This window comes from Loktanella agnita (assembly GCF_046640325.1).
Lineage (GTDB): Bacteria > Pseudomonadota > Alphaproteobacteria > Rhodobacterales > Rhodobacteraceae > Yoonia > Yoonia agnita.
Genome location: NZ_JBJMBF010000005.1, coordinates 110880 through 168550 on the forward strand (window position 1 = coordinate 110880; position 57671 = coordinate 168550).

The following is a 57671-nucleotide window of genomic DNA, read 5'->3' on the forward strand; positions in this document are numbered from 1 at the left end:
CAGATCCTGACCTTCGATCAGGTCAAGCGCCATATAGGCGGTGTCATTATCCTCAAACACGCGGTGAACACCGACAATGTTAGGGTGCCGCAGCTTGGCGATGCTGCGCGCCTCGCGCATGAACATCTCGACAATGGAACGATATTTTTCTGCGTTGGACTGCGATCTGACAAGAACACTGGTGCCTTCGCGGTGGCAAAACACCTCAGGAAAACATTCTTTGATGACAACCGTACGCGCAAGATAATTATCCTGCGCCATATAGGTAATGCCAAAGCCACCGTTGCTGATACGGCCAGTAATTGTGAACTGATCACTTAAAAGCCGCGTCCCTACAGGGAGCGACTCTGTCCTTTCTTGGCGAGCCCCCTCAGGCTCTACGTTGTCCGCATAAGACATTATTCACCATCGCCCATGTTCAGCAGCGAATCACAACGAAACAAACCGAAACATGGCAAAGGTGCCGCGCAAATGTGACCCCATTGCGGCATAGTTTGGAAAACTTGTGGGAAATCAAACACACTGATAGCTAGACGTAGGTTACTCACCACCCGTAAACCTGTCACCTTGTTCAATAGAGTGTGCGCGGATTATTGCCTATTGTCGTGAATTATCGGCGGTTTTTCGCGATTTCATTGGCATTTCCAAGCGCGCAGAAAACCGCCAACTGCTCAGCGGCACTTTGTCATGTCGGATGATAGCGGTGTGGCTTGCCCCACCCCACGACCGGCTCGTTATTCCAGCCAGCCCTTCAGGTTCTTCTCGATGATGCCGGACAATGCCGTGATATGTGCGGGATCATCATTCAGGCAGGGGATATATGTGAAATGCTGGCCGCCGGCCTCTTCGAAGCTTTCCTTGATCTCTTCGTTGATTTCTTCAAGCGTTTCGATGCAATCAGCCGAAAACGCTGGGGCACAGACGGCTATGTTCGTGATGCCGTCCTCTTTCACCAGACGCGCGACCTCTTCGACCGTATAGGGCTTTAGCCACTCTTCGGGGCCAAAGCGGGACTGAAAGGTCGTCACAATCTGGGTGTCATCCCAGCCCAGCCGCTCCTTTAGCAGCCGTGTCGTTTTCTGACACTGGCAGTGATAAGGATCCCCTTCCCGCAGATAGCGTTCCGGCACACCATGATAAGAGCAGACCAGCTTTTCGGGCTTGGTTCCCGCATCGGCATAAGCGCGTTCGATGGATTGGGCCAAGGCCTCGATATAGGTAGGGTCATCACAATAGGGTTCGACCACACGGGCAACGGGTTGCCATTTTTCATCCATCAGCGCGCGGAAAAACTGGTCATTTGCCGTGGCTGATGTTGCGCCCGCATATTGGGGATAAAGCGGGAAGAACAGAATTCGTGTACACCCGGCCTCGACCATTTCGCGCACCTTGGATCGCGTTGAAGGGTTGCCATAGCGCATGCAGAAATCCACCCGCACATCATCGCCAAAGCGTTCAACCATACGGGCATGGATCGCGGCGGTTTGTGCCTTGGTAATGGTCATTAGCGGGCTTTCATCTGCCGCTTCATTCCAGATGGATTTATAGGCTGCCCCCGACGAAAATGGACGTTTGGTCAGAATGACAAGCTGCAACAAAGGCTGCCAAAGCCATGCGGAATAGTCGATCACGCGCTTATCGGACAGAAATTCGTTCAAGTAGCGACGCATGGACCAATAATCAGTCCCGTCCGGCGTACCAAGATTGGCCACAAGGATGCCAACGCGTCCGGGCTTGATTTTCGGATGGTCAGCAGGGGCGTGCGCGGGGCATGTTGCGGGCCGCGCGCTGGCCTGGCTTTCTGCATCAAACGTCTTCATCAGCTTTCCCTTTGCGTCATTGTAGATCGAATTAAACGGATTACGCAGCGCGTCAATCTTTGGACCGATCCAATGGTGTCTCTACCGTGTCTAATGCGTCAGCAAGCCGCAACTTTGCGCTACCCGGACGCAGTGGTTGCTGTTGCGTGTCCGCTGGGGCCCATCCTGTAAGGGTGATGATTTCAAATGTCGCATCCACCCGGTTATCGGCATTGCGAAAATTCGCGGCATAGATACTCGCCGCCTCGGTCAGCACATTGCGGCGGGTTGGGTGGCGCACCCGGTCGGTCAGCGCATTGGCCTCCCCCATTTTGCGTAGGTCATGCATCAGGTGAAATGCGTTGGCATAGCTGGCGGTCAGGGGCATGCTGTCTGCCACTGGCAATGCCAGCCCCGCGCGTTGCAGCAAGGCCCCCAGATCGCGGATCTCACCCATTGGGGCGATGCGCGGCGACAGCCCGCCGGTCACGGCGACCTCTGCCTCTGCCAGCGATTTACGCAGCTCTTGCAAGGTCTGCCCGCCCAGAAAGCTCGCCATTAGCAGACCGTCAGGTTGCAAAGCATGGCGGCACTGCACCAGATGGCCAACCGGATCATTGGCCCAGTGCAGACACATGGCGTGAATGACCAGATCATGGGCCTCTGGCTGTAAATCCAGCAGATCATCATCGGGCACAATCTTGGCATCGGGATAGCGTACGGCCCAGAAATCAGGGAAACCGGTCACAATCGCAATGGATTTAAAGGTTCTGTTAACCTCATCCAGTCTTTCCTGAAGTTCATCTGCCACCTGTTCTTGTAAAAACAGGGCGTCAGGTTCGGCGCGGGCACGGTTTCGGGCCAGCGCGGTACGGTCGATCAGGTCGGGCAAGTTTTCCATGGGCATCATCTAGGGTGCAAAGATGCGGTTGCAAAGCGTCATTCGTGCGATCTACCCGGCGCAATGCGTCGCATGCGATGCATTGACCGAAGCTGAATTCGGATTGTGCAGCACCTGTTGGCGGGACACGCAGTTTATCGGCGGTCTGGTCTGCGACAGCTGTGGCGCGCCGCTTCCAGGGGATGATCCGGGCGAGCCGGTGCAATGTGATGATTGCATGACAATTGCCCGGCCCTGGGATCAGGGGCGGGCCGCGCTTGTCTATACAGGGATCGGACGGCGTCTGGTGCTGGCGTTGAAACACGGGGACCGAACCGATCTGGCGTGGCCCGTTGCTGGTTGGATGGCGCAGGTGGCGCGCCCCTTGCTTTGCGATGATACGGTGCTGGTCCCGGTCCCGCTGCATTGGGTGCGACTGGTGCGACGGCGGTATAATCAGGCGGCGCTGCTGACCCATCAATTGGGCAAGCTGCTGGAAAGACCCACCTGCCCGGACGCCTTGCTGCGGCCCAAAAAGATGAAACCGCTGGAAGGGCACAGCAGGGATGCGCGCTTTGCCGCGCTGTCAGGGGCGATCATCCCCAACCCGAAACGGAGCGCCATGATCAAGGGCAAGCCCATTCTGCTGATCGACGATGTAATGACATCTGGCGCAACCCTCGCCGCCTGCGCCGAGGCGCTGATTACGGCAGGGGCAGCAAAGGTAGCGGTCCTGATACTGGCAAGGGTCGTCAAAGACGCCTAGATATCATGGAAACTATTCCAAGGATCCAAACCATGCCGACGATTGAAATCTACACCAAACCCACCTGCGGCTTTTGCCACATGGCCAAGCGCCTGTTGAATTCCAAGGGGATCAGCTATGCAGAGGTTGATATCACCGCCCAGCCCGATCGCCGGGCCGAGATGATCCAGCGCGCCAATGGCGGCAGCACTGTGCCGCAGATTTTCATTGATAATCAACATGTCGGCGGATGCGACGACCTGTTTGCGCTTGAACGGGGTGGCAAGCTGGATGCTATGCTGGCTGCATGAAGGCAGCACTGATCCAGTTGAACGCGGGTGATGATCCGGCGGCAAACCTGCCACGGACGACTGAACTGATTGCGCAGGCCGCCGGTCAGGGTGCGGGTTTTGTGCTAACCCCCGAAGTCACCAACTGCGTGTCGCAAAATCGGCAGCATCAGATGGATGTGCTGCAACACGAAGACGCGGATCAGACGCTCAAATCCCTGCGGGAAGCGGCCATCCAGCACGATATCTGGATCTCCATCGGTTCGCTGGCCCTGAAAACCGATGATGTAGACGGGCGCTTTGCCAATCGGTCTTTCCTGATCGACCCGGCGGGCCGGATCGTGGCGCGTTACGATAAAATTCACATGTTTGATGTGACAGTATCGGACAGTGAAACCTATCGCGAATCTGCCGGATATCGCCCGGGGGAGCAGGCGGTGGTGGCGGATACGCCTTTTGGCAAGCTTGGGCTGAGTATCTGCTACGATATCCGCTTTGCCTATCTCTACCGGGCGTTGGCACAGGCCGGGGCAGAGGTGCTGCTGGTCCCCTCTGCCTTTTCCCCCGTCACCGGGGCCGCGCATTGGGAACCGCTGTTGCGGGCGCGGGCAATCGAAACGGGCAGCTATGTGCTTGCAGCGGCCCAAACGGGCACACATGCGGCGGCCATAGGCAAGTCGCGCAAAACATACGGGCATGCGATGGCCGTATCGCCCTGGGGCGAGGTATTGGCGGATCTTGGCCCAGAGCCGGGCATCGGTCTGGTTGATCTTAGCAGTGCGGAAGTGTCACAAAGCCGCAAACGTATCGCAGCCTTGTCGCATGACCGCGCCTTTGAAGGACCCTGATGACCGACGTCCCCACCCATCTTGCGGTCTCGCTCTTTAGCGAAATTCTCGCCGTGGACCAGCTTGCACGGTCTAACGTGGCACGTGTGCTGCCCAAGGGGATGGAACTGTCACATTTTTCAGTGCTCAACCAGCTTGCGCATATGGGGGCTGAACGGTCGCCCGCGCAACTGGCCAAGACGTTCCATGTGACGCGCGGGGCGATGACCAACACGCTGCGCAAACTGCAATGGGCCGGCTGGGTGCATATCCGGCCCGACTGGGATGATGCGCGGCGCAAGATGGTGTCGATCAGCCCCGCAGGCCAAGCCGCCCGCGACGCCGCCATCGCCGCCATCGCGCCGGTAATCGCCGAGGTGGTAAAGAACGTCGGCGCCGACAAGGTCCGCATCGCCCTACCGGTGCTACGCGAAATGCGGCTGAAGCTTAGCCAGATCGAATAACCCCAGCCTTGTCGCTATCGAACATTTCGCCCTATTCAGCGGGCTTCGTCGCCGCTGTCACATAGTTCACCGACAGGTCACGATCCGAGATGGACCATGTGAAGCGGGCGAAGTTAAAGACGAACCCCTTGCGATCAACCGGCGTCATCCCCGCCTTTGACAGCATCGCGACCAGCTCATCCGGCGTGATGAATTTGTTCCATTCATGTGTCCCCTTGGGCAGCCAGCGCATGATATACTCCGCCCCGACAATCGCCATGGCAAAGCTTTTCGGGTTTCGGTTGATCGTCGAACAAATATGAATCCCGCCCGGTTTCATTAATTGCTGGCAGGCCGTCAGATAGGCCTGCGGATCAGCCACATGTTCGACCACTTCCATATTCAACACAGCATCGAATTGTTCACCTGCATCTGCGAGCGCTTCGGCTGTCGTGTGGCGATAATCAATCTCGACGCCTGATTGCTCTGCATGGATGCGGGCGACCGGGATATTGCGTTCAGCAGCATCCGCGCCCACAACCGTCGCACCCAGCCGGGCCATCGGTTCGCACAAAAGACCGCCACCACAGCCGATGTCGAGAATACGCAATCCGGCAAAGGGCGCGGGGTCTTGCAAATCGCGGCCGAATTCGGCGGCAATCTGGCCGGTGATATAGTCCAGCCGGACCGGGTTCATCATGTGCAACGGCTTGAATTTACCGTTCAAATCCCACCATTCCGCGGCCATCGCCTCAAACTTTGCGATTTCAGACGGGTCAACTGTATTTGTGGCCGACATTTTAGGCTCCGCATTATGGTCTCTGGTCGCTACACGCGATATAGGTTGTATATGGACAAAGTCGTAGGACAAAAGCGCGCGGGCGCACATCTTTATCACCCCATCGAACCCTTCGATCAGCGTATGCTGGATGTGGGCGACGGCCACAGCATCTATGTCGAACAATGCGGCAACCCGGATGGCGTGCCTGTGATCGTGCTGCATGGCGGCCCCGGTGGTGGGTGCAGCCCGGCGATGCGGCGCTATTTTGATCCCAGCGTTTTCCGGGTGATCCTGTTCGATCAACGTGGCTGCGGACGGTCGCGGCCGCATGCCAGCGTCACCAACAACACCACATGGCACCTTGTCGCGGATATTGAGCTGATCCGCAAAACGCTTGGGATTGATCGGTGGATCGTCTTTGGTGGATCATGGGGGGCGACGCTCGCCTTGATTTACGCACAGGCGCATCCTGATCATACGGCGGCACTGACGCTACGGGGTGTGTTCCTGATGACACAGCCCGAACTTGATTGGTTCTATGGCGGCGGCGCAGGCCGGTTTTGGCCCGATCTCTGGGGCAAGTTCACATCCCTGATCCCGGAGGATGAACAAAACGACCTGATCGGCGCCTATCACCGGCGGCTCTTTTCCGGGGATATCCCACAGGAAACGCGGTATGCGCGGGCTTGGGCGTCGTGGGAAAACGCGCTGGCCTCTATCGACAGTGACGGGATCACCGGGGAAAGCCCGGCTGATTACGCCCGTGCCTTTGCCCGGCTGGAAAACCACTATTTTCACAATGCAGGCTTTTTGTCCGCGGATCAGCAGATCCTGCATCCGGACCAGATGGCAAAGATTGCTGAAATTCCTGGCGTCATCGTGCAAGGGCGCTATGATATGATATGCCCGCCGGTGTCCGCATATAAACTCTCGCAGATGTGGCCGAAATCTCAGCTGACTTTTGTCGGTCGGGCCGGGCATGCATTGTCAGAGCCGGGGATCAGCGCGGAACTGGTGCGCAAAATGGACACGTTCGGGGCGCAGCGCATCGCTCTGGGCGTGTAAGGGTTTACACAGGAAACATAGTTGTTATTCAATTGCGCAACTAACGGGGAAAACTAAAATTTTGGGCAATGTCCTTAAGATTATCCTTCAGCGTCTTGCGCTGGGCCTGCTGACTTTGCTGATCGTTTCCGTGGTGATCTTTGTGGCAGTGAACATGCTGCCCGGCGATTTTGCAGAATCTATTCTGGGCCAGGGCGCCACACCAGAGGCGGTTGCCTCCATCCGGCGTGACCTTGGCCTCGATCAGCCCCCTGTCACACGTTATTTTGCTTGGCTAGCCGGTGTCGCGCAGGGCGATCTGGGTAGCAGCTTTGCCCAAGCAAATTTCGCCAGTTTTACAGGCACGAATTCTGGGGCCAAGACGGTCGCTGAACAGATCGCCCCGCGTTTTGCCAACACCATGTTTCTGGCCGCCGTCACGGCCGTAATCGCCGTGCCCTTGTCGATCCTGCTGGGTATTCTGGCGGCGCTTTATCGGAATTCAGTCTTTGACAAGGCGACGAATATTTTCACCCTGTCGTCGATTTCCAGCCCCGAATTCTTTCTGGCCTATGTCCTGATCCTGTTTCTGGCAGTGCTGAACCCGATCCTGCCGTCCTTATCGAATATCTATGATGGGATGGGTTTTGGGGAACGGTTGAACCGGACGTTGCTGCCGGCGCTGACGCTGACACTCGTGGTCACGGCGCATATGATGCGGATGACGCGGGCCGCGATCATCAACCTGCTGGCCAGCCCCTATATCGAAATGGCGCGGCTCAAAGGGTTGTCACCGATGCGGGTGATTGTGAAACACGCGCTGCCCAATGCGCTGGCCCCGATCATCAACGTGATCGCACTGAACCTTGCCTATCTGATCACCGGCGTTGTTGTGGTCGAGGTGGTGTTCGTCTACCCCGGCATCGGGCAATTGTTTGTTGATAGCGTGAAAATCCGGGACATACCGGTGGTGCAGGCTTGCTGCCTGATCTTTGCGGCGGCCTATATCATGCTGAACCTGACGGCCGATATCCTGTCGATCCTGTCAAACCCAAGATTGAGGCATCCGAAATGATCGTATGGATTGCAGCAATTCTGGTGGCGCTTGGCGCGCTTGCTTGGGGGTTCCGTTTTGCCGGACAAATGGCGACAGGGAACGCCCCGCGCTTTCGCGATATGCCGTTTGGCGTCGCTTACGGCTATGTGCTGGGATTCGCGGTTCTGGTCTGGCTGGTCTGGGGCTATCTTCAAGGGCGCAGCGCCGACCCGGCCATCGCCAACAAGTATTTCTTTCTGCGGATCGCGATCGAAGGTTTCATTATCTTCTCGATTGCGGCTTGGCTGTTCCGGCTTCTGGGCCGCACCATCGGCACCGCATGGAGCCGCAAGATGTTTCGCGCCATGCCGCTGACCGCGTCCTTTGGTATTCTGGTCATCCTGATCTATGCGATCCTTGCGATCTTTGCGCAGGTGATTGCACCTTACGGGCAGGAACAGATCATTCCCGGCGTTGCCGCAAATATCACGCCCGGCGGTGATCCGGCGCTGGGGGGTAACCCCGATTTCCCGCTGGGCACTGACCAAATCGGGCGCGATATCCTCAGCCGTCTGATCTACGGCGCGCAAAACACTGTCGGCATCGCCTTTGCGACCACGCTGCTTGCGTTCTTTCTGGGCGGGACCTTTGGCTTTCTGGCCGCGACTTTGGGGGGCTGGTTGGACCAGATCATGTCGCGGGGGGTTGATGTGCTGATGGCGATCCCCTCGCTGATTTTTGCGCTGCTTCTGATGACCATCGCCAGCGTCTGGTCGCCGGTGCTTGGTATCCCGCTGACCGTTTTCATGGTTGTGATCATCGCCGTGATAGACAGCACACGTGTCTATCGTCTGGCCCGTGCGGTTGGTCAAAGCATCGTCGTGATGGATTACATCGAGGCCGCCAAACTGCGCGGTGAAGGTCTGGGCTATCTGGTGTTCAAGGAAATCCTGCCAAACGCCACCGCACCGCTTTTGGCTGAATTCGGTCTGCGCTTTTGTTTTGTTTTCCTGATGATTGCCGCATTGTCCTTCCTTGGGGTCGGTATCCAGCCGCCGCTTGCGGATTGGGGCACGATGGTACGTGATCTTGGCGGTTTCGTGAACTACGCCCAATTCGCCCCCATGGCTGCGACATCGCCTTTGCTCGCCGCCGGGGCCATCGCATTGCTGACCGTCGCGGTAAATTTCGTGGTGGACTGGATGCTGCATAAATCATCGGGGTTGAAAGAGTGAGATGACAAAAACCCCAGACCAGAACCCACTTCTCAAGATGTGCGGCGTCAAGCTGGAAGGCCGCAGTGATGAAACATGGAGCCCGATCATTCGCGGGATCGATCTGACACTTGCGCGGGGCGAAGTGCTAGGGCTGATCGGTGAATCCGGGGCCGGGAAATCCACGCTTGGCCTGGCCGCTATGGGCTATACCCGCGACGGGGTGCGGATCAGCGAAGGCTCGGTCGAATTTGACAGCATTGACCTGTTGAAAGCCTCTGCCGCGACCAAGCGCGACCTGCTGGGCAAACGCATCGCCTATGTTGCGCAATCGGCTGCCGCCAGCTTTAACCCCGCGCACAAGCTGATCGAGCAGCATGTCGAAGGACCGGTGCAGCACCGGGTGATGAACCGGGCAGACAGCGAAACCGACGGGATCGAACTCTATCGCAAACTGCGCCTGCCCAATCCCGAAGAGATCGGCTTTCGCTATCCGCATCAGGTGTCTGGCGGGCAGTTGCAGCGGGCAATGACGGCGATGGCCATGTCCTGTCGGCCCGATCTGATCATCTTTGACGAACCGACAACCGCACTTGACGTCACCACCCAGATCGAGGTGCTCGCCGCGATCCGCAATATCGTCGAACAGTTCGGTACCGCTGCAATCTACATCACCCACGATCTGGCCGTTGTCGCGCAGATGGCCGACCGGATCAAAGTACTGCTCCAAGGGGAAGAGGTCGAAACCGCCGACACGCGGCAAATGCTGTCTGCCCCGCAGCAGGATTACACAAAATCACTCTGGGCGGTGCGCAGTTTTGAACGGCCTGCTAAACCTGCGGTTCAGACCAGCGCGGTCCCCGTGGTCAGCGTGCAAAATGTCGATGCCGCCTATGGCAAGGTGCCGGTACTGCACGATGTCAGCTTTGACATGCATTCTGGCCGGACGGTGGCTGTGGTCGGCGAAAGCGGTTCAGGCAAATCCACCGCCGCGCGCTGCATCACCGGGCTCTTGCCCCCAACCAGCGGGCAGATCCTGCTGGATGGCGATGTGCTGCCGGCCGACTATCGCAAGCGGTCCAAAGATCAGCTGCGTCAGGTGCAGATGATCTATCAGATGGCCGACACAGCGCTGAACCCGCGCATGTCCATCGGGCAGACCATCGCACGGCCCGTGCAATTCTATCTGGGCCTGACCGGCAAGGCCAAACGCAAACGGGTGGATGCACTTCTCGAACAGATCGAGCTGGAGCCGAGCGAATATTACAATCGTCTGCCTTCGGAACTGTCGGGCGGGCAAAAGCAGCGGATCGGCATCGCACGGGCGCTGGCGGCAGAACCAAAATTCATCATCTGTGATGAGGTCACATCAGCCCTTGATCAACTGGTCGCCGAAGGCATCCTGCGACTATTGGCGCGTTTGCAAGATGAACTGCAACTGACATATATGTTCATCACTCATGATCTTGCGACAGTAAAAGCGATCTCGGACGAGGTCGTGGTGATGAAAGAAGGCCGGGTGGTCGAACAAGGGCCCAAGCGGGACATGTTCAAGCCGCCACACCACGCCTATACCGATTTGCTCTTGTCCTCGGTCCCGGAAATGGACCCGGACTGGCTCACCAATCTTCTTGCGGAACGCGGTGTTGATAACATCGGCGACGCCGCAGTTGATAAAATGTAACCCCAATCTGATGTCCAGAAGGACACGATCCTACCAATCAGGGAGAAAGATATGAACGGAATTAGTAGACGCGGTCTGCTGCAGACAGGGGCCGCCGCTGGTGTGCTCAGCCTGTCCGGTATGCCGCTGCGCGCGCAGCAGACGCGGGGCGGAAAATTCACAGCCGGTCTGTCCGGTGCCAACACATCAGACAGCTGGGATGGCCGGACGCATTCGGATGTGTTCATGATCGCCGCGGCGCTGGGCGGGGTGTTTGACGCGCTGACCGAAGTTGCGGCAGATGGCTCGCTTCAGGGCGAACTGGCCGAAAGCTGGGAAGCCAGCGCCGACGCCAAGATCTGGACATTTAACCTGCGTCAGGGTGTGTCCTTCCACAACGGCAAGTCCTTTGGCGCTGACGACGTGATTGAATCGCTGCAACTGCACGTGGCCGAAGGCTCCAAATCCGCCGCGCAGCCGCTTGTTGCCGCGATCACCGAGATGAAAAAGATGGGCGAGCATCAGGTGCAGTTCACGCTGGAATCCGGCAACGCCGATTTCCCTTACCTGATGTCCGACTATCACCTGCTGATGTATCCTGCAGGCCAGATCGACGAAGCCATCGCGCAAGGGATCGGGACGGGTCTCTATTCCGTTGTGGCCTTCGATCCGGGTGTGCGTTTCGTCGGCAAGCGCGTCGAAAATCACTACAAAGGCGACAGCGCTGGTTTCTTTGACGAAGTCGAACTGATCGCGATCAACGACAACACCGCGCGGATGAACGCGCTGATGACCGGTCAGGTCGATGCAATCAACCGGATCGACTTCAAGGTCGAAGCACTGTTGAACGCCAACCCGAACGTCCGTCTGCAAGAAGTGACCGGGAACCAGCACTACAGCTTCCCAATGCTGACAGACAATGCGCCATTCGATGACGTTAACGTCCGCAAGGCGCTGAAATACGGCATCAACCGTCAGGAACTGGTCGACAAGATCCTGCTGGGTCACGGTAAGGTCGCGAATGACACCCCAATCGGCCCCGCCAACCAGTACTATGCAGAAGACATGGAACAGCTGGCCTATGACCCTGACAAGGCTGCCTTCCACCTGAAAGAAGCCGGTCTTGATAGCCTGAACATCGATCTGTCCGCGTCTAACGCGGCGTTCGAAGGTGCGGTTGATGCAGCCCAGCTTTATCAAGCCAGCGCTGCATCCTCCGGCATCAACATCAACGTGGTGCAGGAACCTGCGGATGGTTACTGGTCCAATGTCTGGCTGAAAAAACCATTCTGTGCTTGCTACTGGACGGGTCGTGCAACCGAAGATTGGATGTTCTCTTCGGCCTACGAAGCCGGTGTGCCATGGAATGACAGCCACTGGGATCACCCGCGCTTTCAGGAACTGCTTTATGCCGCCCGTGCAGAACTCGACAGCGACAAGCGGCGCGAGCAGTACACAGAAATGCAGTTGATCCTGCGTGACGAAGGCGGTGTCATCATCCCGATGTTTGCCAACTACGTGCAAGGCGTTAGCAACCGGATCAGCACACCCGAAGTGATCGGGAACACCGCGCAGATGGACAGCAACCGCATGATGGAACGCTGGGCTGTCGCCTGATTTTAAAAGATAGTTAGAAAAATGAACGCCCCGCCCTTTGGTGGGGCGTTCGTCGTTTTGCAGTACGCCGCGCCACTATCTGATAGCCGCAACGCCTTGCCGCTTGACCCCGCGCATCAGGTCAATCATCACTTGCATACGTGACAGGGGCGTCCGCATGCGCGGGCTGAGAAGCACCCTTTGAACCTGAACCGGATCATGCCGGCGGAGGAAGTCGCACTGCGCCCGATGCGGAACGCATCTGTGCGGCGCATTGCACCTCTGCCCGCAGAGGAGAGCAACGATGGAAAAACCCGGACATTATCTGACAGCCATGCGCGCCGCCGCGCCGCTGGTGCAGAATATTACCAACTATGTGTCTATGAATGTCATGGCCAATGTGATGCTCGCCGCCGGTGCATCGCCTGCAATGGCCCATGCACGCGAAGAAGCCGCCGAATTCGCCGAGATTGCACAGGCGCTGACCATCAATATTGGCACGCCGGATTCTGACTGCGGCGATGCGATGGCCGCAGCCGCGCAAGCCACCGGCAGGCTGGGCAAACCTTGGGTGTTTGATCCTGTTGCCGCCGGAGCAACAAGGTTCCGGGTCACGCTCGCTGACAAATTACTGCCGCTGAAGCCCACGATTATCCGGGGTAATGCATCAGAGATTATGGCACTTGCCGGGCAGTCCGGTGCGGGGCGTGGGGCTGATGCAGGTGACCCTGTCGCTGCCGCACAGGACGCGGCCCGCGCCTTGGCTACGCAATATGGCAGTGTCGTCGCCGTGACCGGCCCGGTCGATTTTGTGACCGATGGCACTCAAAGCTATGGCATCGCGAATGGCGAGGCGATCATGCCAAAGGTCACAGCACTGGGCTGCGCGCTGACCGGGGTGGTTGCCGCCTTCGCCGTCGATCAGCCGCCACTTGCCGCGACGGTCGCAGCATTGGCCTATTACGGGACCGCTGGCGAAATCGCCGCCGAGGTTTGTCAGGGGCCGGGCAGTTTTCAGATGCACTTTCTCGACGCGCTATATAATCTGACACCGGAACAACTTGATAGCACTGCAAAGATCACCGCAATATGACCATGGGCATCTATTTTGTGACCGATGCCGATGCAGCTGCCCCTATCCGCGATCAAGTACAAGCGGCGCTGGCGGCGGGCGTGCGCATCATCCAGCTACGGGACAAACAAAGCCGCGACGCTGAAATGACCGCATTGGCACACGAGTTGCTTCCGCTGGTCCATGCGGCAGGTGGGCGATTGATTATCAATGACCGCATTGGTGTTGCCATCGCTTGCGCTGCCGACGGGCTGCATGTGGGGCAGGGCGACGGAAATATATGCGATATCCGAACTCGGATCGGGCCTGATATGATCCTCGGGCTGTCTGTCGGAACCCGCGATCAGCTGCGGGATATGCCCGCCACGGGCGTCGATTATATCGGCGTGGGACCACTGCGGGCGACACCCACGAAACCAGACCATGATACCCCCATCGGGTTTAATGGTTTGGCGCAGATCGTCACCGCCGCGCCTTGCCCGGCCATCGCCATCGGTGGGATCGGGCTACAGGATATCCCTGAAATTCACCAAACCGGATGCAGCGGCGCTGCTGTCGTCTCTGCCATTTCACGTCAGGCCGATATGCAGCGCGCTGCCCGCGACCTTGTCACCGCATGGAGAACACAATGATCCCCAATATCCTCAGCATCGCCGGATCGGACCCATCAGGCGGGGCCGGTATTCAGGCGGATATAAAATCCATCTCGGCCAATGGCGGCTACGCGATGGCGGCTATCACCGGTTTGACTGCACAAAACACCTGCGGTGTCACACGTATCTACCCTGTCGCCCCCGATATGGTGGCCGATCAGATTGCGGCCCTGCGCAGCGATATCCGCATTGACGCGATCAAGATCGGGATGTTGGGCACGGCGGATGTGATCGCCGTTGTGGCGGATGAGCTCGCGCAGATTGACGCGCCAGTGGTGCTTGATCCGGTGATGGTCGCCAAAAGCGGGGACCGGCTGCTTCAGGCCAATGCGGTCAGCGCTTTGCGAGAACAGCTGCTCCCACTTGCGACCATCATCACGCCTAATCTGCCAGAGGCAGCCGATCTGCTGGAAACCGCAGAAGCACAAACGCTGGACGACATGGCGGCACAGGCGCAGGCGCTTCTTGCATTGGGGCCGCAGGCTGTTTTGCTGAAAGGCGGACATCTGCCCAGCGGAACCAGCCCTGACCTGATTTGTAGCAGTGAGGGAATTAATCTATTAGACGGCCCGCGCATTAATACAAAAAATACACATGGGACCGGCTGCACATTATCTGCGGCGCTAGCAACATATCTGGCAAAAGGCTTTTCCGCAAAAGACGCGGCCTGCGCGGCAAAGACATACGTCGCAAATGCAATTGCTACATCCGATAAATTGACGTTAGGTCAAGGATATGGCCCCACGCATCATTTTTTTTCGAAACCTGCCCTAAAGGACAGAATCATACCGCTAGCGTTTAACAAGCGTTAATTTTAGATTGCTAAAACTGTATGTGTTAACAAGTGAATGGGGATGTGCTTTTTCCCGGAAAGCCATACCCAAGTTAAAATGCCAAAGCAGCGTGATGTATTTGATTGCTCAATGGGTCAGTATTTCACTTCCGGCTAAGGTAGACGATGTTGTCGACGATTGTGTGTGTCATCTGTGTGAATAGTTGTTCTAGTTAATCATGTATGATGGGGCAGACTCTTGTACGTTCAGGCAACGGTAAAGAGTAAGTTTTGGTCAGGTAACGGTCGAAACAAAGGGGGCAAACCGCGATAAACGGCTTGCCCCCTTGCAGACTCAGCAGACCCTGCGTATATGAAGATCAACAGCGGCACTTTGGTTTCGACTTCCGAGGTTCCACCGGGAAAGATCAACGGGCCGCGTGCCCGTTTTTTTGTGTTTGAAAGACTCATGAACGACCTGATTGCTAAAGCGGCCATTGACCGCCGTATCGCCGAAATCGTGACCCCAGTCGTCGAAGACATGGGGTTTGAAATTGTGCGCATCCGCCTGATGAGCGGGAAGGAAACCATACTGCAAGTGATGGTGCAGCGCCCTGATGGCCAGATCGAAGTTGATGAATGCGGACAGGTGTCCACCGCGCTCAGCGCTGTGCTGGATGTCGAAGATCCGATTCTCGAAGAATATAACCTCGAAGTGTCCAGCCCCGGCATCGACCGCCCCCTGACCCGGCTCAAGGATTTTGACCAATGGGAAGGGTTCGAGGCGAAGATCGAAACCGACGAACTGATTGACGGACGTCGCCGGTTCAAAGGCCAGCTAGCCGGAACCGAAGGGGATGAGGTGCTGATCACCATCACCGAAGGGACGATCGGCCTGAAATTCGAATGGCTGTCAGATGCCAAACTGGTACTGACAGATGAACTGATCCGCGACGTTCTGCGCGGGCGCAAGGATGCGGGTCAGATTGACGAGACCCAATTTGACGAAATCGAAACGATTATTGACGGTGAGGAGAACACCTGATGGCAATTACTTCCGCAAACCAGCTGGAATTGCTGCAAACGGCCGAGGCTGTCGCCCGGGAAAAAATGATCGACCCCGGTCTGGTGGTCGAGGCGATGGAAGAATCGCTCGCCCGCGCAGCCAAGTCCCGCTACGGCGCGGAAATGGACATCCGTGTGGCGATCGACCGCAAGACCGGTCGCGCGACCTTCACCCGTGTGCGCACCGTGGTCGAGGATGAAGAGCTTGAAAACTATCAGGCTGAATTCACCGCCGAGCAGGCCAAAGAATATCTGACGGATCCCAAAGTCGGTGACCAGTTCATCGAAGAAGTCCCGCCCGTCGAGCTGGGCCGGATCGCCGCGCAATCCGCCAAACAGGTGATTCTGCAAAAAGTCCGCGAAGCAGAGCGTGACAAGCAATACGAAGAATTCAAAGACCGCGCCGGTACGATCATCAACGCGCTGGTCAAACGCGAAGAATACGGCAACGTCATCGTCGATGTGGGTGCAGGCGAAGCTGTGCTGCGTCGCAACGAAAAAATCGGTCGCGAGGCCTATCGCCCCAATGACCGGATTCGCTGCTACATCAAGGAGGTGCGCCGTGAACAGCGTGGCCCACAGATCTTCCTGTCACGGACCGCGCCAGAATTCATGGCCGAGCTGTTCAAGATGGAAGTGCCTGAAATCTATGAAGGCGTGATTGAGATTAAGGCCGTCGCTCGTGATCCGGGCTCGCGCGCGAAAATCGCCGTGATCAGCTATGACAACTCAATTGACCCCGTCGGCGCCTGCGTCGGTATGCGCGGCAGCCGGGTACAGGCCGTCGTCAACGAACTGCAGGGCGAAAAAATCGACATCATCCCCTGGAACGAAGACATGCCGACCTTCTTGGTGAACGCATTGCAGCCAGCCGAGGTCAGCAAAGTGGTTCTGGACGAAGAAGCCGGCAAAATCGAAGTCGTTGTTCCAGAAGAACAATTGTCGCTCGCCATTGGTCGCCGGGGGCAAAACGTACGTCTGGCCAGCCAGTTGACCGGGCTTGATATCGACATCATGACCGAGGAAGAAGAATCCAAGCGGCGTCAGGCTGAATTTGAACAGCGGACAAAACTGTTCATGGATACCCTTGATCTGGACGAATTCTTTGCCCAACTATTGGTATCGGAAGGGTTCACCAATCTCGAAGAGGTGGCCTATGTCGAAGTTGACGAACTTCTGGTGATCGAAGGCGTCGATACTGACACGGCCAGTGAATTGCAGGCCCGTGCCAGTGACTATCTGGAAGCCGAAGCCAAGAAAGCAATGGAAGCCGCCCGCGCGCTGGGTGTGGAAGACAGCCTTGTGAATTTTGAAGGGCTGACACCACAGATGCTCGAAGCACTGGGCAACGATGGCGTGAAAACGCTGGAAGACTTCGCCACCTGTGCAGACTGGGAACTGGCCGGCGGCTGGACCTCGGTCAATGGTGAGCGTGTGAAAGATGACGGCGTCTTGGAACCGTTCGATGTCTCGCTTGAAGAAGCACAGACAATGGTGATGACTGCACGTGTCATGCTGGGTTGGGTTGATCCTGCTGAACTTGAGGCCGCCACCGAAGAAGAAACCGACGACACCGAAGAGGAAGCGGAGGCCTGATCGCAGGTCTCCGGAGAGGCAACAGGTGGCGCGGGGCGGCCATAAGAAAGACCGGGACGATGCGGAACGTAAATGCATCGTCACCGGAGAGGTGCAGCCAAAGGTTGGGCTGATACGTTTTGTGGTCGGGCCCGATGCGCAGGTTGTACCGGATATTCTGGGCAAGCTGCCCGGGCGCGGCATGTATGTGACGGCTGACCGGGCCACGCTGGACGCAGCGAAAAAGGGGCAATTCGCCCGCGCCGCCAAACAGGCGGTCACGGTGTCGGATACCCTCGGCGAAGAGGTGGAACGCCAGTTGGCGCGGCGGGTCGTCGACCTGATCGCGCTGGCCCGCAAAGCCGGGTTGGCAGTGTGTGGGTTCGAAAAGGTAAAGGGCTGGCTCGCCGGGGGTGAGCGGGTCCGGGTCTTGCTGCAAGCCTCTGACGGATCAGAGCGTGGCAAGGCAAAATTATGGACGCCCGAAGGGGCCCGATATTTCGGTTGCTTGACGTCATCCGAATTGGGTTTGGCATTTGGACGGCAAAGTGTGATACATGGCGCGCTTGCGACTGGCGGACTCAGCAATCGTGTTGTAGAGGAAGCGTCAAAGCTGCGCGGCATACGCGATGGGAACGGCGGCAACGGGGCCTCCGGGAAGGATATAGAAGCTAAATGAGCGATAACGACGGTAAAAAAACACTCGGTCTCGGTGGTTCGCGTCCAAGCAACGTGAAGCAGAGCTTTAGCCACGGGCGGACCAAGAACGTCGTGGTGGAAACCAAGCGCAAACGCGTTGTGGTGCCCAAGCCGGGCACCGGTAAACCTGCGGCAGGCGGCAGGGGGACCCCGACAGGCGGTGACCCTTCGAAACGCCCTGCAGGGATTTCTGACGCAGAACTTGAACGCCGCATGAAGGCGCTCGCGATGGCCAAGGCCCGCGAAGCCGAAGAGCAGGCTAAACGCGAAGCCGAAGAGAAGGCCCGTGCTGCAGACCGTGAGGCGCGCCGCGCCGAAATCGAGGCAAAAGAAGCCGAAGACCGGGAGCGTGAAGAACGCGCCAAGGCCAAGGCGGCCGAAGAAGAACGCAAGCGTGAAGAGGCCGCAAAAGCCAAAGCCGCCGCCGCTGCGGCACCGGCCGCCGCTGCTGCCGCTGCTGCCGCTGCCCCCGGCGAGACAGAGGTCAGCCGCCCAACATCTGCACCGCGCAAAGTTGACCGCGAGCGGGACGACCGCGACAAAGCGACCAAAACCAAACCCGGCCGGGGTGGCGATGGCCGCCGCGCTGGGAAACTGACGCTGAATGACGCGCTGACAGGCCGCGAAGGCGGACGCCAGCGGTCCATGGCGCAGATGAAGCGCAAGCAAGACCGCGCCCGCCAAAAGGCGATGGGCACACAGGTCGAGCGTGAAAAGGTCGTGCGCGACGTTCAGCTGCCAGAGGCAATCATCGTCTCCGAATTGGCCAACCGTATGGCCGAACGTGTGGCTGACGTGGTCAAGGCGCTGATGACAAACGGCATCATGGCGACCCAAAACCAGACAATCGACGCCGACACAGCCGAGCTGATCATCGAAGATTTCGGCCACAAGGTTGTCCGCGTTTCGGATGCTGACGTCGAAGACGTGATTACTCAGGAACCGGACAAAGCCGCAGATATGGTCAATCGCCCGCCGATCATCACGATCATGGGGCACGTTGACCACGGTAAAACATCGTTGCTCGACGCGATCCGCAACGCCAAGGTTGTCGCAGGCGAAGCCGGCGGGATCACCCAGCACATCGGTGCGTATCAGGTCGCGACCGACGGCGGCACATTGCTGACCTTCCTTGATACACCGGGCCACGCTGCCTTTACCTCCATGCGGTCCCGTGGGGCGCAGGTGACGGATATCGTCGTTCTGGTTGTCGCTGCTGATGATGCGGTCATGCCGCAGACAATCGAGGCGATCAACCACGCCAAAGCCGCCAAGGTTCCGATGATTGTTGCGATCAACAAAATCGATAAGCCAGCGGCGAACCCCGACAAGGTGCGCACCGATCTTCTGCAACACGAGGTGATCGTCGAAAAGATGTCCGGCGATGTGCAGGATGTCGAAGTTTCGGCCATTACCGGCAAAGGTCTGGACAATCTGCTCGAAGCCATCGCGCTTCAGGCTGAAATTCTGGAACTGAAAGCCAACCCCGATCGCGCCGCCCAAGGTGCCGTGATCGAGGCGCAGCTTGACGTGGGCCGCGGTCCTGTGGCCACTGTGCTGATCGAAAACGGCACATTGCGTCAGGGCGATATCTTTGTTGTGGGCGAACAATACGGCAAAGTCCGTGCGCTGATCAACGACAAGGGCGACCGCGTCAAAGAAGCCGGGCCTTCGGTCCCGGTCGAGGTTCTGGGCCTGAACGGCACACCCGAAGCGGGCGATGTGCTGAACGTGGTCTCGACCGATGCGCAAGCACGCGAGATTGCAGAATACCGTGAAAAAGCTGCGAAAGAAAAACGCGCAGCGGCAGGCGCGGCCACGACGCTGGAACAGCTGATGGCCAATGCCAAGGAAAACGAAAACGTCAGCGAATTGCCCATCGTGGTCAAAGCCGACGTGCAGGGTTCTGCTGAGGCGATCGTGCAAGCGATGGAAAAAATCGGCAACGACGAAGTCCGCGTGCGCGTGTTGCACTCGGGTGTCGGCGCGATCACAGAAACCGATATCGGCCTGGCCGAAGCATCGGGCGCGCCTGTCTTCGGCTTCAACGTCCGGGCCAACACATCGGCCCGCCAGACCGCGAACCAAAAAGGCGTGGAAATTCGCTACTACTCGGTGATCTACGACCTTGTGGATGACGTGAAAAAAGCCGCCTCTGGCCTGCTCTCAGCCGAGATCAAGGAAAAGTTCATCGGCTATGCCAACATCAAAGAGGTCTTCAAGGTCTCCAATGTGGGTAAGGTCGCTGGCTGTATCGTCACCGAAGGTGTCGCCCGCCGGTCCGCCGGTGTGCGTCTGCTGCGTGACAACGTGGTGATCCACGAAGGCACGCTGAAAACGCTCAAGCGCTTCAAGGACGAAGTGCCAGAGGTCCAGTCGGGTCAGGAATGCGGCATGGCGTTCGAAAACTACGACGACATCCGCCCCGGCGATGTGATCGAAATCTTCGAACGCGAAGAGGTCGAGCGCGCGCTCTGATCTTTCCATCCCGGAACGGCTACGAAAACAAACCAGATGTGCCAAGCGCATCTGGTTTGTGCATTTTTTGGGCAAGCTGATCTTTTTTAAGCCATTTGCCGCCAAACACCCATCGCTTACCCCGTGATGCATGGGCGCGCGCCGCGACAGAAACTATGCATAGCCGTGTGCCCAAAGGAACGGACATGGCCAAACAGCTTACGATTGTCGTCGTCGAATCCCGGACCGAACGCGCACGATCCATCCGCGAATCGCTTGAAAAAATCGGTGATTATCGGGTGGTCGTCGTAGATGATAGCGCCGTGCTGTCGCGGTCCATCGCTGAAATCCGGCCCGATGTCGTCTTGCTCGACATGGAAAACCCGACCCGTGACGCGCTCGAAGAATGCGCACAAGTGACCGGCCCACTGGAACGGCCTGTTGCGATGTTCGTGGACCAAAGCGGCGAAGGCCTCGCCAAATCCGCCATTGAGGCCGGGCTCAGCGCCTATGTGGTCGATGGGCTGCGCCCTGAACGGCTGAAACCAATCATTGAGGCCGCAATTGCGCGCTTCCAGATGTTCCAGCGCGTCCGCAAGGAACTGGAAGCAACAAAACTGGCGCTCGAAGAACGCAAGATCATCGACCGCGCCAAAGGCATCCTGATGAAAGCGCGCGGTCTGACAGAAGAAGAGGCTTACGCCCTCCTGCGCAAAACCGCGATGGATCAAGGGCGCAAGGTGTTCGATGTCGCAGAAGCGCTCGTCACGGCGGCGGGTCTACTGGCATGACGCAACACCTGATGTCCGTCGGCTACATGCCGCTTGTCGATTCCGCGCCGCTGATCGTGGCGCATGAACTGGGGTTCGCTGCCGAAGAAGGGCTCACGCTTGATCTGCAAAAGGCCGCGACATGGGCTTTGCTGCGCGATCTGCTCGCGCTCGAAAAAGTGGACGCGGCGCATATGCTCGCTCCGGTTCCGATTTCGCAGGCCATGGGGCTGGGCGGTAGCGCACGGTTTGACGCGCTCGCGGTCTTGTCGCGCAACGGCACCGTAGTCGGCGCATCGCGCGAGCTTGCCGCGCGGATGCATGACAACGGGCTGTCAGCATCCACGCGCAGCGCCGCCGATATCGGCCACGCGCTTGTCGCCGCGCGACGCGGAACCATCCGCATCGGCGTCCCTTTCCCGTTCTCGATGCATGCGGAACTGCTTTATTACTGGCTGTCCTCTGTTGGGTTGCCCGCACCGCAGGGCGTCGAAATCAGAACAGTGCCGCCACGCATGATGTCCGACGCCATCGCTGCCGGTGATATCGACGTGTTCTGCGTCGGCGAACCTTGGGGCTCTCTCGCCGTCGAAAGCGGCGAGGCAGAGCTGATCCTGCCCGGCGCGTCCATCTGGGCCGCAGCCCCGGAAAAGGTGTTGGCTGTGCGCAAGGGCTGGACAGAAACAGCCCCCGAACGGTCGCGGCGCTTAATCCGGGCGGTATGGAAAGCGGGCAAATGGCTTGACCGACCTGAAAATCACATGGTCACCGCCGAAATCCTGTCGCGCCCAGGCTATCTGGATATCTCTGCCGATATTATCGACCGCGCGCTCAGCGGCGATCTGGTGACCAACCGTAGCGGCGGTCGCCTGCATAGCAGCGGCTTCATGGCCTTTCACAACAATATGGCAAGCTTTCCGTGGAAATCGCAGGCCGCTTGGATCGGGCACCAGATCGCGTCACGGGTCGGGCTGGACCGGCTCACCGCCGAACGCACCGCCAGTGATGTGTTCCGCACAGACATTTTCCGCGCTGCACTCGCGGATGAAGCGCACGCGCTGCCACCCGAAGACAGCAAAATCGAAGGTGCCGCCCACCCCGGACTGTTTTTCGATGGCCGCATTTTTGACATTCAGCAGAATGAGTGACTGAAAATGCGGCAGTTTGCGGAAAAATTGCTGCAAAGCAGCATCAAATATGCCTTGCCCATTCCCTGACACCGCGTTTCCCGGCAACCTGAAATCAGACGGCAATGGCGCTGTCGACAAGAATTCTGCCCAGAGACTGGGATTTGAGCAAAGCCGCTCGACCGAATGCGAACCTCCTCCCTCGCAGTTCTGGTCAGCGGCTTTTTTCGTGTTTCTCCACCAGAGATCAGCAAAAGGAATACATCCATATGCGACGGCTATCCGCCATTCTTACAGCAACCACGCTTCTTACCAGCCCTGCCATGGCCGAGATGCTAGAGCTTGAAAAAGACGAACTCACGTTCGGGTTCATCAAACTGACCGACATGGCCCCGCTCGCCGTGGCTTATGAACAAGGGTATTTCTTTGACGAAGGTCTGTTTGTCACGCTCGAAGCACAGGCAAACTGGAAGGTGCTGCTTGACGGAGTGATCGACGGCACGCTGGACGGCGCACATATGCTGGCCGGTCAGCCGCTCGCCGCGACAATCGGCTACGGGACAGAGGCGCATATCGTCACGCCCTTTTCCATGGACCTGAACGGCAACGGCATCACCGTATCGAACGAGGTTTGGGAAATGATGAAACCGGGCCTGACGGTGGGTGATGACGGTCTGATCGAACACCCGATCTCTGCCGCCGCCCTGCAACCAGTGATCGAAGACTTCAACGCTGCGGGCAAACCCTTCAACATGGGCATGGTCTTCCCCGTTTCGACCCATAACTATGAACTGCGCTATTGGCTGGCCGCCGGTGACATCAATCCGGGCTACTATTCACCCGAAGACGTGACCGGCCAGATCGGGGCCGATGTGTTCCTTTCTGTCACGCCACCCCCGCAAATGCCCGCAACGCTCGAAGCAGGGACGATCAATGGCTACTGCGTCGGCGAACCCTGGAACCAGCAGGCGGTGATCAAAGGCATCGGTGTGCCGGTCATCACCGACTATGAAATCTGGAAGAACAATCCGGAAAAAGTATTCGGCATCACCGCCGAATTCGCCGAAGACTACCCCAACACCACGCTGGCCGTGACCAAGGCGCTGATCCGCGCGACCATGTGGCTGGATGCAAACGACAACGCCAACCGGCAGGAAGCCGTCGAAATCCTGTCCCGCCCCGAATATGTGGGCGCAGATGCCGATGTGATCGACAATTCGATGACTGGCACCTTCGAATACGAACCGGGCGACGTGCGCGATGTGCCTGATTTCAACGTGTTCTTCCGCTACTACGCCAACTACCCCTATTATTCCGATGCGGTCTGGTACTTGACCCAGATGCGGCGCTGGGGCCAGATCCCCGATACCAAGCCAGATGGCTGGTATGATGAGGTCGCGCGCTCGGTCTACAAGCCCGATATCTACCTGCAAGCGGCACAAATGCTGGTCGACGAAGGTCTGGCAGACGCCGCAGATTTCCCATGGGACAGCGACGGCTACCGCGCAGTCACCCCGGCCGAGGATATCATCGACGGCATTCCCTTCGATGCGCGCAGCCCGAACACCTATCTCGACAGCCTGCCCATCGGTCTGCACTCCGGCCAGACGGTCGTTGGCAACGAAATCCAAGGCTAAACAAATCTTTGCGGGGCGGTGCGCCGCCCCTCCTTGCCCTGCGCCCCAGAGGACCGCCAGATGACCATAGCTGATCCCGAATTTTCCAAAAACGCCGACCGCGAAGCAAAGCGCGCTCGTCTTTTCACGCGCATCAACAAGGCGGATGCCTGGTTCAAGGTCTTGGGGTTGGCATGGGTCACTCCGATCCTCAAAGCGGCCGCCGGCGATAACCCCCGCGCGCAATTCAAAGAAATCTGGATATTGCTGGGCGTGCCAGTCATGGCGATTGCCGCCTTCATCGGGCTTTGGGCTGTGCTTGCCCCACAGGTGCAAACGTCGCTGGGCGCGATCCCCGGCCCGGCAGAGGTCTGGTCCAGCGCTATCGATCTACACGAAGACGCTATGGAAAAAGCCGCCAAAGAGGCGGAGTTTTACGACCGCGTCGACCAACGCAACCAGCGCATGATCGAAGCCGGGCGGCCAGAAGACGTGCGCAGCATCGCCTACACCGGCGCGCCCTCTTATTACGACCAGATCTGGACCTCGATCCTGACGGTGTTCTTCGGGTTTCTGATCGCCTCCGCCGTGGCAATCCCGCTGGGGATCATCGCCGGGCTGTCGCCCATCGCGAACGCGGCGATCAATCCGATTGTGCAGATCTTCAAGCCGGTCTCACCGCTGGCATGGCTGCCGATTGTCACCATGATCATCTCTGCTCTGGTCCCGAGCAACGATGGTTTTCTGGCCAAATCCTTTCTGGTCTCGGCGATCACCGTGACGCTCTGTTCGCTCTGGCCGACACTGATCAACACCGCACTTGGAGTGGCTTCCATCGACAAGGACCTCGTGTCAGTCTCGAAGGTGCTAAAAATGGGGATCTGGAAAAAGATCACAAAACTGGTGCTGCCTTCGGCGCTGCCGCTGATCTTTACGGGGCTGCGGTTGTCGCTTGGCGTGGGCTGGATGGTGCTGATCGCGGCCGAGATGCTGGCCCAGAACCCCGGCCTTGGTAAATTCGTCTGGGATGAATTCCAGAACGGGTCCTCTCAGTCACTGGCGCGGATCATGGTGGCGGTCTTCACCATCGGGATCATCGGCTTCCTGCTCGACCGGGTCATGTTCACCATCCAGTCGTTTTTCACATTCTCAGCCAACCGGTGAACGATATGAGCATCCTCAGCTTCAAAAATGTCAGCAAAGGCTTTGGCCAAGGCACCAGACGGACCGAGGTACTGCAAGATATCTCGCTGGACGTCGCACAGGGAGAATTCATTGCAATTCTTGGCTTTTCCGGCACGGGCAAATCGACCCTGATGAACCTGATCGCCGGGCTGGAAATGCCCGATAGCGGCACGGTGACATTCAAGAACACGCCAATCACTGGCCCCGGCCCGGAACGGGGGCTGATCTTTCAAAGCTACTCTCTGATGCCGTGGCTGACGGTCAAAGGTAACATCCTCGTCGCCATCGACGCGGTGTTCCCAAAGCTGTCCAACGCCGAAAAACAGGCCAAGGCGGACGAATATATTGCCATGGTCGGGCTCAGCCACGCCGCAGCACGGCGCCCCGCTGAACTGTCGGGCGGGATGCGACAGCGTGTCTCGGTTGCTCGCGCGCTTGCCATGTCGCCCGAAATGCTGCTGCTGGATGAACCGCTGTCCGCGCTTGATGCGCTCACCCGAGCCAATCTCGCCGACGAAATTCTGCAAATCTGGGAACAGGACAAGAAAACCTGCATTCTCATCACCAATGACGTGGATGAAGCAATCCTGCTCGCCGACCGGATCATCCCGCTGAACCCGGACGGCACGCTGGGCGATCCAGTGGCCGTCAGCATCCCACGGCCACGCGACCGGATCGCGATGAACAACGACCCGGCATTCAAAACACTGCGGGCCGCAGTAACTGCGTATCTGATGGATGTGGGCATTGACGCAAAAGCCGACGAAACGCGCAACCTGCCCAATGTCACCCCGATCCACGCGGTGCCGCGTGCGGTGACACAAGCGCAGGAAGGGCTGATCGACAATCGCTATTTGAAATTCGAAAATATCCACAAGATTTACCCCACCCCCAAAGGGCCGCTCACAGTGGTCGAGGATTTCAGTCTCAGCGTTGACCGGGGCGAATTTGTCTCGCTCATCGGGCATTCGGGCTGCGGTAAATCCACGGTGTTGACCATGGCGGCAGGGCTGAACGCGATCTCCAAAGGGGTCATCAAACTCGACGGCTACGACGTGCAGGGCGCGGACCCTGAACGCGCCGTGGTGTTCCAATCACCCAACCTTTTCCCTTGGCTTTCGGCCATGGAAAACGTCGCCATCGGGGTGGGCAAAGTCTACCCGCGCGCCAGCCGGGCGGAACGGCAGGATGTGGTCGAATATTATCTTGAACGGGTCGGGCTGGCCGATGCGATGAACCGGCCTGCCCATTCCATGTCAAACGGGATGAAACAACGTGTCGGCATCGCCCGCGCCTTTGCACTTTCGCCGAAATTGCTCTTGCTGGATGAACCCTTTGGGATGCTCGACAGCCTGACCAGATGGGAACTGCAAGAGGTCCTGATGGAGGTCTGGTCCCGCACCAAGGTCACCGCCATCTGCGTCACCCATGACGTGGACGAGGCGATCCTGCTGGCCGACCGCGTGGTGATGATGACCAACGGCCCGCAGGCCACCATCGGCAAGATTGTCGATGTGGACCTGCCGCGCCCGCGCACCCGCAAAGCGCTGCTCGAACACCCTGATTACTACCGCTACCGGCAGCATGTTCTGGATTTCCTCGAAGAATACGAACACGGGGCCAAGCCGAAATCGAAACCCATAGAAATCGCGGCGGAGTAATCGATATGGACACTGCAACCGCAACAATAACAGATCCATTCATTCAGGTGGCAGAGGTCTGGGTGCCCGAAGCGGACCGTCTGGTCATGGCCGCAGGCGATTACAACGGGCTCTCCGCCTTTGAAGAGGCCTCGCGCCGCACCAGCTTTGGCAAAGGCGAAGGCCTGCCGGGCAAAGCATGGTCCGAAACCCGGCCCGTCGTGCTGAACGAATTTGACGGGTCCTATTTCAAGCGCACCGAAGCAGCCAAAGCCGCCGGGCTGACCGCCGCCGTGGCGATACCCGTGTTCGAAGGGGAAACGCTCAAGGCGGTTCTGGTCGTGCTCTGCGGTGACGACGCCACCCGCGTCGGCGCGATCGAGGTCTGGTCAACAGATGGCGACGACATGCTGATGCTGAACGAAGGCTATTATGGCGCAGCCAAGGAATTCGAATTCGTATCGAAACACACGCATTTCCCACGGGGGCAGGGGCTGCCGGGCGGGGTCTGGGCGGCACGCGCGCCGATCCTGATGCGTGATCTGGGCTCTGGCTATAAGTTCGTGCGCGCCTCTGCTGCGGGTAAGGCTGGGTTGACCACCGGCATCGGGATCGACGTGCCAGTGCCGGGAACGAAACCCTATATCCTCACGCTGTTGTCCGCCTTGGGCACGCCCATCGCCCGCCGGTTCGAAATTTGGGACGCCCGCAAGGCGCGCATGGGCCAAAGCGGTCAGGCCGTGTTGGTCGATGGCATCTGCGAACGCGAGGGCCCGCTGTGGCGGGACGACGGGGACGGCGTCACAGATGAAAGCCCCACCGTCAGCCCGTGGAAAGGGCCTGTCGGTCAGGTCTTGGGATCAGGCCTGCCCGTTGTGGTGCGCGGCAAGGCGGGTCTGCCCGCCGAATACGACGCCTTTGTCGGCCTTCCCATTCATCGCGACGGGGCACTGTCCCATATCGTCGCTTGGCATATCTGAAAGGAGCGGACGCTTTGCCCCGGAAACTGATCATCATCGGCGCGGGAATGGCTTCGGGCCGCGCCTTGGAAAAACTGCTCGCAGCGCAACCCGACGATTGGGATGTCACGCTGTTCAACGCCGAACCACGCGGCAACTATAACCGCATCATGCTGTCGCCTGTGCTGTCTGGCGAAAAAACCTTTGCCGAAATCGTGACCCATACAGATGAATGGTACGCCGAACAGGGGGTGACCTGCCGCTTCGGTGAAAAAGTCGCGGGTATCGACAGGGTGGCGAAAACGATCACGGCGGAAAACGGTGATGTGCTGCCCTATGACAAACTGGTGATCGCGACAGGGTCCAACCCCTTTATCATCCCGCTACCGGGGCATGATCTGGACGGGGTCATCGCGTACCGCGATCTCGAAGATACCAACAGGATGGTCGCGCTCAGCGAAAAGCCGGACGCACGCGCCGTCGTAATCGGCGGTGGGCTCTTGGGGTTAGAGGCCGCAGCCGGGCTGAAACTGCGCGGGATCGACGTGACCGTGGTACACATCATGGGGCACCTGATGGAACGGCAGCTGGACCCGGCGGCAGGCTATCTGCTGCGCAAAGCGCTGACCGACCGGGGCATCAAGGTGATGTGCAGCGCCAATTCCAAAGAAATCACCGGCAAAGACGGTAAGGTCACGGCATTGCAACTCGATGACGGGACCGAACTGCCCTGCGATCTGCTGGTTATGGCCGTGGGCATCCGACCCAATACAAAACTGGGCGCAGATGCGGGGCTGGCTGTCGGCAAAGGCATCCATGTGGATGACCAGATGGTCACCTCTGACCCCGATATTCTGTCCGTTGGGGAATGCGTCGAACATGACGGCGCGATTTTTGGTCTGGTCGCCCCGCTTTATGATCAGGCGGCAGTACTGGCGAATACGCTCATGGGGGAACCCGACGCTTTTGTGCAAAAAGAAGTCTCCACCAAGCTCAAGGTCACAGGCTGCGATCTGTTCAGCGCAGGTGATTTTGCCGAAGGGGACGATCGGGATGACATCGTCTTTCGGGATCCGGCGCGGGGCGTCTACAAGCGATTGATCTTGCAGGATAACCGGCTCATCGGGGCGGTGATGTACGGCGATACCAGCGATGGGGCGTGGTTCTTTAACCACATCAAGGACGGCACCGATGTGTCGGACATGCGCGATACGCTGATCTTTGGACCTGCATTCCAGGGGGGCGCCTCCGCGGACCCGTTGGCCGCCGTTGCAGCCTTACCGGCTGACGCCGAAATCTGTGGCTGCAACGGCGTTTGCAAAGGAACAATTGTCACCGCGATCAATGGTGGGGCAACCACGCTAGACGCGGTGCGGGGCGCGACCAAAGCGTCAGGGTCCTGCGGCACCTGCACCGGGTTGGTGGAACAGGTGCTCGCCAGCACACTCGGCGATGATTTCGTACTGCCGACCGCGCAACCGGTCTGCAAATGCACCGATCACACCCATGAAGACGTGCGCCGACTGATCAAGGCGCGCGGGCTGAAATCCATGCCTGCGGTGTTTCAGGAACTGGCCTGGAAAACCGTTGACGGCTGCCATGTCTGCCGGCCCGCGCTGAACTACTACCTGCTGGCCGATTGGCCGCTGGACTACCAAGACGACCCGCAATCGCGCTTCATCAACGAACGCAAACACGCCAATATCCAAAAAGACGGCACATTCAGCGTCGTGCCACGGATGTGGGGGGGCATGACCAATGCCACCGAATTGCGGGCGATCGCGGATGTGGTGGATAAATTCAACATCCCCACCGTGCATGTGACCGGCGGGCAGCGGATCGACTTGCTGGGGGTCAAAGGTGAAGACTTACCCGCCGTCTGGGCCGATCTGAACAACGCAGGCATGGTGTCCGGGCACGCCTATTCCAAAGGGCTGCGCACGGTCAAAACCTGCGTCGGGCGGGACCATTGCCGCTTTGGCACGCAGGACAGCACCGGGCTTGGCATCCAGCTGGAAAAGGCGCTTTGGGGATCGTGGACACCGCATAAGGTCAAGCTGGCCGTCTCCGGCTGCCCGCGCAACTGCGCCGAGGCAACCTGCAAGGATATCGGCGTCGTCTGCGTCGATTCCGGCTATGAAATCGGGGTCGGTGGCGCGGCAGGCATGGATGTGAAAGAAACCGAACCGCTGCTCAAGCTCAGCACAGAAGGCGAGGTGCTGGAATACGTGCAAGCCATCATGCAGCTTTACCGTGAAAACGCCAAATACCTCGACCGGATCTACAAATGGATCAGCAAGGTCGGGCTGGACTGGGTGCGCGATGAGATCAGCGATGACACGACCCGCAAGGCACTGGTCGCACGGTTCGCCCTGTCGCAATCGGTCTACCAGAAAGACCCTTGGGCCGAACATGTCGCAAAAGAACAACCGCGCTATGCACCGCTCGCAACCCTGACATTGGAGGCCGCAGAATGACAGATTGGCGTGACATCGGCGCACTCGACGACATCCCACGGCAAGGGGCGCGGGTGGTCAAGACAACAGCAGGCTGCGTGGCCGTGTTCCGCAGTCTGGATGATCAGGTTTTCGCACTCGAAGACCGCTGCCCGCACAAAGGCGGCCCGCTTAGCGAAGGGATCGTGCATGGGCACAAGGTCACCTGCCCGCTGCATAACTGGGTGTTTGATATGAACAATGGCAGCGCCCAAGGGGCCGATAGCGGTCAGGTGCGCACCTATCCTTTGAAAATCACAGAGGGGCGGATCCTGCTCGCCCCGATGACGGACGGTGCGCCATTGGCGGCCGAGTGACCTGTAGCGATTGCGCGCGGCAATGGCGTCGCACACGTACCCGTATCGGGCAACGGGGCCTGACATCGACAGACCATCCATCCTGAAGGAAACGCATCATGTCCTACCTGACACCCGCCGAATTCGCCACAAAGATGGTCGATGCCGGTGCCTCTAAAATCCACATGTCCACCAAGGACACGCTGATCCGCTCTTATATGGCAGGCGCGATCCTTGCGCTCGCGGCGGCATTCGCCATCACCGTGGCCGTCAACACCGGAAACTTCCTGATCGGGGCGCTGCTTTTCCCGGTTGGTTTTTGCATGCTCTACCTGCTGGGCTTTGACCTTCTGACGGGCGTGTTCACGCTGTGCCCGCTGGCCGTCGTTGCCAAACGACCGGGCTGCACATGGAAAGGCGTCTTTCGCAACTGGGGGCTCGTCTTTTGCGGCAACTTCGCGGGGGCCATGACCACAGCGGTCTTTATGGCGATCATTTTCACCATGGGCTTTACACAGGCACCCAACGCCGTGGGCCAGCAAATCGGGGTCATCGGCGAAGGGCGCACAGTCGGCTATGCCGAAGCCGGTTTCGGCGGCCTGCTGACGCTCTTTGTGCGGGCGGTCATGTGCAACTGGATGGTGTCGACCGGGGTGGTCGCCGCGATGATGTCAAATTCCGTCTCAGGCAAGATCATGGCCATGTGGATGCCAATCCTTGTGTTCTTCTATCTTGGGTTTGAACATTCGATTGTGAACATGTTCCTCTTCCCTTCGGGCATCATGCTGGGCGGTGAATTCACTTGGGCTGATTACTTCCTCTTCAACGAAATCCCCACTGTGATTGGCAATCTGGTCGGCGGGCTGACCTTTGTCGGCGCGATGATCTACGCCACCCATTACGAAGGGGCAAAAGGCGAAGCCATCAACCCCTACACTGATAGCAAGGCTCTTCCGGCAGAGTGACAGCAGACCGCCGGGCGGGGCCTTCTGCCCGGCAATCAACATGAAGGATACGATAATGACCGCCATGACCCGCGAAGATGTGACCGCCCAGATCCTGACCGCCAAACGGCAGGCCGGACTGACATGGGAAGGCATCGCCGAAACCATCGGCATGTCCCCGGTCTGGACCCATTCCGCCGCCATGGGGATGAACGCTATGCCCGCCGACAAGGCAACCGCGCTTGTCACAGCGCTGGGGCTGCCGCAAGAGGCAGCACTGCTGCTGCAAGAAAGCCCGACCAAGGTCTGGGAACAGACCATCCCCACCGATCCCTGCATTTATCGGTTTTATGAAATCGTGGGCGTCTACGGCCCCACGCTCAAGGCGCTGATTCACGAAAAATTCGGTGACGGGATCATGTCCGCGATTGATTTCGACATGAATGTCACCCGTGTCGAAAACCCTAAGGGTGACCGGGTAAAGGTCGAAATGTCCGGCAAATACCTCGCCTATAACGCGTGGTAGGAAAACATGCCGCCGATGATCAGCAACGCCGCTCCGATCCGCACCACCTGCTGCTATTGCGGCGTGGGGTGCGGCGTGCTGGCCCGGCCTGACGGGCAGGGCGGCGTTGCAATCACGGGTGACCCCGATCACCCGGCCAACTTCGGGCGGCTCTGCTCCAAAGGCTCAGCCTTGGGCGAAACGGTCGGGCTTGATGGGCGACTGCTCACCCCGCAGATCGGGGGCAAAGACACCGATTGGGACAATGCGTTGTCACTGGTCGCCAACCGCTTTAGCCAAACCATCGCCGGACACGGGCCCGACAGCGTCGCCTTCTACGTTTCCGGGCAACTGCTGACAGAGGATTACTACCTCGCCAACAAGCTGATGAAAGGCTTCATCGGCAGCGCCAATATCGACACCAACTCGCGGCTTTGCATGGCCTCCACCGTGGCCGGGCAGCGGCGGGCCTTTGGGACCGACACAGTGCCGGGAAATTATACCGATTTGGAACAGGCAGATCTGGTTGTGCTCGTCGGGTCCAACCTCGCATGGTGCCACCCTGTCCTGTTCCAACGGCTCTCTGCGGCCAAAGCGGCCAACCCGCACATGAAAGTCGTTAATATCGACCCGCGCCGCACTGCCACCTCTGATCTGGCCGACCTGCATCTGGGCATCGCGCCGGGATCAGACGTGGCGCTTTTCAACCGGTTGCTGGTGGAAATCGACCAGCAGGGCAAAACCGACCGCACCTATCTGGACGCCCATGTCAGCGGTTTTGCCGCAGCACTAAAGGCCGCACAATCCGACAGTACCGCAGCGCTGGATATCACACATGAAGACCTGCAAGCCTTCCTCGACCTCTGGGTTAGCACCGAAAAGGTGGTCACCGTCTTCAGCCAAGGCGTGAACCAATCCTCTGCCGGCGCGGATAAGGTCAACGCGATCATCAACTGCCACCTCGCCACCGGGCGGATCGGGCGGCCCGGCATGGGGCCATTTTCGGTCACCGGCCAACCCAACGCCATGGGCGGGCGAGAGGTGGGGGGACTAGCCAATATGCTCGCCTGCCACCTCGATATCGAAAACCCTGCCCATCGGGCCGCTGTGGGCGAATTCTGGGATGCGCCGACCATGCCCGAACAGGCGGGGCTGAAAGCCGTCGATATGTTCAACGCCGTCGCCGACAAGCGGATCAAGGCGATCTGGATCATGTGCACCAACCCGGTCGCATCCTTGCCGCAGGCCAATCAGGTGCGTGCGGCACTGGAAGACTGCGATTTTGTGGTGGTCTCCGACATGTTCGGCACAACCGACACCGCAAAAACCGCCGATGTTCTGCTGCCCGCGACAGGCTGGGGCGAAAAAGACGGCACCGTCACCAATTCCGACCGAACCATCAGCCGCCAGCGCACCTTCCTGCCGCCCGCCGGTCAGTCACGGCACGACTGGGACATCATCGCAGACGTAGGACGTCGCATGGGGTGGCAGCAGGCCTTCGACTATACCAGCCCGGATGAAATCTACCGTGAACATGTGGCGCTCTCTGGCGTCGCTGCAAAATTCGGGCGGGATTTCGACCTCTCGGATTTCCCCACCGATTTCGACAGCCTGACGCCGCGCCGCTGGGGGGGCGACAGGTTCTTTGGCAATGGCGGGTTCTACCATCCGGACGGCAAGGCACGCATGTTACCCCTCAGCCACCGGCCCCCGGTCAGCCAGCCCAGCGCCGCCTATCCGTTTCGGCTGAACACAGGGCGGGTGCGGGACCACTGGCACACAATGACCCGCTCCGGACGCAGTCCGCGGCTGTCGCAGCACCTCGCCGAGCCCTTCGTGGAAATTCACCCCGATACGGCAGAAGACCTCGGCATCAAACCCGCCCATCTGGTCCGGCTCACAGCACCGGACGGCACCTGCATCCTGCGCGCACTCATCACCACCCGGGTCCGGCGGCAAGAGCTGTTCGCCCCAATCCACTGGACCGCAGAATTCGCACCCTCCGGGCGGATCGACACATTGGTGCAGGCAGTCACCGACCCGGTGTCAGGACAACCCGAAAGCAAAGCCTCCACCGTACAAGCCGCACCCTATACGGCGGGGTTTTACGCCTACGCCGTCTCGGCCCGCGATGTGGTGCCCGACACGGCGTACTGGGCCAAGGCGCGGGTGGGCAATGGCTGGCGGATGGAACTGGCGGGCGATACGCCCCGCGATTGGGATACATTCGCCAGGACACTCTTCGGCAGCGGGGATGTCGTTAGCGTGACCGACCCAAAACGGGGCGTCGCTCGCGTGGCGATCATCCGCGACGGCAAACTGCAAGGCGCATTGTTCGCCGGGCCAGAACCCGTTGCCGTCTCACGCGATCATCTGGGCGCGCTGCTGGGGCAAAACCCCGAAAATGTGCTGGCAGGTCGGCCCGTTGCAGACCGGCCTGACCCCGGCCCGGTGGTCTGCTCTTGCTTCTCGGTCGGGGTCAACACCATCCTGCAAGCCATCGCCTGCGACGGGTTGATGAGCGTCGAAGACATCGGCATAGCTCTTTCTGCAGGCACCAATTGCGGCTCTTGCAAACCGGAACTCGCCGCACTGCTGGCACGTTCCTCTGTGAAGGAGGCCGCCGAATGAAAACCGCCCTCGCCCCATATGTGCGCATCCTTGGACGCGGTGCCAATCTCAGCCGATCACTGACCGGGGACGAAGCCCAAGACGCGATGGAAATCACCCTGCGCGGTGACGCCGCGCCAGAGGCGACAGGCGCAATGCTCATGCTCATGCGCATGAAAGGCGAAACCGCCGATGAAATCGCAGGCTTTGTGCGGGCGGCCCGCGCGACAGCGGCGGCCCAAGGGCATGTCGCGCTCGACTGGCCCAGCTACGCCGCCGGGCGCACACGAGGGCTGCCTTGGTTCCTGCTTTCGGCCAAACTGGTGGCCATGGCGGGCTACCCGGTGCTGCTGCATGGCTGGAATAGCCACCAAAACCCCACCGCATCAGTGCGCAACGCGCTGCCCGTGCTGAACATCCCCATTCTGGACAGCGCAGATTTTAGCGAACTGCCCGGCGGTATCGGCTACCTGCCGCTGGAAACCCTCTCACCCGCGCTTTTTGATCTGCTGCGGCTGCGGGATGCGCTGGGCGTGCGGTCCTGTATAAACACAGTGCTGAGGGTGCTGAACCCCACGGGCGCGCCCGCCACTGTGCAGGGCGTGTTCCACCCGCCTTACCGGGAATTGCAGATGGATGCAGGCCAAATCCTTGGACAGCAATCCATGACCGTGCTCAAGGGCGGCGGCGGCGAATTCGAACGGCACCCAGGCAAGGATCTCGCCCTGTTTGGCCTGCGCGACGGGCAAGCGTGGGACGATACCGCGCCCGCGCTTAGCGCGCAGCATGTGCGACTTGCCGAAGGCAGCGAAACCAGTGACCCCGGCGCGCTCGCGGCACTTTGGTCTGGGCAGTTGCACGATGATTTCGCGCGCGCTGTGGTGTTGGGCACTGCCGATCTGGCGCTGCAAACGCTCGGCGCAGATATCACAGCCGCCGCGCTTTGGGACGAACGACAACAGCGCAAGACCGCATGAGGGCGCAATGAAATCCTTTCCCATGTTCATCAAAATGTCCGGACGGCGCGTGGTCATTATCGGCGGCGGCGAACAGGCTGCACAAAAGGCGCGGTTAATGCTCAAGACAGAGGCATCAATCATCATCGCCGCCCCAGCGCTGGATGATGAACTTGGCGCGCTGGTCGCAACAGGGCGGGCGACCCACCACACCGGGGCGATCACGCCGACATTATTCCAGGACAGCGCGCTGGTACTGGTTGGTAGCGGTTGCCCCGCGATCGACCGCTGCGCGCATGATCTGGCCAAGCGCGCAGGGGCCGTGGTCAATGTGGTCGACCAACCCGTGCTTTGCGATGTGACGACCCCTTCTATTGTTGACCGCGACCCAGTGGTGATCGCCATCGGCACCGAAGGGACCGCGCCAGTTCTGGCGCGCGCGCTCAAAACCGAAATCGAACAAATGCTCGACCCGCGTTTGGGGTCTTTCGCAGCACTGGCCGGACGGCTGCGCGATGTGGTCGCCCATAAAATCGCGCGGGAAGACCGGCGCGCATTCTGGCGCTGGGTCTTCAAAGACGCACCCTGGCTGGCCTTCAAACGCGGGGCAGAGCGTGAGGCAGCCGCGCTGATCAAATCCGCGCTCGACACAGGCACGCAAGATTGCGGCGCAATAATTAGCCTCGTCGGCGCGGGACCGGGTGACCGGGACCTGCTGACATTGCGCGCCGTTGAACGGCTGCAAGAGGCTGATGTGATCTTTTACGACCACGACGTTAACCCAGACACGCTCGAACTCGCACGACGTGACGCAGAAAGGATCTGTCTGGGGGCAGGTGCCAACCCCGCACCGTTCTCGCTTGACCGGCTTTTGATCGCGCAGGCCCGGCAAGGCCGCCGCGTGGTTCACCTCTCCGCCCCCGACCCGCGCCTCTGCCAAAGCGCCAAGACCACATTGGCCGCGGCACATGCAGCAGATGTCGCAACCGAAGTGATCCCCGGCATCGCAGCCGCCCCCTCACGGGAATTACTTCACAAAACCGGCTAGGCCCGGATGCCACGCCGTCCCGGACCCGATCCGGGACCTCTGCCAAATCTTAACACCGCATTCACATATGCACCGGTCGCTGGCTTAACAGGGGGCAACGCGTGCAAAAGGTCCGACGTAAGTCCGACGGGTTTCCGATACAAAATAGACCCTGCAAAACCGGCGAAAAACGGCAGATTAACCAATGATTCGTGCGCCTACACCATCAGCGCGAAAACCACCCCTCAGGCAACACCACCGCGCGTTGCGCCGGGGCTCACAACCAATCGCGCAGGATCGGGATCAGCGGGATATCGGCAGGGGGCATCGGATAATCGCGCAGCTCATTGGCGCGCACCCATTTCAGACGCTGCCCCTCTTGCGCTTGAGGCGTGCCCTCCCATTTGCGGCAGGCAAATAGCGGCATCAGCAGGTGGAAATTATCATAGGAATGGCTGGCAAATGTCAGCGGGGCCAGACAGGACGCCCAGGTATCAATACCTAGCTCTTCCTGTAATTCCCGGATCAAGGCCACCTCAGGCGTTTCGCCCGGCTCCACCTTGCCACCGGGAAATTCCCATAACCCGGCCAATGACTTACCTTCCGGGCGCTGGGCCAACAGCACACGCCCATCCGGGTCAATCAGCGCCACAGCAGAGACAAGAACCGTCTTCACGACCGGTAATCCGCGTTGATCTGAATATAGCGATGGGTCAGATCACATGTCCAAACCGTGGCCGTTCCCGCGCCCAAACCCATCCCGACTTTGATCAGCAGTTCAGCGTTTTTCATATAAGCCGCCCCGGCTTCTTCCGTATAGGACGGCGAGCGCCAGCCTTCTTCCGCGACCAGAATATCGCCAAATCGGATGTTCAGCAGATCACGGTCAGCTTTGGCGCCGGATTTACCCACCGCCATCACGATGCGCCCCCAGTTCGGGTCCTCACCCGCAATGGCCGTTTTCACCAGTGGAGAGTTCGCAATCGCCATCGCCACACGCCGGGCATCAGCATCATTTGCGGCGCTATCCACCTGAATTTCAACAAATTTCGTGGCACCTTCACCATCGCGAACCACCTGATGCGCAAGGTCGAGCATGACCCCATGCAAGGCATCCGCAAAGGCATCACTGCCAGTCACATCCACACCAGATGCCCCCGTCGCCGCCATCAGCAACGTGTCAGAGGTCGAAGTATCGCTATCCACCGTAATGCAGTTAAAGGTGCGGTTGTTGAGCCGTGAAACCAAGGCCTGCAAATCGCTCTGTGCGATTTTCGCATCCGTGAAAACATAGACCAGCATCGTCGCCATATCAGGGGCGATCATGCCGGAACCCTTTGCAATTCCAGCGATTTTTACTGGCTTGCCATCAATCTCAACCGTCGCCGTAGCACCTTTGGGAAAGGTATCCGTGGTCATAATCGCACGGGCTGCACCTTCAATCGCACCGGCTGTCAGACCGGCGGTTAGTTCATCCAGCTTTGCTGTGATGCGCTCATGCGGCAGCGGCTCGCCGATAACACCGGTGGACGAGGTGAACACGCGCTGCGGATCAACGCCCATCACCTGTGCCACACCGGCGCAGATCGCCGCGACGCTGCCGTCGCCATACTTGCCGGTAAAAGCGTTCGAATTGCCCGAATTCACAATGATCGCGGCGGGGCCACTGGCCGCGCCCCCCATTTTTGCCTGACAATCCAACACGTTGGCCGACCGGGTCGCCGATGTGGTGAACACACCGGCGATTGCCGTGCCCGCATCCAGCGCAGCCAGCATCACATCCTGACGGCCAGCATAACGCACGCCAGCCGCCACAGATGCAAAGTGTACACCATCAATCACCGGCAGCGCCGGAAAGAAAGCGGGGGCAAGGGGCGAAACCGTCATGGTCACTGCTGCAGCAGGTCGAGGTTATCGAGCAGATCAGGATTGATCTCACCCGCCTCGGATTTCACGACCGCAGTGTTTGCCGCCAGTTCATCCAGCTTTGCGGTAACGGCAGCTTCTTGCAGTTCATTCATCAACTGGCCACGGACCTCGTCCAGCGTCGGCTGCGACTGGGCACGCTTTTCGTTCAATGTGGCCACATGCCAGCCGAACTGGGTTTCGAACGGGTCGGAAACGGCGCCAACCTCTAGTGCTGTAATGGCATTTTCGAATTCCGGCACCATCGCGCCGGTGCTGAACCAGCCAAGATTGCCACCATTCGGACCAGTTGGACCGGTGGACACATCGCGGGCCACATCGGCGAATTCCGCGCCTTCATCAATGCGGGCCTTGGCGGCAACGGCCTCTTCCTCGGTTTCGACCAACAGATGGGATGCGTTGAATTCTGGCAGTTCCTCGACCTCGGCAAAGCGGGCATCATAGGCGGCCTGAATATCGTCTTCGGACACACTATTTTCGACAACGCCTGTGATCATTTCATTGGCCATCAGCGTGCGGCGTTCGTTGCGCAGCGCATATTCTACGACCGCAGGCTCACCTTCCAGCGCATCGGCAAGAAGTTGCTGTTGAATCAATTGATCAACCAGCCCTTCAAACAGCACACTGTTGGGAAATTGTGCATATTGCTGCGGCAGGCGGGTCTTTGCGATAATCAGCTCACCCAGGGTGATCTCTGTCTCACCAACAGTGACGATAACCGTGCTTGCATCTGCGTCCACATAGGATGGGGTTTCAGGTTCCTGCGCCGGTGCGGCATCCGTGGCTTCAACCTCAGCTTCGGCGTCTTGGGCCCATGCGCTTGCGGCCAGTCCCAGCGACAGCGCGGTTGCACCCAAAAATGTAACATGTTTCAGCATAAAACGATCCCTTGATTGACTGCGCCGGTGCGCAGCGTTGACACTCCATTTCCGGCCCCTTACATCCCATGAATGCCTCGAGGGGGCAGGCCTCGGCCCTTTCTATGTGGCCTGATACGTGGCCACAAGCGACCTCCTCTCAAATAGATGTCAGACAGGCGCCGACGCGCCGCCGGAGAGAACATGCTGGGTATCGGAATGATTGCCAAAAAGGTGTTTGGCACACCGAACGACCGCAAAATCAAAGCCGTTCGACCGCTGGTTGCCAAAATCAACGCTCTGGAACCGGAATTTGAAAAGCTGTCCGATGACGGCATCAAGCAAAAGACACAAGAGCTGCGCGACCGCGCGATCAAGGGTGAAAGCCTCGATGATCTGCTGCCCGAAGCCTTTGCCAATTGCCGCGAAGGCGCACGCCGCGCCCTTGGTCTGCGGGCGTTTGATACACAGCTGATGGGTGGGATATTCCTGCATCAGGGCAATATTTCGGAAATGAAAACCGGCGAAGGCAAGACGCTTGTCGCGACCTTCCCATCCTATCTGAACGCGCTAAGCGGCAAGGGCGTGCATATCGTTACGGTGAACGACTACCTCGCCCGTCGCGATGCCGAATGGATGAGCAATGTTTACACTGCCCTTGGCATGACCACCGGCGTCGTTGTGCCACAGCAGCCCGACGAAGAAAAACGTCAAGCCTATGCCTGCGACGTGACCTATGCCACCAACAATGAACTGGGTTTCGATTATCTGCGCGACAATATGAAGTCCGAGTTGGACCAAATGTACCAGCGCCCCCACAATTTCGCCGTGGTGGATGAGGTGGACAGCATTCTGGTCGACGAGGCGCGGACACCGCTGATCATTTCCGGCCCGGCGCAAGACCGCAGCGAAATGTATGCGGCCATCGACAAGGTGATCCCCGAAATCCTCGACGATCATTTCACCCTTGATGAAAAGACCCGGCAGGTGACTTTCACCGACGAAGGCAATGATTTTCTGGAAGAACGACTTTCTGTTCTGGGCCAACTGCCAGAGGGGCAGACGCTATACGATCCCGAAAGCGCAACATTGGTACACCATGTGAACCAAGCGCTGCGCGCGCATAAGCTGTTTTCAAAGGACAAGGATTACATTGTCCGCGATGACGAAGTCGTGCTGATTGATGAATTCACTGGCCGGATGATGGTCGGTCGCCGTCTGTCGGACGGGCTGCATCAGGCGATCGAGGCCAAGGAAGGTGTGTCGATCAAGCCAGAGAACGTGACGCTCGCCTCTGTTACGTTCCAGAACTATTTCCGGCTTTACAACAAGCTGTCCGGCATGACCGGCACGGCCGCGACCGAGGCTGACGAATTCCGCGAAATCTATGGTCTTGGCGTTGTGGAAGTCCCCACCAACCGGCCCATCGCCCGTATCGACGAACATGATCAGGTTTATCGCACCGCGCGCGAAAAATTCGAAGGCATCGTTCAGGAAATCAAGGAAGCGCACGCCAAGGGTCAGCCGATTCTTGTGGGGACGACATCCATCGAAAAATCTGAATTCCTAGCCCAGCTTTTGGAAAAGGAAGGCGTAAAATTCAACGTTTTGAACGCACGCCAGCACGAAAAAGAGGCGCAGATCATTGCTGACGCGGGCAAGCTGAACGCGGTGACCATCGCTACCAACATGGCGGGCCGCGGTACTGACATCAAACTTGGCGGTAATGTTGAATTTGCAGTGCTCGAAGCCATCGCCGCAAGCCCCGATGGCAACCACGAAGCCATCCGCGCCGAGATCGAAGCAGAACATGCCGCGTCCGAGCAGGCGGTCAAGGATGCGGGCGGTCTGTTCGTTCTGGCAACCGAACGGCACGAAAGCCGCCGGATCGACAACCAGCTGCGGGGCCGTTCCGGCCGTCAGGGTGACCCGGGCCGGTCGGCTTTTTTCCTGTCTCTCGAAGACGATTTGATGCGCATCTTTGGGTCCGAACGGCTGGACAAAGTGCTTTCAGGCCTCGGCATGAAAGAAGGTGAGGCGATTGTGCACCCTTGGGTGAACAAATCGCTCGAACGCGCGCAGGCTAAGGTTGAAGGCCGTAACTTTGATATCCGTAAGCAGCTGTTGAAATACGACGATGTGATGAACGATCAGCGCAAGGTGATCTTTTCACAACGGCGCGAAATCATGGAAGCCAAGGACCTGTCAGAGATCGTCAAAGACATGCGCGATCAGGTGATTGATGATCTCGTGACCCAGCACATCCCGCCGCGCAGCTATGCTGACCAGTGGGACGCCCAAGGGCTTTATGCTGATGTCATTCAGTATCTGGGCCTTGATGTGCCAGTGATTGAATGGGCGGAGGAAGAAGGCGTTGATGATGATGACATCAGCGAACGTCTGGAAGAGGCCGCCGACAAATTCATGGCCGAAAAGACAGAGGCCTTCGGCGCGCAGACCATGCGCAGCATCGAAAAACAAATTCTGCTGCAAACGATTGATGCCAAATGGCGCGAGCATCTGCTGACGCTTGAACATCTGCGTTCGGTTGTGGGGTTCCGGGGCTATGCCCAGCGTGACCCGCTGAACGAATATAAATCCGAAGGGTTTCAGCTGTTCGAACGGCTACTTGATGGATTGCGCAGCGATGTGACTCAGAAGCTGTCGCAGATCCGCCCGATGTCGCAGGAAGAACAGGAACGCCTGGTCACCCAGATGCGTCAGCAACAGGCCGCCGCAGCCCCCATCGCATCGTCCGAAGTTGCCGCTGAACCGGCGGGGGAAGCCTTGGAAGGCTTTGATGAAAACGATCCAACCACTTGGGGAAACCCGGGACGAAACGACCTGTGCCCTTGTGGATCCGGAAAGAAATTCAAGCACTGCCACGGTCGAATCGCCTGATTAGCGCCATATTCGGGTCCTGCTGAAGCCACTGTTCTGCGGCAACCTTGTCATGCAAGGTGGATAAGCAAAGGGTTATTGGCATGTCCGGCGTCAAGACAGTTGCGACCGTCGTCGGTACGTTTGCCGTCGCCCTTGGCATTGGCTTTGTCATGCAAAGCGGGCAGGGGGCAGAGCCGGAACCTGACCAACAGGCGGAACTACGGGATCGCAGCGTGGTTCATAGCGTTATGGTCGCGGGTAACGCATATGGCAATTCCGTGTTCGGTGTTCCAGACGTTGTCACCACACCGCTGAACCACAGCGGCGATATGCGGGCTATCACTGCCATCAGTGACATTTACCCGCAGAATGACACGCCGAAAATGGGCACGATTCTGTCATTGCCTTTCGATGATTGCGAAACATCGTTTCAGGCGCGTGCCACCAGTGCCGCGCTGGTCGCACTGGAAATTTCGTCACCTTGTGACAAGGAAACTAGTTTCGTCGTCAGGCATGATGCGCTTGTTTTTTCAGGTGTGACCGACAGCAACGGATACGCAGAGATGCGTGTGCCGGCCTTGTCGGATACGGCATCCTTCACGGTCAGCTTTCAGAATATCGTCGAAGGGCGGGTGACCATCGCGGTGCCTGATGCGGCACAATATGACCGCGCGATGGTGCAGTGGCTGGGTACAGATAATCTCCAGCTGCATGCGCTGGAATTCGGGGCGCAGATTGGGGAGCCCGGACACGTCTGGTCTGGTTCCATGGATCGCCCGGCAGAGGTGTTGGCAGGCACCACGGGTTTCATGGTGCAACTGGGCGTACGCACGGCGCAGCTGCCTTATCAGGCGCAAATATACACCTACCCCTTTTCGACTGATGATCAACAGGGGGCCATCGACCTGCAAATCGGTGTGCTGGCAACAGAGGCGAATTGTGGCCGTGTGATCGACGCGATGATCATCCAGACACACGCGGATCAGATAGAAAAAGAGGCGTTCGAAGCGCGGATTCCATCCTGTGATACAGTGGGTGAATTTGTAATGTTAGAGGGCATGTTTGACACGATCACGCTAGCCGCGCGCGAGTAACCGGTGGCGCAAGGCGCGCTTTAAAACATTTCGATTTAGAACAGGCCCTGCGCCCGAAAGCTCATCTCGCAGGATTTACCGATGATCAGGTGATCATGCACGGTAATGCCCAATGCTGCTGCGGCCTGATTAATCTGATCCGTCATCTGGATATCTGCATCTGACGGGGTTGGGTCGCCGGATGGGTGATTGTGGACAAGGATAATCGCCGCCGCATTCAGTTCCAATGCGCGCTTGACCACCTCGCGCGGGTAGACGGGCACATGATCCACGGTCCCGCAGGCCTGTTCTTCGTCCGCGATCAGCACGTTTTTGGTGTCTAGATAAAGAATGCGAAACTGTTCGGTGTCCCTGTGCGCCATCACAGTGTGGCAATAGTCCAGCAGCGCGTCCCAGCCGGACATCACGTGGCGCTGCATGACCTTGGCACGAGCCAACCGATGTGCGGCGGATTCGACGATTTTCAGCTCTGTCACGACCGCCTCACCAACGCCATTGACCCGCCGTAGCTGCGGGATTGAGGCAGATATGACACGGTTGAAATCACCAAAAGCATCCAACAGCGCATGCGCCAGCGGCTTTACATCCTGACGCGGGATGGCGCGGAACAAGACAAGTTCCAGCATTTCGTAGTCGGGCATTGACGCCGCACCGCCCGACATGAACCGTTCACGCAACCGCTTGCGATGGTCGCGCATATAAGACGGAACACGCCCCTTTGAGGGTGTGATCTGTTCCACATTGTCAACATCGAAGAAAAGAGAGTGGGATTCGGCAAATTGGTTCATAATCCCAACATGCCGAAAACTTAGTTACCTTGCGGTTAACGTTAGCTTTTCATCGAGTCCCAGAAACTCTTGACCGATTTGAAGAAGCTGGACCCCTGCGGGTTGTTCTCTTCGCTCAACGCATCGAATTCCTTGAGCAGCTCACGCTGACGGGATGTCAGTTTGACCGGGGTTTCGACGGCCAGCTCGATGAACATATCACCCGCGCCACCGCCGCGCAGGGCTGGCATGCCCTTGCCACGCAGGCGCATCTGACGACCGGATTGCGACCCTTCGGGGACCTTTACCCGGCTGCGGCCACCGTCGATGGTGGGCACTTCGATCTCACCGCCCAGTGCAGCAGATGTCATCGACACGGGCACCTTGCAGAACAGATTGGTGCTTTCACGTTCGAACAGGGCGTGGTCGTTGACCTCGATAAAGATATAAAGGTCACCGCTTGGTCCGCCACGCATCCCCGCCTCGCCTTCACCGGCAAGCCGGATCCGGGTGCCGGTTTCAACACCGGCAGGGATGTTGACTGACAGAGACCGTTCTTTTTCTACACGACCGGCCCCGTGGCATGTCTTGCAGGGGCTCTTGATGATCTGACCCATGCCCGAACATGTGGGGCAGGTGCGTTCAACGGTAAAGAAACCCTGCTGCGCACGCACTTTGCCCATGCCCGAACAGGTCGGACAGGTTTGCGGTTCGGAACCATCTTCGGCACCGGTCCCTTTGCAGGATCCGCAAGCGACCGCGGTGGGGACGTTGATTGTCTTTTGCAGCCCTGCATAAGCGTCTTCAAGGTTGATGCGCAGGTTGTAGCGCAAATCATTGCCCCGCTGCGCGCCACCGCGGCGTCCGCCACCGCCGCGTCCGCCCATGAAATCGCCGAACAGGTCGTCGAACACATCGGAAAATGCGCTGCCGAAATCGCCCGAACCACCGCGCGGCTGACCACCACCGCCCATGCCGTTTTCAAAGGCCGCATGGCCATAGCGGTCATAGGCCGCTTTCTTGTTGTCGTCCTTCAGAACTTCGTAGGCTTCATTGGCCTCTTTGAACTGGGATTCAGCGTTGGGATTGTCAGAGTTCCGGTCAGGATGCAGTTCCTTCGCCTTCTGGCGATAGGCTTTCTTGATGGCAGCGGCGTCAGCACCCTTTGCGACACCCAGCACATCATAATAGTCACGTTTTGCCATGATACTTTTCCCCTTGGGAATGGAAAAGACCGGCCCTCGTATCAGGCCGGTCCGTTTCCTTAACGGCGCGTCGCCTTAGTTGTCACGCTTCTCGTCGCCAAGGTCTTCGAAGTCGGCATCAAGGATGTCGTCATCGGCAGCAGAAGCTTCAGGCTCTGCTTCGCCTTCATCTTCCTGCTGTGCCTTGTAGATCGCTTCGCCCAACTTCATGGCAGATTCGGTCACGTTCTGAATGCCGGATTTGATCTTATCGGCGTTCTCGGTTTCCAGCTCGTCCTTCAGCGCGGCAATAGCCAGCTCGATCGCTTCGATCGTTGTCGGATCGACCTTGTCAGCATGCTCTTCCATCGACTTCTCGGTCGAGTGGATCAGGCTTTCAGCCTGGTTCTTGGCATCGACCAACTCGCGGCGGGCTTTGTCGGCCTCGGCATTCGCTTCGGCGTCTTTGACCATCGCTTCGATATCGTCGTCGGACAGACCGCCAGAGGCCTGAATCGTGATCTTCTGCTCTTTGCCGGTGCCTTTGTCCTTGGCGCCCACTTCAACGATGCCGTTGGCGTCGATGTCAAAGGTTACCTCGATCTGCGGCAGACCGCGTGGCGCTGGTGGGATGTCTTCCAGATTGAACTGGCCGAGCATCTTGTTGTCGGCAGCCATTTCGCGCTCACCCTGGAACACGCGCAATGTCACGGCGTTCTGGTTGTCTTCAGCGGTCGAGAAGACCTGAGACTTCTTGGTCGGGATCGTCGTGTTGCGGTCGATCAGGCGAGTGAACACGCCACCCAGCGTTTCAATCCCCAGCGACAGCGGTGTCACGTCCAGCAGAACAACGTCTTTCACGTCACCTTGCAGAACACCGGCCTGAATGGCGGCACCCATGGCGACAACCTCATCTGGGTTCACACCTTGGTGTGCTTCCTTACCAAAGAACTTGCTAACCTCTTCCTTGACGCGGGGCATCCGGGTCATACCACCAACCAGAACAACCTCATCAATGTCGCTGACTGAAAGGCCTGCGTCTTTGATGGCTTCTTTACAGGGTTTGATCGAGTTCTTGATCAAATCGCTGACAAGGCTTTCCAACTTGGCACGAGTCAGTTTCATGACCATGTGCAGCGGTTGGCCGTTGGACCCCATCGAAATAAACGGCTGGTTGATTTCGGTCGAGGACGACGAAGACAGCTCAATCTTGGCTTTTTCGGCAGCTTCTTTCAGCCGCTGCAACGCCATCTTGTCTTTGGTTAGATCGACAGAGTGCTCTTTTTTGAACTCATCAGCCAGATAGTTGACGATGCGCATGTCGAAATCTTCACCGCCTAGGAACGTATCCCCGTTGGTGGATTTCACTTCGAACAGACCGTCGTCGATTTCCAGAATGGTGACGTCGAATGTACCACCACCAAGGTCATAAACAGCGATGGTTTTGCTGTCTTTCTTGTCCAGACCATAGGCTAGCGCGGCGGCTGTCGGCTCGTTGATGATCCGCAGCACTTCCAGACCAGCGATCTTGCCAGCATCTTTGGTGGCCTGACGCTGGGCGTCGTTGAAATAGGCGGGCACGGTGATGACAGCTTGTGTCACGTCTTCGCCAAGGTAGCTTTCAGCGGTTTCTTTCATCTTACCAAGGATGAAAGCGGAAATCTGGCTAGGGGAGTATTTCTCACCCTTGCTTTCCACCCATGCGTCGCCGTTGCCGCCATTGATGATTTCAAACGGCATGTTCTTTTTTTCTTTGGCGAGGTCTTTATCATCGAACCGGCGGCCGATCAGACGCTTCACAGCAAAGATTGTGTTTTCAGGGTTGGTGACCGCCTGACGTTTGGCAGGCTGACCGACGAGACGCTCGTCATCAGTGAAAGCAACGATAGATGGCGTTGTGCGCGCACCTTCGGCGTTTTCAATCACGCGCGGTTTAGAGCCATCCATGATGGCGATACAAGAGTTGGTCGTTCCTAGGTCGATACCAATAACTTTGGCCATGTTTTCAAATCCCTCTACTTCAGGCGGTTTGAGCGGCGCGAACCCGTTTCGGCACTCGCGCCAGTTACGTGAGTCAGATCAGCGCTTTGGCACTCATCTTGATCTTGGCGTATATAGGGATCGGAAATGACGCCTGCAACCGCCGCTACGTCGGGAAAACCTGCAAATCAGCGTATTTTTTCGGGACATTTGTTAACGCACGCACAGGATCAGGCCGCCCTATACACCCATACGACGATCACCGCGCTGCATTCCAACTGGTTGAGGCATTCCGGCGGGTATAGAATTCGCCCATCAGCCCGATCATCAGCAATGTCAGCGCGACGTAGATCGGGTAGGGAATGTTGCTGAAATGCGGGTTGTAATGCAAAAAAATGAACCCGCGTGCCTGATCAATGATGTGAAACAGTGGGTTCCAGTCAAACATGGCCAGCATATGGGCAGGCAGCGAATTCGCCAGAAACATCTTGCCTGACGCGATCATGTTTGCCCGGATATAAATTGTCTGAATCACCGATACCAGGGTGGGTGCCCATGGCTTGATCGCCAGCAGAACCATCCCCACAGCGCATCCCGAAAACCACGACAGCAGCACCATCCCCATGGCCGCAACCGGCTGGTCGATCGTGATCGGGACAAAAGCGATATGGTAGACTGTCAAGATCAGGACGAGTGATAGCACCTGAATATACAGCGTTGATAAGGCGCTCGCTGAAATGGCAATGGCGGTGTTCATTGGCGCATGCTGCATCATGGCAGAGGTCGGCCCTTCTGACCCCATGACCGCGCTGACCGATTTGATATGCGTCATATAAACGAAAATACCTGACATGATGTACAGCAGGAAATCCCCGCGCACCGCCGCACTGCGCATGCCCAGCATCTGAAACAGCAGCACAAAAGCCAGAATGAAAATCACCATTTGCATCATGTTCATCAGCAGTCCGATCACCGCACTGCGGTGTGACTGCCGAAGTTGCCGCACAGTCGCGTGATACATCAGTTCAAGGATGAAGAACGCGCTGCGTGATTTGGAGGATTTGACCTGTGTCTGAAACATATGAACTCTCATGCGGGGGCGGTAGCTGACCCATCATCCCATCAATAGCTTGCTGATCGCTTGACGTCACCTCATAAGGATGCGACCGCTTTTTCGCCATGCAATCCAGCCTATATGAGGTGCCCGATGGACTATGAAAAACTGACCTCTGTCATGCGTGAACTCGCGCTTCAGGCGGGGGATGCGATCATGGAAATCTATGCCTCTGATGATTTTGATGTGCGCAGTAAAAGCGATGACAGCCCGGTGACTGCAGCGGATGAAGCGGCTGACGCAATCATCGCCGCCGGTCTGCGCGCCGCCTTCCCTGACACACCGCTGGTGACAGAGGAACAGGCCGCATCGCACAGCCAACAGGTCAGCACGTTCCTGATCGTTGATCCACTGGATGGCACCAAGGAATTCGTACACCGGCGCGGCGATTTTACCGTCAATATCGCTTATGTGGAAAATGGCGTTCCGCAACGTGGCATCGTTTATGCCCCTGCCAAAGATAGGCTGTTCTATACCGCTGCCGATGGGCAAAGTGTCGAAGAAACGGCCCCCTTCGCCAAAGAACAGCCCGGCGCGCTGACTCCGATCCGGGTCGCAAAGCCTGATATGGATAGGCTGATGGTTGTCGCGTCGAAATCCCACCGGGATCAGGCAACAGACGATTACATCAACAAATATAGCGTTCAGGACATGAAAAGCGCAGGTTCCTCGCTGAAATTTTGCCTTGTCGCAACGGGCGAGGCTGACCTTTACCCCCGGCTGGGCCGGACGATGGAATGGGACACGGCGGCGGGCCATGCAGTGCTGACTGGCGCAGGGGGTGATGTGCTGCGTTTCGATGATCATATGCCGCTGCGCTATGGCAAACCCGGCTTTGAAAACCCGTTCTTCATCGCCACTGCCCCCAACATCACGCTGGAAAAACCCTGATGCCGGTGCTGATCGTCATCCCTGCGCGCTATGCGTCGTCGCGTTATCCGGGCAAGCCGCTGGTCACATTGCGTGGCAGCACCGGTGAGGCGAAAAGCCTGATCCGCCGTTCTTGGGATGCGGCAATGGCCGTCGATGGCGTGGACAGGGTTGTTGTCGCCACCGATGATGACCGGATTCGCGACGCGGCCGATGCCTTCGGGGCAGAGGTTGTGATGACCGCGACCACCTGCCGCAACGGGACAGAGCGCTGCGCAGAGGCATTAGACAATCTGGGTGGTCACTATGACATCATCGTCAATCTGCAGGGGGATGCGCCGCTGACACCGCATTGGTTCATCGCGGATCTGATCACGGGGCTACAGGCGCACCCGCAATCTGCCGTCGCAACCCCGGTGCTGCGCACCGATGGGCGCGCGCTGAACGGGCTGCTGCAAGACCGGCGTGAAGGCCGGGTCGGAGGTACGACGGCCGTTTTCGGGGCCGATCACAACGCGCTATATTTTTCCAAAGAAGTGATCCCCTTCACCGGAAAAACCTATAGCGACCATGATGAAACGCCGGTTTTCCACCATGTCGGCGTCTATGCGTATCGCCCGGACGCGCTGCGCGCCTATCCGACATGGACGCCCGGCGCGCTTGAAAACCTCGAAGGGCTGGAACAGCTGCGTTTCCTTGAACGCGGAACGCCTATGCTGTGTGTTGAAGTAGACGCCAATGGGCGGCAATTCTGGGAACTTAACAACCCTGAGGACGTTTCACGTATAGAAACCATGCTGCAGGATATGGGGCACCCATAACGCGTTTGCATGCTAATTGGGCAGATGCATGCCAATGATCAGCATTTGCAGTTTGGTTTTTGTGCAGGGATCGGAATTGCGATGCGGCGGTTTTGGTCTCAGATTTGACATGATAGATGTGGATAGACCGCAGCAAAGCACATCGCCGTCCGGAAAGGCTCCAACATGAAAAGAAAAGTCACCAAAGCGATCTTCCCCGTGGCAGGGCAGGGCACAAGGTTTCTGCCCGCGACAAAATCCGTTCCAAAGGAAATCATGACGCTGGTCGACCGACCGCTTATCCAATACGCGATTGACGAAGCGCGCGCCGCCGGGATTGAGGATTTCATTTTTGTCACCTCACGCGGCAAATCAGCGTTGGAAGACTATTTCGACCACGCCCCGGATTTGGAATCCTCGCTCAGCGATGCTGGCAAAAACGAACTGCTAGATGTGTTGAAAAGCACGAATATGGAAAGCGGAGCGATTGCCTATATCCGCCAGCACAAACCACTTGGGCTGGGGCATGCGGTGTCTTGCGCGCGCAAGCTGATCGGGGATGAACCCTTTGCCGTGATCCTGCCGGATGACGTGATCGCGGCAGAAACACCCTGCCTGCAACAGATGGTCGAAGCCTACGAGGAAACCGGCGGATCAATGGTCGCCGCGATGGAGGTGTCACCAGAACAAACCTCCTCTTACGGCATTCTGAACGTTACCAAGGAAAACGGTCCGGTGTCGTCCATTCAGGGGATGGTCGAAAAACCAGCCGCCGGGACAGCGCCTTCAAACCTCGCCGTGATCGGGCGCTATATCCTTGCGCCGACCGTGCTGGAAAACGTCAGCAAGATCGACCGTGGCGCGGGTGGTGAATTCCAGCTGACCGATGCCATCGCGCATGAAATCACCGTCGGGCGCGATGTGTTCGGGTTCAAGTTCAACGGGCAGCGTTTCGACTGCGGCTCCAAGGCTGGCTTCCTGCAGGCCACCGTGGCCTTTGCACTGGAACGGCCCGAACTGCGTGACGAGCTGCGTGATTTCCTCGCCGGGATGCACGACCAACAATACGCCGCGCAGTAGGGCATCTTAAACGGTGTCCCACCAGCGCGGGCGATTAGCCGATCTTTGGCTGAGCTACCGGATGCGTTGGAAGCGCCGCCGTTTTCTGCTGCGGATCTGGCGCAATCGGCGGCAAATTACCTCGGTGATCAACAGGACCGGCGATATCGGCCCGTCCGATATCATTCTGTTCGCGACCATGCGAAACGAAATGGTGCGGCTGCCGCATTTCCTTGATCATTACCGTGCGCTGGGCGCCAAACATTTCCTTATCGTCGACAACGGCAGCGACGACGGCACCGCTGCGTATCTTCGCGATCAGCCTGATATTTCGCTTTGGACGACAGATCATAGCTACAAACTGGCGCGGTTCGGCATGGACTGGCTGGGCTGGCTGCAATGGCAACACGGTGCCGGGCACTGGTGTCTGACGGTTGACGCAGATGAGCTGTTGACCTTTCCCCATGATGAAACGCGCGATTTACAGGAACTGACCACATGGCTCGACCAGCGGGACATCCCCGCCTTTGGCGCGATCATGCTAGAAATGTACCCCAAAGGGCCGCTTGGGCAGGACAGCGAGGCTGACCCGATCAAAGCCTTGCCGTGGTTCGATGCGCACAACTACCGGCACCGGACCCATCCAGTCTATCAGAACCGATGGATACAGGGCGGTGTGCGGGAACGGGTGTTCTTTGCGGATGACCCCGATAAATCCCCTACTTTGTCCAAGACGCCGCTGGTGAAATGGCACTGGCGCCATGTCTATGTTAGCTCCACCCACCAAATGTTGCCGCTGCGGCTGAACCATGTGTTCGATCATCCTGACCGACCAACGGGCGCGCTGCTGCATACAAAGTTTCTACCGGTGATCCGCGCCAAATCCGCCGAAGAAATCGGGCGACGACAACACTTTGAAAATAGCGATCTTTATATAAACTATCATCAACAACTGGCAGAAGGGCCGGACCTCTGGTCACCCGACTCTACCCGCTATGAAGGATGGGAACAGCTTGTCAGTCTGGGGCTGATGTCAAAGGGGGATTGGGTCTGATATGGTTCACGGGTTAATCGGTTAGGCGAACATCAGGAAAACGCTTGGGTATTTGGACATCATATCGGCTGCGGTTACAGCGCAAGCGCTGGAAATTACGCGCGCGCCGAAAAGGGCGGGACCTGACAGCGGTGCAGGATCGCACCGCGCAAATCCTGCCGGATGATATCCTGCTGTTCTGCACCTTCCGAAACGAAGATGTGCGGCTGCCGTATTTCCTGGACTACTATCGGGAATTAGGGGTGAACCACTTTCTGCTGATCGACAATGACAGCAGTGATGGCGGGCAGCAGGTCGCGGCCGATCAGCCTGATGTCTCTCTCTGGACCACAAAGGCGGGCTATGGCGATGCCCGCTATGGGCTGGACTGGCTGACGTGGTTACAAGGCAAATATGCGCACGGGCATTGGGCGCTGACGGTCGATGTGGATGAATTCTTTGTCTATCCGTTCTGCGATACACGCCCGCTGCGGGCGCTGGGCGATTGGCTCGATGCGTCAGAGGTGCGGTCGTTTGGCGCGATGCTGCTAGACCTTTATCCCAAAGGCGCGGTCAGCAAGGCTGTCTATACCCGTGGCCAAGACCCGCTGACCGTCAGCAACTGGTTCGACGCGGGCAACTACACGATGAAGCGCAACCCGCTGCTGCGCAATCTGTGGATTCAGGGCGGTCCGCGCGCACGCACATTCTTTGCAGACAAACCGAAACGCAGTCCGGCATTGAACAAGGTGCCCTTCGTGAAATGGCAGCGGCCTTATACCTATGTCAGTTCCACCCATATGATCCTGCCGCGCGGGCTAAACCTTGTCTATGATCAGCATGGCGGCGAAAAGACCTCTGGCATACTGCTGCACACGAAATTCCTGAACACCTTCGGCGGGCGCGCCGCAGAAGAGGCCGCGCGCGCCGAACATTACCGCAAAGGCGAAGAATACAAATCCTACGCCGACCGCTACGGCGCTGACCCGGATCTGTGGTGCAAGTGGAGCGAGCAATACATCAACTGGCGCCAGCTCGAAATGCTGGGCCTGATGTCCAAGGGGAATTGGGCATGACGCTGGGTGTGGTCATGCTGGTGCATTCCAATTTCGACCGGGCCGAACAAATGGTCCGGCACTGGGTTGCGGGCGGCTGTCCCGTCACCGTGCATGTGGACAAAAAGGCTGACGCAGGCGACTGCGCGCGGCTTATCGCGGCGCTTGGCGATCAGGAGAATGTCAGCTTTAGCGAACGGTTTCGCTGTGAATGGGGCACATGGGGGCTTGTCGCGGCAACACAAGCGGCCACCGCGCAATTACTGGCGCAGCATCCCGATCTGCGCCACGTTTATTTAGCCTCGGGCGCCTGCCTGCCCCTGCGCCCCATCGCAGAGCTGCGGGCCTATCTGGACACGCACCCCGATACCGATTTCATCGAAAGCGCGACGACTGCGGACGTGCCTTGGACGGTTGGCGGGCTGGACCGGGAACGGTTCACATTGCGTTTTCCCTTTTCATGGAAAAAGCACCGCAAACTGTTTGATCGCTATGTGAAGGTACAGCAGCTCTTAGGATTCAAACGGCGCATTCCCAACGGGATAAAGCCGCACATGGGGTCGCAATGGTGGTGCCTGACAAAGACCACCCTGACCGGCATCCTGAACGATCCGCGCCGGGCAGAGTTCGATCACTACTTTCGCAAGGTCTGGATCCCCGATGAAAGCTATTACCAGACGCTTGCACGGCTGCACGCCCGCAAGATCGAAAGCCGATCCCTGACCCTGTCCAAATTCGACTATCAGGGCAAACCACATATCTTCTACGACGACCATCAAGAGCTTTTGCTGCGCTCTGACGCCTTTGTCGCGCGCAAAATCTGGCCGCAAGCGGATGGGCTTTTCAACGCCTTCCCGCGCAAAGCGGACTCGATCTCCGCCAAGGCTGAACCGAACACCAGCACCATCGACCGCGTCTTCACTAAAGCGGTAGAGCGGCGCAAGCGCGGGCGGCCAGGTCTTTACATGCAAAGCCGTTTCCCGGTGATGGAGCGCGAAAACGGGTTCACCGCAGCCCGCTATACTATGCTGCAAGGCTTCGACGATATCTTCCCAGATTTCGGTGACTGGCTGGGCAAGCGGACCGGCGCGACGGTGCACGGGCATCTCTATGCCAAAGACAGGGCGCATTTCGCCGGGGAAGAGACGATCTTTCGCGGCGGGCTCAGCGATAGCGCGCGGTTACGCGACTATAATGGTGCGATGTTCCTCACCAACCTGATCTGGAACGGACGCGATAGCCATCAATGCTTCCAATTCGGCCCCGCCGACACGCAACAGATTCGCTGGATGCTGGCCAAGGATACGCGGGCGAGCGTCTGGGTCGTCTCCGGCGCGTGGTCCATCCCGCTGTTTCTGTCCCGTCGCCCGGTGGCAAAGGCCCGTGCCCAAGCCGCCCGAATGCAGCAGATCGAACACAAGTTGATCAAGGTCCTGCGATCCCCCTATGCCCGTGCGCGCATCCGGATCCTGACCCTTGCGGATTTTGTCGAGGCTCCGATGGATACACTGCAGGCGATCATCGACGAAATGGCAGGCCACCGCGCGCCCACCCTGACAGAGGTGCCGAAAATGGCAGACCTCACCGGGTTTGCGGCCTTCCTGCAAGAGTTGAAAAATCAGGGTATGCACCCCTTCCTGACCGGTGACTTCGCCACCGACACCGGGCGACGACCGGAACGACCAAAACCACCGAAACCCTATATCATTGGGCAAAAATGAGCAGATTTGACTATTTCATCGTGCTGGCAGAAATGCGCACCGGCTCCAATTTCCTTGAGGCGAATATCAACACGCTCGACGGGGTCACCTGCCACGGAGAGGCGTTTAACCCTGCGTTCATCGGCTATCCCAAAAGCGAAACGCTGTTGGGGCTGACATTGCAGGACCGAACCGACGACCCGCAGCGGCTGATTGCGGCGATCCGCGATGATAACGGGCTTGCCGGCTTTCGGTTTTTCAACGACCACGACCCGCGCATCCTGAACGCCTGCCTGACCGATCCGCGCTGCGCCAAGATCATCCTGACCCGCAATCCCGTCGATAGTTTTGTCAGCTGGAAGATCGCCCAGACCACTGGGCAATGGAAGCTGACCAACGCCACCCACTCCAAATCCAACCAGATTACCTTTGAGGCAGAGGCATTCGAAACCCACCTCGAAACGATCCAGGCGTTCCAACTGCGGGTGCTGAACACCCTGCAAAAAACCGGTCAAACCGCATTCTATATTGGCTATGACGACCTGCACGATCTTGATGTGCTGAACGGGCTGGCGATGTTTCTGGGGGTTGACGCGCGGCTGTCCAATCTGAACAAAAAGCTGAAAAAACAAAACCCTGAACCGTTGGCAGACAGGGTGTTGAATTTCGACGAAATGCAAACTGCGCTGGCGCGGCTCGATCGGTTTGATTTGTCGCGCACGCCCAATTTCGAACCACGGCGTGGGCCTGCAATCCCGACCTATCTTGCGGCGGCGCAGGCCCCGCTGCTTTACATGCCGCTACGCTCCGGACCGGACGCGGCGGTCATGGAATGGCTGGGCGCGTTGGACGGGGTGACCCCGGATGGGCTGCAACAGAATTTCTCGCAGAAGACCCTGCGACAATGGCAGCAGGATCACCCGCACCATCGCAGCTTTGCCGTGCTGCGGCACCCGCTCGCCCGGGCACATGCGGCGTTTTGCGACTGTATTCTTTTTGAAGGCCCCGGCAGTTTCCCCCGGATCAGGGCGGCGCTGCGCAAGGTGCACAAGCTGCCGATCCCCGCTAGATCACCCGGCGATGATTACAGCGAAGCAGACCACAAGGCCGCGTTTTTGGGTTTTTTGAAATTTCTGCGTAACAATCTGTCCGGCCAGACGAATATCCGCGTGGACCCGCGTTGGGCCAGCCAGCTGACCCTGCTACAGGGGATGACGCAATTTGCCCTGCCGGACATGATCCTGCGCGAAGACTACCTGACCCGTGATCTGTCACTTTTGGCGCAACAAATCGGGCGCAACGATACAGTAAAGCTACCGGACCCGTCACATCCGCAGGAACATAGGCTGGCCAGCATCTATGACGACGCGCTCGAAACTGCGGCCAAGCAAGCTTATCAGCGTGACTATATTGCGTTTGGATTTGGGGACTGGGCTTAAGCCGCCTGCGACGACTGCATCTCTGTCAGGATTGTATGCAGCGTCGCAGGATCGCTATTTGCGCGCAGCTTAGCACAGATAGAGCCATTGCGCAGCGTGCGGGACACCAGCGCCAAAGCCTTCAGGTGATCAACGCCTGCATTTTGCGGGGCGATCAGCGCAAAGACCAGATCAACCGGCATGCGGTCAACAGCGTCGAATTGCAGGGGCTTTTCTAGACGCAGAAACAGGCCATAGACACGTGTCGCCTGTGACAGGCGGGCGTGCGGCAAAGCAATGCCCTGGCCCACGCCGGTTGGTCCCAGACCTTCGCGTTCGATGAGGGCATCGATAACGGTGCTGGCGGGCAAGTCATAGCTTGCCTCTGCCAGTTCGCCCAGATCATGAAACAGGCGCTTCTTGCTGGTGCAAGACGAAATCGTCTTGACCGCATCAGCCTTCAGGATGGTTCCAAGTTCCATTGATCTCTTCTTTCACCAACTTGATGTGGCTCAACCCGCCGTGCGTGGGTCAATCCAACCGATATTTCCGTCGTCCCTGCGATAGACGACATTTATTCCACTATGTTTTTCGTTCCGGAAAACAAGCACCGGGGCGCTCGCGATTTCCATTTGCATCACCGCGTCACCAACCGAGAGAGAAGGAATCTTTGTCTCCATCTCGGCCACGATCATGGCGTTCATGTTATCTGTCTCGGCCTCATCCGATTCATCCGTTGACCGCAGGATATAGGACCCGGCATCCGAAAGTTCAACTGGCTGTGAACGCCCGGCGTGGTGATCCTTCAACCGTCGCTTGTAACGGCGCAACTGTTTGTCCATTTTCTCGGCGCTGCTTTCAAAAGAGGCATAAATTTCATTTGCCTTACCGGTTGCCTGCGCAGTCAGCCCGGTAGACAGGTGCACGACAGCCTCGCAGACGAATTCATGTCCGGATTTGGAAAAAACGACATATGCCTCGGTCGGGCGGCCCGCATATTTGTTCAGAATCGCATCAAGCTCTGTCTGCACATGGGTTTGCAAGGCTTCACCGATGTCGATCTGTTTCCCACTGATTTGGTATCGCATCATTTCTCCTGTCTAAAAAACTGACGCAACGCTCACCTCCCGATCAGCGGGCGACGAGACTTTGCATCTTGTGAGTGGAAACGAACAACAGACCGGTTTCGT

Annotated in this window: 51 protein-coding genes and 1 riboswitch (1 of these 52 only partly in view); of the genes, 38 read left to right on the forward strand and 13 right to left on the reverse strand. The window is 58.3% G+C overall.

Annotated elements, in window-relative coordinates:
* The 3 genes from ACJ5NV_RS07135 to ACJ5NV_RS07145 all read right to left on the reverse strand — a co-directional run.
* Positions 1 to 261: the 5' portion of a serine/threonine-protein kinase gene (locus tag ACJ5NV_RS07135; protein WP_411642953.1), read on the reverse strand. 1032 nt of this gene lie to the left of the window's left edge; only the first 261 of its 1293 coding nucleotides appear in the window; its start codon is at positions 259 to 261; its stop codon lies off the left edge, out of view.
* A 473-nt stretch (positions 262 to 734) separates the two neighbouring features.
* Positions 735 to 1820: a ferrochelatase gene (gene hemH / locus ACJ5NV_RS07140; RefSeq protein ID WP_411642954.1), complete on the reverse strand. Its 1086-nt coding sequence runs from the start codon at positions 1818 to 1820 to the stop codon at positions 735 to 737.
* Positions 1821 to 1872: 52 nt separating this feature from the next.
* The gene (locus ACJ5NV_RS07145; protein ID WP_411642955.1) at positions 1873 to 2700 is read right to left on the reverse strand and encodes a methyltransferase domain-containing protein; all 828 of its coding nucleotides are present in this window, start codon (positions 2698 to 2700) and stop codon (positions 1873 to 1875) included.
* Between the two features lie 22 nt (positions 2701 to 2722).
* On the opposite strand from ACJ5NV_RS07145, the gene ACJ5NV_RS07150 reads away from it, so the two are divergent.
* From ACJ5NV_RS07150 to ACJ5NV_RS07165, 4 genes are read left to right on the forward strand one after another with little or no spacing between them, the layout of a single operon-like run.
* The gene (locus ACJ5NV_RS07150) at positions 2723 to 3445 is read left to right on the forward strand and encodes a double zinc ribbon domain-containing protein (RefSeq protein WP_411642956.1); all 723 of its coding nucleotides are present in this window, start codon (positions 2723 to 2725) and stop codon (positions 3443 to 3445) included.
* A gap of 32 nt (positions 3446 to 3477) precedes the next feature.
* A complete protein-coding gene (gene grxC / locus ACJ5NV_RS07155) occupies positions 3478 to 3735 on the forward strand; it encodes a glutaredoxin 3 (RefSeq protein ID WP_411642957.1) in 258 nt (85 codons plus the stop codon).
* Positions 3732 to 4562, forward strand: a complete 831-nt coding sequence (locus ACJ5NV_RS07160; protein WP_411642958.1) for a carbon-nitrogen hydrolase family protein — start codon at positions 3732 to 3734, stop codon at positions 4560 to 4562. Before grxC ends, ACJ5NV_RS07160 begins: the two co-directional genes overlap by 4 nt.
* On the forward strand, positions 4562 to 5005 hold the full coding sequence (locus ACJ5NV_RS07165; protein WP_411642959.1) for a MarR family winged helix-turn-helix transcriptional regulator: 444 nt from the start codon (positions 4562 to 4564) through the stop codon (positions 5003 to 5005). The genes ACJ5NV_RS07160 and ACJ5NV_RS07165 overlap by 1 nt, the downstream gene beginning before the upstream one ends.
* A gap of 31 nt (positions 5006 to 5036) precedes the next feature.
* Here the strand turns inward: ACJ5NV_RS07165 and ubiG are convergent, their stop codons facing one another.
* Positions 5037 to 5783, reverse strand: a complete 747-nt coding sequence (gene ubiG / locus ACJ5NV_RS07170) for a bifunctional 2-polyprenyl-6-hydroxyphenol methylase/3-demethylubiquinol 3-O-methyltransferase UbiG (RefSeq protein ID WP_411642960.1) — start codon at positions 5781 to 5783, stop codon at positions 5037 to 5039.
* Between the two features lie 51 nt (positions 5784 to 5834).
* Here ubiG and pip point away from each other — a divergent pair, with 51 nt between their 5' ends.
* From pip to ACJ5NV_RS07295, 25 genes are all read left to right on the forward strand, one after another.
* Positions 5835 to 6830, forward strand: coding sequence for a prolyl aminopeptidase (gene pip, locus ACJ5NV_RS07175; RefSeq protein ID WP_411642961.1), 996 nt, complete (start codon positions 5835 to 5837; stop codon positions 6828 to 6830).
* 61 nt (positions 6831 to 6891) lie between these two features.
* Positions 6892 to 7884, forward strand: coding sequence for an ABC transporter permease (locus ACJ5NV_RS07180; RefSeq protein ID WP_411642962.1), 993 nt, complete (start codon positions 6892 to 6894; stop codon positions 7882 to 7884).
* On the forward strand, positions 7881 to 9080 hold the full coding sequence (locus tag ACJ5NV_RS07185) for an ABC transporter permease (protein ID WP_411642963.1): 1200 nt from the start codon (positions 7881 to 7883) through the stop codon (positions 9078 to 9080). The genes ACJ5NV_RS07180 and ACJ5NV_RS07185 overlap by 4 nt, the downstream gene beginning before the upstream one ends.
* 1 nt (position 9081) lies before the next feature.
* The gene (locus ACJ5NV_RS07190) at positions 9082 to 10743 is read left to right on the forward strand and encodes an ABC transporter ATP-binding protein (protein ID WP_411642964.1); all 1662 of its coding nucleotides are present in this window, start codon (positions 9082 to 9084) and stop codon (positions 10741 to 10743) included.
* 51 nt (positions 10744 to 10794) lie between these two features.
* A complete protein-coding gene (locus ACJ5NV_RS07195) occupies positions 10795 to 12339 on the forward strand; it encodes an ABC transporter substrate-binding protein (RefSeq protein WP_411642965.1) in 1545 nt (514 codons plus the stop codon).
* A gap of 135 nt (positions 12340 to 12474) precedes the next feature.
* Positions 12475 to 12569, forward strand: a riboswitch (TPP riboswitch).
* Between the two features lie 53 nt (positions 12570 to 12622).
* The gene (thiM, locus tag ACJ5NV_RS07200; protein WP_411642966.1) at positions 12623 to 13411 is read left to right on the forward strand and encodes a hydroxyethylthiazole kinase; all 789 of its coding nucleotides are present in this window, start codon (positions 12623 to 12625) and stop codon (positions 13409 to 13411) included.
* Complete coding sequence (gene thiE / locus ACJ5NV_RS07205) at positions 13408 to 14022, forward strand: thiamine phosphate synthase (protein ID WP_411642967.1); 615 nt, start codon at positions 13408 to 13410, stop codon at positions 14020 to 14022. The genes thiM and thiE overlap by 4 nt, the downstream gene beginning before the upstream one ends.
* Positions 14019 to 14855, forward strand: coding sequence for a bifunctional hydroxymethylpyrimidine kinase/phosphomethylpyrimidine kinase (gene thiD / locus ACJ5NV_RS07210; RefSeq protein ID WP_411642968.1), 837 nt, complete (start codon positions 14019 to 14021; stop codon positions 14853 to 14855). The genes thiE and thiD overlap by 4 nt, the downstream gene beginning before the upstream one ends.
* A 429-nt stretch (positions 14856 to 15284) precedes the next feature.
* Positions 15285 to 15860, forward strand: a complete 576-nt coding sequence (gene rimP, locus ACJ5NV_RS07215; protein WP_411642969.1) for a ribosome maturation factor RimP — start codon at positions 15285 to 15287, stop codon at positions 15858 to 15860.
* The gene (gene nusA / locus ACJ5NV_RS07220) at positions 15860 to 17476 is read left to right on the forward strand and encodes a transcription termination factor NusA (protein WP_411642970.1); all 1617 of its coding nucleotides are present in this window, start codon (positions 15860 to 15862) and stop codon (positions 17474 to 17476) included. Before rimP ends, nusA begins: the two co-directional genes overlap by 1 nt.
* 25 nt (positions 17477 to 17501) lie before the next feature.
* Entirely contained in the window at positions 17502 to 18134 is a 633-nt protein-coding gene (locus ACJ5NV_RS07225) for an RNA-binding protein (RefSeq protein WP_411642971.1), read from the forward strand.
* On the forward strand, positions 18131 to 20632 hold the full coding sequence (gene infB, locus ACJ5NV_RS07230; protein WP_411642972.1) for a translation initiation factor IF-2: 2502 nt from the start codon (positions 18131 to 18133) through the stop codon (positions 20630 to 20632). Before ACJ5NV_RS07225 ends, infB begins: the two co-directional genes overlap by 4 nt.
* Before the next feature lie 185 nt (positions 20633 to 20817).
* The gene (locus tag ACJ5NV_RS07235) at positions 20818 to 21402 is read left to right on the forward strand and encodes an ANTAR domain-containing response regulator (protein WP_411642973.1); all 585 of its coding nucleotides are present in this window, start codon (positions 20818 to 20820) and stop codon (positions 21400 to 21402) included.
* Positions 21399 to 22529: a CmpA/NrtA family ABC transporter substrate-binding protein gene (locus tag ACJ5NV_RS07240; protein ID WP_411642974.1), complete on the forward strand. Its 1131-nt coding sequence runs from the start codon at positions 21399 to 21401 to the stop codon at positions 22527 to 22529. Before ACJ5NV_RS07235 ends, ACJ5NV_RS07240 begins: the two co-directional genes overlap by 4 nt.
* A 248-nt stretch (positions 22530 to 22777) precedes the next feature.
* The gene (locus tag ACJ5NV_RS07245) at positions 22778 to 24145 is read left to right on the forward strand and encodes a CmpA/NrtA family ABC transporter substrate-binding protein (protein ID WP_411642975.1); all 1368 of its coding nucleotides are present in this window, start codon (positions 22778 to 22780) and stop codon (positions 24143 to 24145) included.
* Positions 24146 to 24205: 60 nt separating this feature from the next.
* Positions 24206 to 25288, forward strand: coding sequence for an ABC transporter permease (locus ACJ5NV_RS07250; protein ID WP_411642976.1), 1083 nt, complete (start codon positions 24206 to 24208; stop codon positions 25286 to 25288).
* A 5-nt stretch (positions 25289 to 25293) separates the two neighbouring features.
* Complete coding sequence (locus ACJ5NV_RS07255) at positions 25294 to 26970, forward strand: ABC transporter ATP-binding protein (protein ID WP_411642977.1); 1677 nt, start codon at positions 25294 to 25296, stop codon at positions 26968 to 26970.
* Between the two features lie 5 nt (positions 26971 to 26975).
* Entirely contained in the window at positions 26976 to 27929 is a 954-nt protein-coding gene (locus ACJ5NV_RS07260; RefSeq protein ID WP_411642978.1) for a GAF domain-containing protein, read from the forward strand.
* Between the two features lie 14 nt (positions 27930 to 27943).
* Positions 27944 to 30385, forward strand: a complete 2442-nt coding sequence (gene nirB / locus ACJ5NV_RS07265; RefSeq protein WP_411642979.1) for a nitrite reductase large subunit NirB — start codon at positions 27944 to 27946, stop codon at positions 30383 to 30385.
* Entirely contained in the window at positions 30382 to 30720 is a 339-nt protein-coding gene (nirD, locus tag ACJ5NV_RS07270) for a nitrite reductase small subunit NirD (RefSeq protein WP_411642980.1), read from the forward strand. Before nirB ends, nirD begins: the two co-directional genes overlap by 4 nt.
* A gap of 98 nt (positions 30721 to 30818) precedes the next feature.
* Positions 30819 to 31664: a formate/nitrite transporter family protein gene (locus ACJ5NV_RS07275; protein ID WP_411642981.1), complete on the forward strand. Its 846-nt coding sequence runs from the start codon at positions 30819 to 30821 to the stop codon at positions 31662 to 31664.
* A gap of 55 nt (positions 31665 to 31719) precedes the next feature.
* Positions 31720 to 32169 (forward strand): cyanase, encoded by a 450-nt coding sequence (cynS, locus tag ACJ5NV_RS07280; RefSeq protein ID WP_411642982.1) that lies wholly within the window; start codon positions 31720 to 31722, stop codon positions 32167 to 32169.
* 15 nt (positions 32170 to 32184) lie between these two features.
* Complete coding sequence (locus ACJ5NV_RS07285; protein ID WP_411643130.1) at positions 32185 to 34779, forward strand: molybdopterin-dependent oxidoreductase; 2595 nt, start codon at positions 32185 to 32187, stop codon at positions 34777 to 34779.
* On the forward strand, positions 34776 to 35735 hold the full coding sequence (locus ACJ5NV_RS07290) for a glycosyl transferase family protein (protein WP_411642983.1): 960 nt from the start codon (positions 34776 to 34778) through the stop codon (positions 35733 to 35735). The genes ACJ5NV_RS07285 and ACJ5NV_RS07290 overlap by 4 nt, the downstream gene beginning before the upstream one ends.
* A gap of 7 nt (positions 35736 to 35742) precedes the next feature.
* Positions 35743 to 36762 (forward strand): SAM-dependent methyltransferase, encoded by a 1020-nt coding sequence (locus ACJ5NV_RS07295; RefSeq protein ID WP_411642984.1) that lies wholly within the window; start codon positions 35743 to 35745, stop codon positions 36760 to 36762.
* Between the two features lie 256 nt (positions 36763 to 37018).
* Here ACJ5NV_RS07295 and mutT read toward each other — a convergent pair whose 3' ends face one another.
* Genes mutT through ACJ5NV_RS07310 form a run of 3 tightly spaced genes read right to left on the reverse strand, consistent with a single transcriptional unit; the run spans position 37019 to position 39545 of the window.
* Positions 37019 to 37417 carry an 8-oxo-dGTP diphosphatase MutT gene (gene mutT / locus ACJ5NV_RS07300; RefSeq protein ID WP_411642985.1) on the reverse strand — a complete coding sequence of 133 codons (399 nt, stop codon included), beginning with the start codon at positions 37415 to 37417 and terminating at the stop codon, positions 37019 to 37021.
* Positions 37414 to 38628 carry a bifunctional glutamate N-acetyltransferase/amino-acid acetyltransferase ArgJ gene (gene argJ, locus ACJ5NV_RS07305; protein WP_411642986.1) on the reverse strand — a complete coding sequence of 405 codons (1215 nt, stop codon included), beginning with the start codon at positions 38626 to 38628 and terminating at the stop codon, positions 37414 to 37416. The genes mutT and argJ overlap by 4 nt, the downstream gene beginning before the upstream one ends.
* A gap of 2 nt (positions 38629 to 38630) precedes the next feature.
* Complete coding sequence (locus tag ACJ5NV_RS07310; RefSeq protein ID WP_411642987.1) at positions 38631 to 39545, reverse strand: peptidylprolyl isomerase; 915 nt, start codon at positions 39543 to 39545, stop codon at positions 38631 to 38633.
* Positions 39546 to 39728: 183 nt separating this feature from the next.
* Here ACJ5NV_RS07310 and secA point away from each other — a divergent pair, with 183 nt between their 5' ends.
* Together secA and ACJ5NV_RS07320 are read left to right on the forward strand one after the other, a co-directional pair.
* Entirely contained in the window at positions 39729 to 42425 is a 2697-nt protein-coding gene (gene secA / locus ACJ5NV_RS07315) for a preprotein translocase subunit SecA (protein WP_411642988.1), read from the forward strand.
* An 83-nt stretch (positions 42426 to 42508) separates the two neighbouring features.
* Positions 42509 to 43501 carry a hypothetical protein gene (locus tag ACJ5NV_RS07320; protein ID WP_411642989.1) on the forward strand — a complete coding sequence of 331 codons (993 nt, stop codon included), beginning with the start codon at positions 42509 to 42511 and terminating at the stop codon, positions 43499 to 43501.
* Positions 43502 to 43536: 35 nt separating this feature from the next.
* Here ACJ5NV_RS07320 and radC read toward each other — a convergent pair whose 3' ends face one another.
* The 4 genes from radC to ACJ5NV_RS07340 all read right to left on the reverse strand — a co-directional run bounded on the left by radC (position 43537) and on the right by ACJ5NV_RS07340 (position 48513).
* A complete protein-coding gene (gene radC / locus ACJ5NV_RS07325; RefSeq protein ID WP_411642990.1) occupies positions 43537 to 44289 on the reverse strand; it encodes a RadC family protein in 753 nt (250 codons plus the stop codon).
* Positions 44290 to 44330: 41 nt separating this feature from the next.
* The gene (gene dnaJ, locus ACJ5NV_RS07330) at positions 44331 to 45473 is read right to left on the reverse strand and encodes a molecular chaperone DnaJ (RefSeq protein ID WP_411642991.1); all 1143 of its coding nucleotides are present in this window, start codon (positions 45471 to 45473) and stop codon (positions 44331 to 44333) included.
* 75 nt (positions 45474 to 45548) lie between these two features.
* The gene (gene dnaK, locus ACJ5NV_RS07335) at positions 45549 to 47453 is read right to left on the reverse strand and encodes a molecular chaperone DnaK (protein WP_411642992.1); all 1905 of its coding nucleotides are present in this window, start codon (positions 47451 to 47453) and stop codon (positions 45549 to 45551) included.
* A gap of 238 nt (positions 47454 to 47691) precedes the next feature.
* Positions 47692 to 48513 carry an ABC transporter permease gene (locus tag ACJ5NV_RS07340; RefSeq protein WP_411642993.1) on the reverse strand — a complete coding sequence of 274 codons (822 nt, stop codon included), beginning with the start codon at positions 48511 to 48513 and terminating at the stop codon, positions 47692 to 47694.
* A gap of 126 nt (positions 48514 to 48639) precedes the next feature.
* Between ACJ5NV_RS07340 and cysQ the strand changes: the two genes are divergently transcribed.
* From cysQ to ACJ5NV_RS07375, 7 genes are all read left to right on the forward strand, one after another.
* Entirely contained in the window at positions 48640 to 49437 is a 798-nt protein-coding gene (gene cysQ, locus ACJ5NV_RS07345) for a 3'(2'),5'-bisphosphate nucleotidase CysQ (protein ID WP_411642994.1), read from the forward strand.
* Positions 49437 to 50237, forward strand: coding sequence for a 3-deoxy-manno-octulosonate cytidylyltransferase family protein (locus tag ACJ5NV_RS07350; RefSeq protein ID WP_411642995.1), 801 nt, complete (start codon positions 49437 to 49439; stop codon positions 50235 to 50237). Before cysQ ends, ACJ5NV_RS07350 begins: the two co-directional genes overlap by 1 nt.
* 165 nt (positions 50238 to 50402) lie before the next feature.
* Complete coding sequence (locus ACJ5NV_RS07355) at positions 50403 to 51296, forward strand: UTP--glucose-1-phosphate uridylyltransferase (protein ID WP_411642996.1); 894 nt, start codon at positions 50403 to 50405, stop codon at positions 51294 to 51296.
* A gap of 61 nt (positions 51297 to 51357) precedes the next feature.
* Positions 51358 to 52329, forward strand: coding sequence for a glycosyltransferase family 2 protein (locus ACJ5NV_RS07360; RefSeq protein WP_411642997.1), 972 nt, complete (start codon positions 51358 to 51360; stop codon positions 52327 to 52329).
* 44 nt (positions 52330 to 52373) lie between these two features.
* Positions 52374 to 53384: a glycosyltransferase family 2 protein gene (locus ACJ5NV_RS07365; RefSeq protein ID WP_411642998.1), complete on the forward strand. Its 1011-nt coding sequence runs from the start codon at positions 52374 to 52376 to the stop codon at positions 53382 to 53384.
* The gene (locus ACJ5NV_RS07370; protein ID WP_411643000.1) at positions 53381 to 55084 is read left to right on the forward strand and encodes a DUF5927 domain-containing protein; all 1704 of its coding nucleotides are present in this window, start codon (positions 53381 to 53383) and stop codon (positions 55082 to 55084) included. Before ACJ5NV_RS07365 ends, ACJ5NV_RS07370 begins: the two co-directional genes overlap by 4 nt.
* Positions 55081 to 56502: a sulfotransferase family 2 domain-containing protein gene (locus tag ACJ5NV_RS07375; RefSeq protein WP_411643002.1), complete on the forward strand. Its 1422-nt coding sequence runs from the start codon at positions 55081 to 55083 to the stop codon at positions 56500 to 56502. Before ACJ5NV_RS07370 ends, ACJ5NV_RS07375 begins: the two co-directional genes overlap by 4 nt.
* On the opposite strand, the gene ACJ5NV_RS07380 is transcribed toward ACJ5NV_RS07375, so the two are convergent.
* Both ACJ5NV_RS07380 and hpf read right to left on the reverse strand, forming a co-directional pair.
* Positions 56499 to 56963 carry a PTS sugar transporter subunit IIA gene (locus tag ACJ5NV_RS07380; protein WP_411643004.1) on the reverse strand — a complete coding sequence of 155 codons (465 nt, stop codon included), beginning with the start codon at positions 56961 to 56963 and terminating at the stop codon, positions 56499 to 56501. The genes ACJ5NV_RS07375 and ACJ5NV_RS07380 overlap by 4 nt on opposite strands.
* A 30-nt stretch (positions 56964 to 56993) precedes the next feature.
* Entirely contained in the window at positions 56994 to 57569 is a 576-nt protein-coding gene (hpf, locus tag ACJ5NV_RS07385) for a ribosome hibernation-promoting factor, HPF/YfiA family (protein WP_411643131.1), read from the reverse strand.
* Positions 57570 to 57671 lie beyond the last annotated feature (102 nt).

Excerpts from the sequence above, each read along its gene's own strand:
- ACJ5NV_RS07340 (WP_411642993.1), bottom strand. The coding sequence starts at position 48,513 with ATGTTTCAGACACAGGTCAAATCCTCCAAATCACGCAGCGCGTTCTTC.
- ACJ5NV_RS07260 (WP_411642978.1), top strand. The coding sequence starts at position 26,976 with ATGGACACTGCAACCGCAACAATAACAGATCCATTCATTCAGGTGGCA.
- radC (WP_411642990.1), bottom strand. The coding sequence starts at position 44,289 with ATGAACCAATTTGCCGAATCCCACTCTCTTTTCTTCGATGTTGACAAT.
- grxC (WP_411642957.1), top strand. The coding sequence starts at position 3,478 with ATGCCGACGATTGAAATCTACACCAAACCCACCTGCGGCTTTTGCCAC.
- ubiG (WP_411642960.1), bottom strand. The coding sequence starts at position 5,783 with ATGTCGGCCACAAATACAGTTGACCCGTCTGAAATCGCAAAGTTTGAG.
- ACJ5NV_RS07190 (WP_411642964.1), top strand. The coding sequence starts at position 9,082 with ATGACAAAAACCCCAGACCAGAACCCACTTCTCAAGATGTGCGGCGTC.
- ACJ5NV_RS07250 (WP_411642976.1), top strand. The coding sequence starts at position 24,206 with ATGACCATAGCTGATCCCGAATTTTCCAAAAACGCCGACCGCGAAGCA.
- thiM (WP_411642966.1), top strand. The coding sequence starts at position 12,623 with ATGGAAAAACCCGGACATTATCTGACAGCCATGCGCGCCGCCGCGCCG.
- ACJ5NV_RS07245 (WP_411642975.1), top strand. The coding sequence starts at position 22,778 with ATGCGACGGCTATCCGCCATTCTTACAGCAACCACGCTTCTTACCAGC.
- ACJ5NV_RS07285 (WP_411643130.1), top strand. The coding sequence starts at position 32,185 with ATGATCAGCAACGCCGCTCCGATCCGCACCACCTGCTGCTATTGCGGC.
- ACJ5NV_RS07320 (WP_411642989.1), top strand. The coding sequence starts at position 42,509 with ATGTCCGGCGTCAAGACAGTTGCGACCGTCGTCGGTACGTTTGCCGTC.
- hemH (WP_411642954.1), bottom strand. The coding sequence starts at position 1,820 with ATGAAGACGTTTGATGCAGAAAGCCAGGCCAGCGCGCGGCCCGCAACA.
- ACJ5NV_RS07380 (WP_411643004.1), bottom strand. The coding sequence starts at position 56,963 with ATGGAACTTGGAACCATCCTGAAGGCTGATGCGGTCAAGACGATTTCG.
- thiD (WP_411642968.1), top strand. The coding sequence starts at position 14,019 with ATGATCCCCAATATCCTCAGCATCGCCGGATCGGACCCATCAGGCGGG.
- argJ (WP_411642986.1), bottom strand. The coding sequence starts at position 38,628 with ATGACGGTTTCGCCCCTTGCCCCCGCTTTCTTTCCGGCGCTGCCGGTG.
- pip (WP_411642961.1), top strand. The coding sequence starts at position 5,835 with ATGGACAAAGTCGTAGGACAAAAGCGCGCGGGCGCACATCTTTATCAC.
- ACJ5NV_RS07370 (WP_411643000.1), top strand. The coding sequence starts at position 53,381 with ATGACGCTGGGTGTGGTCATGCTGGTGCATTCCAATTTCGACCGGGCC.
- ACJ5NV_RS07275 (WP_411642981.1), top strand. The coding sequence starts at position 30,819 with ATGTCCTACCTGACACCCGCCGAATTCGCCACAAAGATGGTCGATGCC.
- ACJ5NV_RS07185 (WP_411642963.1), top strand. The coding sequence starts at position 7,881 with ATGATCGTATGGATTGCAGCAATTCTGGTGGCGCTTGGCGCGCTTGCT.
- ACJ5NV_RS07195 (WP_411642965.1), top strand. The coding sequence starts at position 10,795 with ATGAACGGAATTAGTAGACGCGGTCTGCTGCAGACAGGGGCCGCCGCT.
- dnaK (WP_411642992.1), bottom strand. The coding sequence starts at position 47,453 with ATGGCCAAAGTTATTGGTATCGACCTAGGAACGACCAACTCTTGTATC.
- ACJ5NV_RS07360 (WP_411642997.1), top strand. The coding sequence starts at position 51,358 with ATGCGTTGGAAGCGCCGCCGTTTTCTGCTGCGGATCTGGCGCAATCGG.
- ACJ5NV_RS07240 (WP_411642974.1), top strand. The coding sequence starts at position 21,399 with ATGACGCAACACCTGATGTCCGTCGGCTACATGCCGCTTGTCGATTCC.
- rimP (WP_411642969.1), top strand. The coding sequence starts at position 15,285 with ATGAACGACCTGATTGCTAAAGCGGCCATTGACCGCCGTATCGCCGAA.
- nusA (WP_411642970.1), top strand. The coding sequence starts at position 15,860 with ATGGCAATTACTTCCGCAAACCAGCTGGAATTGCTGCAAACGGCCGAG.
- ACJ5NV_RS07375 (WP_411643002.1), top strand. The coding sequence starts at position 55,081 with ATGAGCAGATTTGACTATTTCATCGTGCTGGCAGAAATGCGCACCGGC.
- ACJ5NV_RS07350 (WP_411642995.1), top strand. The coding sequence starts at position 49,437 with ATGCCGGTGCTGATCGTCATCCCTGCGCGCTATGCGTCGTCGCGTTAT.
- dnaJ (WP_411642991.1), bottom strand. The coding sequence starts at position 45,473 with ATGGCAAAACGTGACTATTATGATGTGCTGGGTGTCGCAAAGGGTGCT.
- infB (WP_411642972.1), top strand. The coding sequence starts at position 18,131 with ATGAGCGATAACGACGGTAAAAAAACACTCGGTCTCGGTGGTTCGCGT.
- ACJ5NV_RS07255 (WP_411642977.1), top strand. The coding sequence starts at position 25,294 with ATGAGCATCCTCAGCTTCAAAAATGTCAGCAAAGGCTTTGGCCAAGGC.
- ACJ5NV_RS07165 (WP_411642959.1), top strand. The coding sequence starts at position 4,562 with ATGACCGACGTCCCCACCCATCTTGCGGTCTCGCTCTTTAGCGAAATT.
- cysQ (WP_411642994.1), top strand. The coding sequence starts at position 48,640 with ATGGACTATGAAAAACTGACCTCTGTCATGCGTGAACTCGCGCTTCAG.
- ACJ5NV_RS07290 (WP_411642983.1), top strand. The coding sequence starts at position 34,776 with ATGAAAACCGCCCTCGCCCCATATGTGCGCATCCTTGGACGCGGTGCC.
- hpf (WP_411643131.1), bottom strand. The coding sequence starts at position 57,569 with ATGCGATACCAAATCAGTGGGAAACAGATCGACATCGGTGAAGCCTTG.
- cynS (WP_411642982.1), top strand. The coding sequence starts at position 31,720 with ATGACCGCCATGACCCGCGAAGATGTGACCGCCCAGATCCTGACCGCC.
- ACJ5NV_RS07235 (WP_411642973.1), top strand. The coding sequence starts at position 20,818 with ATGGCCAAACAGCTTACGATTGTCGTCGTCGAATCCCGGACCGAACGC.
- ACJ5NV_RS07310 (WP_411642987.1), bottom strand. The coding sequence starts at position 39,545 with ATGCTGAAACATGTTACATTTTTGGGTGCAACCGCGCTGTCGCTGGGA.
- ACJ5NV_RS07295 (WP_411642984.1), top strand. The coding sequence starts at position 35,743 with ATGAAATCCTTTCCCATGTTCATCAAAATGTCCGGACGGCGCGTGGTC.
- secA (WP_411642988.1), top strand. The coding sequence starts at position 39,729 with ATGCTGGGTATCGGAATGATTGCCAAAAAGGTGTTTGGCACACCGAAC.
- ACJ5NV_RS07160 (WP_411642958.1), top strand. The coding sequence starts at position 3,732 with ATGAAGGCAGCACTGATCCAGTTGAACGCGGGTGATGATCCGGCGGCA.
- ACJ5NV_RS07355 (WP_411642996.1), top strand. The coding sequence starts at position 50,403 with ATGAAAAGAAAAGTCACCAAAGCGATCTTCCCCGTGGCAGGGCAGGGC.
- ACJ5NV_RS07150 (WP_411642956.1), top strand. The coding sequence starts at position 2,723 with ATGCGGTTGCAAAGCGTCATTCGTGCGATCTACCCGGCGCAATGCGTC.
- thiE (WP_411642967.1), top strand. The coding sequence starts at position 13,408 with ATGACCATGGGCATCTATTTTGTGACCGATGCCGATGCAGCTGCCCCT.
- nirD (WP_411642980.1), top strand. The coding sequence starts at position 30,382 with ATGACAGATTGGCGTGACATCGGCGCACTCGACGACATCCCACGGCAA.
- ACJ5NV_RS07145 (WP_411642955.1), bottom strand. The coding sequence starts at position 2,700 with ATGGAAAACTTGCCCGACCTGATCGACCGTACCGCGCTGGCCCGAAAC.